The organism is Tildeniella sp., assembly GCF_059505325.1.
The window spans coordinates 57672-115342 of sequence record NZ_JCACKI010000006.1; the positions used below are offsets into that span (position 1 = coordinate 57672).

Annotated in this window: 49 protein-coding genes and 2 tRNA genes (2 of these 51 cut by a window edge); 28 read left to right on the forward strand and 23 right to left on the reverse strand. The window is 50.8% G+C overall.

Annotation, left to right across the window (positions count from 1 at the left end; genetic code table 11):
* The 3 genes from AC5JO6_RS02990 to hetZ all read right to left on the reverse strand — a co-directional run.
* A protein-coding gene (locus AC5JO6_RS02990) for a transglutaminase TgpA family protein (RefSeq protein ID WP_496079550.1) crosses the window boundary here: on the reverse strand, positions 1 to 1601 show its 5' portion. The gene continues 700 nt to the left of window position 1, outside the view; the window shows 1601 of its 2301 coding nt (coding positions 1-1601); the start codon lies at positions 1599 to 1601; its stop codon lies beyond the left edge, outside the window.
* 342 nt (positions 1602 to 1943) lie between these two features.
* A complete protein-coding gene (locus AC5JO6_RS02995) occupies positions 1944 to 3014 on the reverse strand; it encodes a PatU (protein WP_496079551.1) in 1071 nt (356 codons plus the stop codon).
* 11 nt (positions 3015 to 3025) lie between these two features.
* Positions 3026 to 4189, reverse strand: a complete 1164-nt coding sequence (gene hetZ, locus AC5JO6_RS03000) for a heterocyst differentiation protein HetZ (protein ID WP_496079552.1) — start codon at positions 4187 to 4189, stop codon at positions 3026 to 3028.
* A 131-nt stretch (positions 4190 to 4320) separates the two neighbouring features.
* Here hetZ and AC5JO6_RS03005 point away from each other — a divergent pair, with 131 nt between their 5' ends.
* The 7 genes from AC5JO6_RS03005 to AC5JO6_RS03035 all read left to right on the forward strand — a co-directional run bounded on the left by AC5JO6_RS03005 (position 4321) and on the right by AC5JO6_RS03035 (position 11761).
* Positions 4321 to 4800, forward strand: a complete 480-nt coding sequence (locus AC5JO6_RS03005; protein WP_496079553.1) for a hypothetical protein — start codon at positions 4321 to 4323, stop codon at positions 4798 to 4800.
* A gap of 381 nt (positions 4801 to 5181) precedes the next feature.
* The gene (locus tag AC5JO6_RS03010; protein WP_496079554.1) at positions 5182 to 5535 is read left to right on the forward strand and encodes a slr0373 family blue light stress response protein; all 354 of its coding nucleotides are present in this window, start codon (positions 5182 to 5184) and stop codon (positions 5533 to 5535) included.
* A 90-nt stretch (positions 5536 to 5625) separates the two neighbouring features.
* Positions 5626 to 7131, forward strand: coding sequence for a stress-responsive protein Ycf46 (gene ycf46, locus AC5JO6_RS03015; protein WP_496079555.1), 1506 nt, complete (start codon positions 5626 to 5628; stop codon positions 7129 to 7131).
* A gap of 131 nt (positions 7132 to 7262) precedes the next feature.
* The gene (locus AC5JO6_RS03020) at positions 7263 to 7616 is read left to right on the forward strand and encodes a DUF1257 domain-containing protein (protein ID WP_496079556.1); all 354 of its coding nucleotides are present in this window, start codon (positions 7263 to 7265) and stop codon (positions 7614 to 7616) included.
* Between the two features lie 156 nt (positions 7617 to 7772).
* A complete protein-coding gene (locus AC5JO6_RS03025) occupies positions 7773 to 8648 on the forward strand; it encodes a 3'(2'),5'-bisphosphate nucleotidase CysQ family protein (protein WP_496079557.1) in 876 nt (291 codons plus the stop codon).
* A 548-nt stretch (positions 8649 to 9196) separates the two neighbouring features.
* Positions 9197 to 9886, forward strand: a complete 690-nt coding sequence (locus AC5JO6_RS03030) for a Crp/Fnr family transcriptional regulator (protein ID WP_496079558.1) — start codon at positions 9197 to 9199, stop codon at positions 9884 to 9886.
* A gap of 84 nt (positions 9887 to 9970) precedes the next feature.
* A complete protein-coding gene (locus tag AC5JO6_RS03035; protein WP_496079620.1) occupies positions 9971 to 11761 on the forward strand; it encodes a M61 family metallopeptidase in 1791 nt (596 codons plus the stop codon).
* A 102-nt stretch (positions 11762 to 11863) separates the two neighbouring features.
* Here AC5JO6_RS03035 and AC5JO6_RS03040 read toward each other — a convergent pair whose 3' ends face one another.
* Positions 11864 to 12613 carry a response regulator transcription factor gene (locus AC5JO6_RS03040; protein ID WP_496079621.1) on the reverse strand — a complete coding sequence of 250 codons (750 nt, stop codon included), beginning with the start codon at positions 12611 to 12613 and terminating at the stop codon, positions 11864 to 11866.
* An 831-nt stretch (positions 12614 to 13444) separates the two neighbouring features.
* On the opposite strand from AC5JO6_RS03040, the gene AC5JO6_RS03045 reads away from it, so the two are divergent.
* On the forward strand, positions 13445 to 14128 hold the full coding sequence (locus AC5JO6_RS03045; RefSeq protein ID WP_496079559.1) for a manganese catalase family protein: 684 nt from the start codon (positions 13445 to 13447) through the stop codon (positions 14126 to 14128).
* Positions 14129 to 14347: 219 nt separating this feature from the next.
* Here the strand turns inward: AC5JO6_RS03045 and AC5JO6_RS03050 are convergent, their stop codons facing one another.
* Together AC5JO6_RS03050 and AC5JO6_RS03055 are read right to left on the reverse strand one after the other, a co-directional pair.
* Positions 14348 to 15688 carry an NAD(P)/FAD-dependent oxidoreductase gene (locus AC5JO6_RS03050; RefSeq protein ID WP_496079560.1) on the reverse strand — a complete coding sequence of 447 codons (1341 nt, stop codon included), beginning with the start codon at positions 15686 to 15688 and terminating at the stop codon, positions 14348 to 14350.
* 507 nt (positions 15689 to 16195) lie between these two features.
* Positions 16196 to 16969 carry a carbon-nitrogen hydrolase family protein gene (locus tag AC5JO6_RS03055; RefSeq protein WP_496079561.1) on the reverse strand — a complete coding sequence of 258 codons (774 nt, stop codon included), beginning with the start codon at positions 16967 to 16969 and terminating at the stop codon, positions 16196 to 16198.
* A gap of 281 nt (positions 16970 to 17250) precedes the next feature.
* Between AC5JO6_RS03055 and AC5JO6_RS03060 the strand changes: the two genes are divergently transcribed.
* The 5 genes from AC5JO6_RS03060 to dnaB all read left to right on the forward strand — a co-directional run bounded on the left by AC5JO6_RS03060 (position 17251) and on the right by dnaB (position 24835).
* Positions 17251 to 18270 (forward strand): ParM/StbA family protein, encoded by a 1020-nt coding sequence (locus AC5JO6_RS03060; protein ID WP_496079562.1) that lies wholly within the window; start codon positions 17251 to 17253, stop codon positions 18268 to 18270.
* Positions 18252 to 18515: a hypothetical protein gene (locus AC5JO6_RS03065; protein ID WP_496079563.1), complete on the forward strand. Its 264-nt coding sequence runs from the start codon at positions 18252 to 18254 to the stop codon at positions 18513 to 18515. The genes AC5JO6_RS03060 and AC5JO6_RS03065 overlap by 19 nt, the downstream gene beginning before the upstream one ends.
* Positions 18516 to 18699: 184 nt before the next feature.
* Positions 18700 to 21147 (forward strand): S9 family peptidase, encoded by a 2448-nt coding sequence (locus AC5JO6_RS03070; RefSeq protein ID WP_496079564.1) that lies wholly within the window; start codon positions 18700 to 18702, stop codon positions 21145 to 21147.
* A gap of 145 nt (positions 21148 to 21292) precedes the next feature.
* A complete protein-coding gene (gene rplI / locus AC5JO6_RS03075) occupies positions 21293 to 21751 on the forward strand; it encodes a 50S ribosomal protein L9 (RefSeq protein ID WP_496079565.1) in 459 nt (152 codons plus the stop codon).
* A gap of 249 nt (positions 21752 to 22000) precedes the next feature.
* Entirely contained in the window at positions 22001 to 24835 is a 2835-nt protein-coding gene (dnaB, locus tag AC5JO6_RS03080) for a replicative DNA helicase (RefSeq protein WP_496079566.1), read from the forward strand.
* 27 nt (positions 24836 to 24862) lie between these two features.
* On the opposite strand, the gene AC5JO6_RS03085 is transcribed toward dnaB, so the two are convergent.
* The 5 genes from AC5JO6_RS03085 to AC5JO6_RS03105 all read right to left on the reverse strand — a co-directional run bounded on the left by AC5JO6_RS03085 (position 24863) and on the right by AC5JO6_RS03105 (position 28152).
* Positions 24863 to 25195 carry a DMT family transporter gene (locus tag AC5JO6_RS03085; protein ID WP_496079567.1) on the reverse strand — a complete coding sequence of 111 codons (333 nt, stop codon included), beginning with the start codon at positions 25193 to 25195 and terminating at the stop codon, positions 24863 to 24865.
* A 15-nt stretch (positions 25196 to 25210) separates the two neighbouring features.
* Positions 25211 to 25771: an FKBP-type peptidyl-prolyl cis-trans isomerase gene (locus AC5JO6_RS03090; protein ID WP_496079568.1), complete on the reverse strand. Its 561-nt coding sequence runs from the start codon at positions 25769 to 25771 to the stop codon at positions 25211 to 25213.
* A gap of 71 nt (positions 25772 to 25842) precedes the next feature.
* Entirely contained in the window at positions 25843 to 26631 is a 789-nt protein-coding gene (locus tag AC5JO6_RS03095) for an HAD family hydrolase (protein WP_496079569.1), read from the reverse strand.
* A 40-nt stretch (positions 26632 to 26671) separates the two neighbouring features.
* On the reverse strand, positions 26672 to 27859 hold the full coding sequence (locus tag AC5JO6_RS03100) for an AI-2E family transporter (RefSeq protein ID WP_496079570.1): 1188 nt from the start codon (positions 27857 to 27859) through the stop codon (positions 26672 to 26674).
* A 92-nt stretch (positions 27860 to 27951) separates the two neighbouring features.
* A complete protein-coding gene (locus AC5JO6_RS03105; RefSeq protein ID WP_496079571.1) occupies positions 27952 to 28152 on the reverse strand; it encodes a hypothetical protein in 201 nt (66 codons plus the stop codon).
* Positions 28153 to 28537: 385 nt separating this feature from the next.
* Between AC5JO6_RS03105 and AC5JO6_RS03110 the strand changes: the two genes are divergently transcribed.
* Together AC5JO6_RS03110 and AC5JO6_RS03115 are read left to right on the forward strand one after the other, a co-directional pair.
* Entirely contained in the window at positions 28538 to 29839 is a 1302-nt protein-coding gene (locus AC5JO6_RS03110; RefSeq protein WP_496079572.1) for a sensor histidine kinase, read from the forward strand.
* 76 nt (positions 29840 to 29915) lie between these two features.
* Positions 29916 to 29987: transfer RNA gene (locus tag AC5JO6_RS03115), tRNA-Lys, on the forward strand.
* Positions 29988 to 30000: 13 nt separating this feature from the next.
* On the opposite strand, the gene AC5JO6_RS03120 is transcribed toward AC5JO6_RS03115, so the two are convergent.
* Positions 30001 to 32340: a monovalent cation:proton antiporter family protein gene (locus tag AC5JO6_RS03120; RefSeq protein WP_496079573.1), complete on the reverse strand. Its 2340-nt coding sequence runs from the start codon at positions 32338 to 32340 to the stop codon at positions 30001 to 30003.
* A gap of 519 nt (positions 32341 to 32859) precedes the next feature.
* Here AC5JO6_RS03120 and AC5JO6_RS03125 point away from each other — a divergent pair.
* A complete protein-coding gene (locus AC5JO6_RS03125) occupies positions 32860 to 33810 on the forward strand; it encodes a M23 family metallopeptidase (RefSeq protein ID WP_496079574.1) in 951 nt (316 codons plus the stop codon).
* Between the two features lie 104 nt (positions 33811 to 33914).
* Positions 33915 to 34466, forward strand: coding sequence for a late competence development ComFB family protein (locus AC5JO6_RS03130; protein ID WP_496079575.1), 552 nt, complete (start codon positions 33915 to 33917; stop codon positions 34464 to 34466).
* Positions 34467 to 34642: 176 nt separating this feature from the next.
* Here the strand turns inward: AC5JO6_RS03130 and AC5JO6_RS03135 are convergent, their stop codons facing one another.
* The gene (locus AC5JO6_RS03135; RefSeq protein ID WP_496079576.1) at positions 34643 to 35230 is read right to left on the reverse strand and encodes a L,D-transpeptidase; all 588 of its coding nucleotides are present in this window, start codon (positions 35228 to 35230) and stop codon (positions 34643 to 34645) included.
* 314 nt (positions 35231 to 35544) lie between these two features.
* Between AC5JO6_RS03135 and AC5JO6_RS03140 the strand changes: the two genes are divergently transcribed.
* From AC5JO6_RS03140 to AC5JO6_RS03150, 3 genes are all read left to right on the forward strand, one after another.
* Positions 35545 to 35718, forward strand: coding sequence for a QAALIT motif small membrane protein (locus AC5JO6_RS03140; RefSeq protein ID WP_496079577.1), 174 nt, complete (start codon positions 35545 to 35547; stop codon positions 35716 to 35718).
* A 116-nt stretch (positions 35719 to 35834) separates the two neighbouring features.
* On the forward strand, positions 35835 to 36491 hold the full coding sequence (locus AC5JO6_RS03145) for a sigma-70 family RNA polymerase sigma factor (protein ID WP_496079578.1): 657 nt from the start codon (positions 35835 to 35837) through the stop codon (positions 36489 to 36491).
* A gap of 83 nt (positions 36492 to 36574) precedes the next feature.
* Positions 36575 to 37291 carry an anti-sigma factor family protein gene (locus AC5JO6_RS03150; protein WP_496079579.1) on the forward strand — a complete coding sequence of 239 codons (717 nt, stop codon included), beginning with the start codon at positions 36575 to 36577 and terminating at the stop codon, positions 37289 to 37291.
* 28 nt (positions 37292 to 37319) lie between these two features.
* On the opposite strand, the gene AC5JO6_RS03155 is transcribed toward AC5JO6_RS03150, so the two are convergent.
* Positions 37320 to 37772, reverse strand: a complete 453-nt coding sequence (locus AC5JO6_RS03155) for a gamma-glutamylcyclotransferase family protein (protein ID WP_496079580.1) — start codon at positions 37770 to 37772, stop codon at positions 37320 to 37322.
* 117 nt (positions 37773 to 37889) lie between these two features.
* Positions 37890 to 37963: transfer RNA gene (locus AC5JO6_RS03160), tRNA-Arg, on the reverse strand.
* 34 nt (positions 37964 to 37997) lie between these two features.
* Here AC5JO6_RS03160 and moaC point away from each other — a divergent pair.
* The 3 genes from moaC to AC5JO6_RS03175 all read left to right on the forward strand — a co-directional run bounded on the left by moaC (position 37998) and on the right by AC5JO6_RS03175 (position 41591).
* Entirely contained in the window at positions 37998 to 38531 is a 534-nt protein-coding gene (gene moaC / locus AC5JO6_RS03165; RefSeq protein WP_496079581.1) for a cyclic pyranopterin monophosphate synthase MoaC, read from the forward strand.
* A gap of 215 nt (positions 38532 to 38746) precedes the next feature.
* On the forward strand, positions 38747 to 39232 hold the full coding sequence (locus AC5JO6_RS03170) for a hypothetical protein (RefSeq protein WP_496079582.1): 486 nt from the start codon (positions 38747 to 38749) through the stop codon (positions 39230 to 39232).
* A gap of 313 nt (positions 39233 to 39545) precedes the next feature.
* Positions 39546 to 41591, forward strand: coding sequence for an alkaline phosphatase family protein (locus AC5JO6_RS03175; RefSeq protein WP_496079583.1), 2046 nt, complete (start codon positions 39546 to 39548; stop codon positions 41589 to 41591).
* A 144-nt stretch (positions 41592 to 41735) separates the two neighbouring features.
* On the opposite strand, the gene AC5JO6_RS03180 is transcribed toward AC5JO6_RS03175, so the two are convergent.
* Together AC5JO6_RS03180 and rppA are read right to left on the reverse strand one after the other, a co-directional pair.
* Positions 41736 to 41894 (reverse strand): hypothetical protein, encoded by a 159-nt coding sequence (locus AC5JO6_RS03180; RefSeq protein ID WP_496079584.1) that lies wholly within the window; start codon positions 41892 to 41894, stop codon positions 41736 to 41738.
* Between the two features lie 33 nt (positions 41895 to 41927).
* Entirely contained in the window at positions 41928 to 42626 is a 699-nt protein-coding gene (gene rppA / locus AC5JO6_RS03185) for a two-component system response regulator RppA (protein WP_496079585.1), read from the reverse strand.
* A gap of 82 nt (positions 42627 to 42708) precedes the next feature.
* Here rppA and hisG point away from each other — a divergent pair, with 82 nt between their 5' ends.
* Both hisG and AC5JO6_RS03195 read left to right on the forward strand, forming a co-directional pair.
* Positions 42709 to 43353: an ATP phosphoribosyltransferase gene (gene hisG, locus AC5JO6_RS03190; RefSeq protein WP_496079622.1), complete on the forward strand. Its 645-nt coding sequence runs from the start codon at positions 42709 to 42711 to the stop codon at positions 43351 to 43353.
* 574 nt (positions 43354 to 43927) lie between these two features.
* Positions 43928 to 44329, forward strand: a complete 402-nt coding sequence (locus AC5JO6_RS03195; RefSeq protein ID WP_496079586.1) for a fasciclin domain-containing protein — start codon at positions 43928 to 43930, stop codon at positions 44327 to 44329.
* Between the two features lie 171 nt (positions 44330 to 44500).
* Here the strand turns inward: AC5JO6_RS03195 and AC5JO6_RS03200 are convergent, their stop codons facing one another.
* On the reverse strand, positions 44501 to 48616 hold the full coding sequence (locus AC5JO6_RS03200; protein WP_496079587.1) for a hydantoinase B/oxoprolinase family protein: 4116 nt from the start codon (positions 48614 to 48616) through the stop codon (positions 44501 to 44503).
* 128 nt (positions 48617 to 48744) lie between these two features.
* Between AC5JO6_RS03200 and AC5JO6_RS03205 the strand changes: the two genes are divergently transcribed.
* Both AC5JO6_RS03205 and rpsD read left to right on the forward strand, forming a co-directional pair.
* The gene (locus AC5JO6_RS03205) at positions 48745 to 49452 is read left to right on the forward strand and encodes a Uma2 family endonuclease (protein ID WP_496079588.1); all 708 of its coding nucleotides are present in this window, start codon (positions 48745 to 48747) and stop codon (positions 49450 to 49452) included.
* 419 nt (positions 49453 to 49871) lie between these two features.
* Positions 49872 to 50480: a 30S ribosomal protein S4 gene (gene rpsD / locus AC5JO6_RS03210; RefSeq protein ID WP_496079589.1), complete on the forward strand. Its 609-nt coding sequence runs from the start codon at positions 49872 to 49874 to the stop codon at positions 50478 to 50480.
* A 188-nt stretch (positions 50481 to 50668) separates the two neighbouring features.
* On the opposite strand, the gene AC5JO6_RS03215 is transcribed toward rpsD, so the two are convergent.
* The 3 genes from AC5JO6_RS03215 to AC5JO6_RS03225 all read right to left on the reverse strand — a co-directional run bounded on the left by AC5JO6_RS03215 (position 50669) and on the right by AC5JO6_RS03225 (position 54535).
* On the reverse strand, positions 50669 to 51040 hold the full coding sequence (locus tag AC5JO6_RS03215) for a hypothetical protein (protein ID WP_496079590.1): 372 nt from the start codon (positions 51038 to 51040) through the stop codon (positions 50669 to 50671).
* 150 nt (positions 51041 to 51190) lie between these two features.
* On the reverse strand, positions 51191 to 52936 hold the full coding sequence (locus AC5JO6_RS03220) for an ABC1 kinase family protein (RefSeq protein ID WP_496079591.1): 1746 nt from the start codon (positions 52934 to 52936) through the stop codon (positions 51191 to 51193).
* A gap of 453 nt (positions 52937 to 53389) precedes the next feature.
* Positions 53390 to 54535, reverse strand: coding sequence for a DegT/DnrJ/EryC1/StrS family aminotransferase (locus tag AC5JO6_RS03225; RefSeq protein WP_496079592.1), 1146 nt, complete (start codon positions 54533 to 54535; stop codon positions 53390 to 53392).
* 275 nt (positions 54536 to 54810) lie between these two features.
* Between AC5JO6_RS03225 and AC5JO6_RS03230 the strand changes: the two genes are divergently transcribed.
* The gene (locus AC5JO6_RS03230) at positions 54811 to 55575 is read left to right on the forward strand and encodes an ABC transporter permease (RefSeq protein WP_496079623.1); all 765 of its coding nucleotides are present in this window, start codon (positions 54811 to 54813) and stop codon (positions 55573 to 55575) included.
* On the opposite strand, the gene AC5JO6_RS03235 is transcribed toward AC5JO6_RS03230, so the two are convergent.
* Positions 55567 to 56214, reverse strand: a complete 648-nt coding sequence (locus tag AC5JO6_RS03235; protein ID WP_496079593.1) for a Uma2 family endonuclease — start codon at positions 56212 to 56214, stop codon at positions 55567 to 55569. The two genes, AC5JO6_RS03230 and AC5JO6_RS03235, sit on opposite strands and share 9 nt — an antisense overlap.
* Before the next feature lie 66 nt (positions 56215 to 56280).
* Positions 56281 to 57671: the 3' portion of a protein kinase domain-containing protein gene (locus AC5JO6_RS03240; RefSeq protein WP_496079594.1), read on the reverse strand. The gene runs 661 nt beyond the window's last position; 1391 of the gene's 2052 nt are visible here — the last part of the coding sequence; its start codon lies off the right edge, out of view; the stop codon is at positions 56281 to 56283.

Consider the following 57671-nt stretch of genomic DNA (forward strand, 5'->3'; position numbering starts at 1 on the left):
GGAATGTTGATCGATCGCAGCATCACAGTAAGCGCTGTCGAGAAATAATCTGGGTATCCACCTTGATACTTAAACAAGAATGCTTCTACCAGATCTTCATCGGGTTCTAGAAACGGTAAATCAGGCTGAATGGTATAGCGTTGCTTCACAACTTGAGCCAAAAACAGCGCTTTTTCATAAGCAGATGTGATGGGTTTTGGCGAGGTTGCAAGCAATGCTTGTGTCCGTTGTCGTACTCGCTTCAAAATTTTAGGCGGCACGTTGAGATAGTCATCCACAATATTGGGCGGATAGTTCTGTGGCGCTGCTCGAAGCCGGGTACGATCGCGATAAGGAACCTCAGAAACAACCGTATACGTTAACCCTTCGCGGAGTTCCAACGGCGATCGTAGGTTGCCATTGGGGTCGATCGCTACCTGTCGTGTGGGAAAGTAAAGTTCCTTTGCCTGAGTCAGCGCAGGCAACAAATTCGGCAATTCTGATACTGCCGTATACGTTTGAATCACTTCCTTTGTTTTGCTGAGCGAGAGAGGTCGAGGCAAAAAGAATTGATATGACCAATCCGGTCGCGTTACCGTGATCGTTTTATCGTTGCGAGAAATCTCCCAACCTTGCCCCAAATAGCGATCGAACGCCAGCACCCGCCAAAACCCTTCCGCTTGCGAACGGATTCGTAAAACGACTCGTGGCTTCAGCGCACCGCGTAAATTCTGGTTGATGCGGCTATTAAAACCGTAGTAAAAGTTCTCGTCCAGTTTACCCGGACCATTCCCCTCACCCTGTTTTGAGACACCGCTGCCTCCCTTCTCGGCACCAGATTTGACGTAGCCAGGGTTGATGATGCGGCTACTATCCTCAAAATCTTTTTGAATTTGGGGGCTAACGGGAAACGATCGCAGTTGGTAGCCTGGAAAGCGAGGTAAACAGGCAAAGATCAGCAGCCCTGACACCAAAATGACGAGCAAAAAACCGAGCAACTGTTTGGGAGCTAAGCCTGCTCGTTGCGACGGTGCTTGATGGAGCTGAGTACTCAGACCCAACCGAGAGCGGTAATCCAGTACCAAAACTGGCAGCGCGATCGACAGAAACAGCAGTAACAGCAGCCCAAACGTCATCGTCTGACTCAAGGTACAGGCAACGCTAATCAGGATCAACCCGATCACCATTGAGTAGCCCAAATCTTTACGACGTGGCAAATCAAAGCTGTGTAGTACCTGAAGCTGCACCAACAGTTCTGCTAAAACGAGGCGGGTGTCGTTCAGCTCTCCTCGCAAGCCCACAAAAAATGCTGCTAGTGCCAGCAGCATACCGATCGCAATACAAAACTTTGCAGCAATGTTGCGCTTATGACGCTGCTGCCAACTCCAGAACGCGCCCATCAGGCTTAGCGGAACTGCCCAGACACTCATGCCAGTCGATGCGGCTACATCAGTGGCAGCAATGCCAACCAGCACCATTGCCTGCACCAGCACCCTCAGCAGTAGCGACTCTTCGATTTCAGGTGGCGATTGTGTCTCTAAACGACGCTTGAAGCGATCGGCGATCGCTTGCACCCGTGCTCGCGCACTCCCCGAGACACCAATCCCAAAATTACCCAACATCGGCAGACACTAGATTGGCTATGAGGTTTACTGGCTGCATGTCCGACGAAAACCTGTTGAGCCTGATAGCCGAAAGCAAATCTTGCTAAGAGCAGCAATTTTCGATGGGCAGATGCACCTTGAAAGATACGGCTCTCATCGTACTTGAATGCTTAAACGCTTGCGTCGGTCTAGGCTCGATCCAAATGCAGCCAGATCCATCATACCCATCGCCTGACTGGTCTAACAGCCCAGTTTGGGTTGGTACTTTGATATCAGGGTTCGATCAGGATTTTTTCGAGGGATCGAGAATCCTCAAAAAGCTACCCTGGACTATCTCAAAACCGTCATTGAACATTGAAGTTAGTCAGTGATACGAATGGCAAAAGACAGCGGTGTCTGCTCGTCCAAGCAAACTTCCAGGGTGTAAGGCTGCTGTGGCTGGAAGTCAAACAACTCTACACTCAGGCTACCAGCCGTAGAACGTTGAGCACTTGCCTGTACATCTGCCCCCCGCAGTGTAATGCTGCCACCAGATGGCACTGTTGCCTGAAGACGCAGTTTTGCACCCGTTGCGTCTAAGGCGTAATCTGCCTGCAAGCTTAAGGCTCCAAGATCAGTTAGCCACTGGCGCTCAAGTTTGGGTTGGGTCAAAGAAATTGGCAGCGTTAAAGCCGTCATAATTTCACGTGCAGCCAGCAGCGACAGCACCATCTGCTGTGCTGGCACCGCAGATTCATAACTCGATGGGTAATTGGTACCCGGTGGCGGCGATGCTACCGCACCAGAGCGAGCGGGCGATGTCATTACCATGCCCGCCAAATGGTTGAGCGATTGTGATTGACCGGGAAATAACGCTTCGACCGCGTTCACCAGCTTTGCGCCTTCCAGTAAAGACGATTGCACCGCTTCTTGGCAACGTTCCAGCAGTTGCCCCAAAAGCCCCTCAGGTAGTTGGATAGGCAGATTCAGCGCTTTAAGCTGCTGCAACCAGACTTGAGCCGGGACTCTTTGGTTGGTTGTGCTCACGGGAGCAGTCGTAGCCGAGCCAATGACTCCATAGGCAGTTTCAGCCTCGTAGTCATGAACTTCTGTTTCCCAGGGGAACAGAGGTGGATTACGTTGCATTTCGCTTTGTAATCGATGTTTCAACAGGGTATGAAAACGGTCTTGCACAGCGGGTATCTCTCCAAGTTTTAAGAGGTTTTTCCGTTCGGAGGAGTAAACGTCGGATCTAAGATGACCGAAATTTCCAGCGGATTCAGCCTGAGAAATGAATAAATCCGGCGCGTTAATTGTTTGAGCGCCGTATTGTTCATTGTTCCACTCTATAACTGGAGCAACCACCCCAGAGTCATCTGAAGTGGTAAAAGCAACCAGGTCTTGCAGTAGTTCGAGGAGATTTCTCTGGAGAGCTTCCGAGTCATCATTCATGGTATGAATTCCTATTCATCGGCAGAGGCATCTTGTCCGGACACTAAATAATTACGAATTTCCCACGCTTGCTCAAGTAGCTTAAACCACTGCTTACGCACTTGGGTAATGGTGCAACTAAGGGATTGGGCGATCGCAGCATCTGTCAGCCGTTTTCGCTTCAGTTGAAGTAATGCAAGCTGCTGCGGATCCAGCTGTTCCTGAAAGGATTGCCACTGCTGTAGGGTTAAGCCAAGATTGCGCTCCAGATCGGCTTCAAGCCACTGATGCACTAACTCCCAACGATGCGATAGCGCAAAGCGAATCAAATGGTACTTAAACCGCTGCTGCAAGTAATCCCGTTGGCGTGGCGTTAGCCCCAAGATTACCTCAATTTCGTTTGCAGGCAAATCTTGTAGCCGCAGAGTAAAGTAATCAGCACAGTCAGTCTGCTTGCGCTCTTCTAGATACGCCATCAGTTCAGCGACAACAGCCTGCCGCAGACTATCCTCTGGTTGCTCTGGCTCTTGGGCAACCATTTGCTCTCGCACCTGTTGCATTGATGCCGCATTCCAGGGGCTGTCGCCGTCGCTAGCCCCACCGTCAGCAGCACGCTCAATATCAACAGGTGTTTCGATCGGCTGCTGCTGCGAGAAGGTCTGAGCACGAAGAATAATCAATTGCTGGTTACGCCGTCCTGGTAGGGGAATGCGACGCTTGCCATAGCGCTCACTAAACGCCATGTATTCTGCGAGTTGCAAGAGGGTGCGTGGCTGGTAGGTGGTTGGTAGCTGGGTCTCGCGCCGGAACGCATTCAACGCTTCCATGTAGAAACCCTGAAGGAAGTCTTCGATCAGCGTAAGGCGGGCTTGATAGCTCGATTGAGTCTGCGGTGGGGTAATGTAGCGATACACGATCGCGCTCAACGTACTATGCAAATCCACCCGTCCACGCTTAGACCCCAACTTGTAATAGTGCAGACATTGTTGGAGACGATGCCTCGCCAACGCCGTTGCCCAAGTATCCACTTCACCAGATGCTTGAATGCGCTTACTCTCGACGCAAATGCGCGCGACTTCTTGCGATAGACGAGTTGCCACATCCAAGCAGTTTTGCTCAGAAGCGTTGGTTGACAGCTTTAACTCGTCCAGCAGCAGTTGAAAAATTGCCTCCACGCCTTGGCAGATATCCCCCACGGTATTTAACGCCTAACGATAACAAAAACTAAAGCCAGTTGAACTAATTTTGACCACAATACGATGGCATCGTCTAGGTCAAACCACTGAAGCTTCACAACACGCCCATAAAACAGGAGCCGCTTTCAAAAATGGATATCGATCAACAAATTCAGGAACTTATCAATGATGCGCCTCAAGACGGTAGTACACCTACCTTGGTTGCTACGATCGCTCCTGTGCTGAAATTTTTAGCGTCACAGTTGCGTCATGCACAGTACTATATTGTGCAGACTCTTAACCAAAATTGGGCAATCACCGCATTAGAAAATCGAGCACAACCCGGACTCGAAAAAAACGTCATCTACGCCTTCTCTAACTTGAAGGATGTGTCAACTGGTCCCTACCCCATGCACGATCCGCAGATGATCGCGCTGCCTATACCTGTGACGCACATCCTCTTCCAAATGCTCGCGACGGAAATGATTCACAGCATCATTTTCTTTGATACCCCTGGTAACACAACCGCTGGCACTGAAATTCAACGTGAACAGCTCAGTGGGCTTATCGAGTCTCATCTCTTGCAAACGCAGCAAGCGCCAGAAACCACACTGCCTCCTAACATTGCCTAACCGTCTTCCTTCAGTAAATGGCTTGGCGCACTGGCTTGGAAGCCTGGTTCTCTTGGAAGCCTAGTTCACTGACTCCCGCATCATTCTAGTCGCACGTTTTCAAGCAGGAACTTTAAGCTTTATGCCACCGGAGCGATGCCACACCATACTGTTGTACCAATTCTTAAAATCGCCCTACAGATTCGTTTTTGCTGCTGACCGCTGACCGCTGACCGCCAGCCGAAGCTTGCTTATATAGCCACAATTTAGTGAAATGGTATTAGGTCGCCCCAAGACGTGAACAAATGTAACGATATTGCCGTCATGGCGGCATGGTGTCTTGACAGCAATCGATTCAGTCGATATTCTGACTTCATACCCGGGTACACAATCGAGAGTTCTATGCAAGACAAGCAGAAGGTCACACTATACCTCCCTCCAGAGCTGCACCGTCAATTGAAGGTTCGCGCAGCGCTGGATTCTGAGACGATGACGGATATTGCCCAACGGGCTATTACGTTCTATCTTTCTCACGCGGAGTTGGTTGACGAATATGAGGATGCTAAGCACGGGCGACTGCACAGAGTCTATGCATGTCCTGATTGTTCTTCTCCTTCTGTCATAAGCGGTGATGCTTTAATTTCACTGCGCTCCCAGTCCAACATTTCGGTTGACGATCGAGTTCCAGCTGGCAGAGGGCAAAATGTCAGTTCTTCAGCTGACTCTCAGGGTGAGGGCGAACTGGTTCCCTGTTGATACTGCTTTCCTTAGCTGCTGTTTGTTGGCTTCGGCGATTTAAGAAGTCTAGGTTTCAAGCGTTTGCGCCGTCTCTCGTGGGTTGATGCTATGCAGGAAGAACTCAGTATTCTGATACAAGCCCAGTACCCTCTCATCTACATGGTGACATCTGAGGAGGAGCGAGCTGAGCAAACAATCGCAACAATTTCTCAGAGTAAGCCTCAGCGTCGCGTCTATATTTGGACGGTTACGCATGGTATCGTCGAACACGGTCAGCCGCGTAATGTGACCCAGCACAATACAGTTTCGCCCGAAGCGGCGATCGAGTGGGTGATTCGACAGAAAGAGCCAGGTATCTTTGTTTTCAAAGATCTTCATCCGTTTTATTCGGCTCCAGTGATTCGCTGGTTGCGCGATGCGATCGCTAGTTTCAAAGGTACTCAGAAAGCAATCATTCTGATGTCTCCTGTACAGGAGATTCCCATTGAGCTAGAGAAAGAGGTTGCTGTTCTGGATTTCCCGATGCCAGACATGGGTGAACTCAACCACGTCCTTTCACAGCAGCTTGAGCAGGTTCGGACTCGACGCATCACTACAGAAGCTAGAGAGAAGCTGTTGAAAGCGGCTTTGGGTTTGACTCGTGATGAAGCTGAGAAGGTGTATCGCAAAGCTCAGGTGACAGCCGGTCGCTTAACAGAAGAGGAAGTTGATATTGTCCTCTCAGAGAAGAAGCAACTGATTCGCCGCAATGGCATTTTGGAGTACGTTGAAGAAGACGAAACGATCGATTCCGTTGGCGGCTTGGAAGAATTAAAGCGTTGGCTGAAGCAGCGTTCTAATGCTTTCACTGAACGCGCTAGAGAGTACGGGTTGCCTCAGCCAAAAGGGATGCTTATTTTGGGTGTTCCTGGTTGCGGTAAGTCACTCATTGCCAAAACCACCTCTCGCCTCTGGGGGCTGCCCCTACTGCGCCTAGACATGGGACGTGTGTACGATGGTTCGATGGTTGGTCGCTCTGAAGCTAACCTTCGCGGTGCTTTGAGGACGGCAGAATCGATTTCTCCAGCGATTCTGTTTATTGACGAAATGGACAAAGCGTTCGCTGGCAGCACAGGTTCAGCAGACTCTGATGGGGGAACGTCCAGTCGGATTTTTGGCTCCTTCCTAACGTGGATGCAAGAGAAGTCTTCTCCTGTTTTTGTGATGGCGACCGCAAACCGAGTGGAACGCTTGCCAGGAGAATTTTTACGCAAGGGACGATTTGACGAAATCTTTTTTGTTGATCTGCCGAATAGTGAAGAGCGCAAGGAAATTTTTAAGATTCACCTTTCTAAGCGTCGGCGCGAGATTGCACGCTTCGATTTAGAACAGTTAGCGAATGTCTGCGATGGCTTTTCAGGAGCCGAAATTGAGCAGGCTTTGGTAGCCGCAATGTATGAGGCGTTTGCCCAGGATCGAGAATTTACTCAACTGGACATTATCGCTGCTATCAAGTCTACATTGCCGCTTTCTAAAACAATGACCGAGCAGGTAACTGCCCTTAGGGATTGGGCAAGGCAGCGCGCGCGACCTGCGGCATCCTCAGTTGCTGAATACCAGCGACTTGAGTTCTAAAGCTTTCTCCTGCTCCCAACAGGAGGAAAGGCTAGCGTTTTGCTAGCAGTTGACCCAAAAAGCTAAGAGCGATCGCTGTTAGCTCCTGACCACCAAACGTTGTTCTCAAATCTCCACAGGAGGAAACTCAAATGTCTCACTTTAGCACTCTGCGTACCAAGATTACTGATGCCGAAATCCTGAAGGCTTCTCTCCGTGATCTGGGTATCTCGGTGAAGACGGATGCTGATGTTCGTGGCTATAACGGTCAACGCGTCCGTTCGGACATCGTTGCCATGCTGGAAGGCGAATATGATCTGGGCTGGTCTCGCAATACCGATGGTTCTTTTGACCTGATTGCTGACCTCTGGGGCGTTGCTAAGAAGCACAACCAGACCGAACTGATCAACTCGATCAACCAGAAGTATGCCGTGAACAAAACCTTGTCTGAAGTCAAGCGTCCTGGTCTACAAAACGCAAACGTCAAATTGGTACTACAAAAGTAGTTTCCTTTCGCGTTCCCAAACTAGCGGGTTAACCCTTCCCCGGTTAGCCCGTTTTTTGTTTGAGCCTATTTGTTTGGCATAAGATTGATTGCAAGCGTGTCCAAGCAACCGCTGATCAGTCGTCTAAAATGCTTCTTTGAGCGCCGTGCTTTTGCTATGAATCCGATTTCTTTAGATCTTGATCGACAGATCAGACAACTAGTGCGTAGCTGTGGGCAGTATGCCGAGCAAATGGCGGCAAGTCAATTTGAAGTTTTTGAGAAGGGTCCGGATGATTATGTGACCAGCATTGATGCGGCGCTGGATCAAAAGCTGTCGACTGCGTTTGCGATGATGTTCCCTGATGATGGCGTGATTACGGAAGAGAACGCACAGTCGCGCCAAAAGTTTCACGATCGCCATCGTCGGTTGTGGTGTATTGATCCGATCGATGGCACAGAAGATTTCATTCACCGGAAGCGCGACTATGCCGTCATGGTAGGGTTGTTGCAAAATCACCAGCCGATCGCGGGTTGGGTGTATGCTCCTGCCTATGATCAGCTTTATTATGGCGGACCGGGTTGGGGCATGTTTCAGGTAGCAGCCGACCTACCACCGGAGGCGCTAACCTTGCTTGAACCTGCGCCTCCAACCGCTGGCTTTTGCCCGGTCATTATCGGACATCGCGACCAGTCGCGGTTTGGTGAGGCGATCGCTCATTTGATTCCAGAGGCACAGTTTTACTCACTGGGTAGCTTTGGGCTGAAGGTCGTTGATGTTGTCTTAGGGCGAGCTGGACTTTATCTTTACTTCAACGGTCGGGTGAAACTCTGGGATACAGCCGGACCATTAGCCCTAGCAAGAGCGGCTGGACTTGTCTGCTGTGACTTAGAGGGGCGATCGATCAGTTTCTTGCCTGACGATTTAGATGCCGATACGCTCGCTCACAAACAACCGATTTTAGTTGGCTGGTCTAGCTATGTTGAATTGTTACGCCCCAAGCTTAAAGCCGCCGTCGAAACGGTGATGCAAAAGATGGAGCCTCTGACTTAGAGGAACGCTCACCACGTAAAGCACACGCAAGTTCGGTAGAGCTTCAAACCGTGAGTACTGAACAATATCTCACCAAAACGCTTAAGGTCGTCTCGCTTCGGGACTGCCTACCGTGCTCTAAAGATGCTTCCTTTACTTAGAAGCACAGGCAAAGTAACGGGAAAGACTGGCTACTTAAGGCATGATTAGAAGCGGGGAACGAGTACCAATCCTTTGTAAGATGAGTCTAGGGCTTGATCATGTCGTGGGCAAAATGACTGCGGTTGTGCGATCGTACACTGTATCTGGTGCCTGCGCCTTACTTGCTACAGCTCCAGCGCAACTGCATCGAGAGGCTGACCTCAAGACAAACTACAAGTACGGTTCAAAGCTTGCTAGTATCTTGGTCATTACATAAAATTTGCCGTTGGCTCAAAGAATCCGTAAATCCTCCCTCAAGGAAGATTCAGAGTTCCTGCCATGATGGTGGTGGGATACGTTATTTTCAACGTTACTCACTCTTGTTCGGTTCGTTCCTGTCCAGTCTCCTCTCTATCTCATAGATGTTCATGCAGATTGAAGCGTTTAGTGAACTCTTTCCCCTTTTAACCGCTGCCAATCCGGAAACCCTTGAGTGGTTGCTATCAGTGGCTGTTGAGCATGAGTACCCCGCCAGTCGGGCGGTCTTAATGGAAGATGCGTGGGGCAACGCCGTTTACTTTATAGTCTCTGGGTGGGTCAAAGTGCGACGGCTATCAGGCTCCGGTGAAGATGTTGTGACGTTAGCGGTACTGGGGCGAGGGGACTTTTTTGGCGAAATGGCAATTCTGGATGAGTCACCACGATCGACCGATGTCATTGCTCTTTCTGCTGTGAAGCTTATCAGCATTTCAGCGCAACGGTTCATTCAAACCTTGTTCAAAGACCCACAACTGCACCATCGGATGTTGCAACTGATGGTGCGACGGTTAAGGCAGACCAACCTCCGCTTTCAGTTACGGCATCAACCGCCAGCCGTTAAACTAGCAAACACCCTGGTTTCTTTAGGGGAAAACTACGGTTATGACTCACAGGAGGGCGTAGAAATCTTCAACATTCCCTTTAAGGATCTGGCGGATGTGACTGATATTGGTGTGGAAGAAACAACCAAAATTATGGAAAAGCTCGATAGTAAGGGCTGGATTAAGATTGACACCGTTGGTCATACGGTCTCTCTGGTGAATTTAAAGCAACTGACGCATTTAGCAGGCAAAGTCTAGGGATTAGACATGAATCGAGAAGAACTGGAGTCCACTGCCCAGGTAGAACATTTTCAATTGCTGGAAACTGATGTGAAGCAAGAAATGACTGCTTCATGCTCTGCGCCGCCATCGTTTCACCTTCGCTACCAAGTGGCAATGCCAGAGCCAGAAACGCACTTATTTGAGGTGTGTTTGCAGGTTAAAGGTTGGCAGCAGGGGGTAAGGTCTTTGCTTGATCTAAAAATGCCAGTCTGGACACCAGGATCGTATCTGGTAAGGGAATACGCCAGACACTTGCAGGACTTTACGGTGGTCGCTGGCGATCGCACCGAAACACCCCTACCTTGGCGCAAGCTCAGCAAAAACCATTGGCAGATCGATCGACAAGAACGGGAATCGTTGACTATTCGCTACCGCATTTATGCTAACGAACTCTCCGTCCGAACCAATCATTTAGATGGCACGCACGGGTACTTTAATGGCGCAGCTCTATTTTTCTATGTGCCCGGACATGAGCGGCAATCAGTGCAGGTCACGATCGTTCCTCCCGTTGGCTGGTCTGTATCAACGCCATTGCCAACCGTAGAGGGGTACGCTAACACGTTTGAAGCAGCCGATTTTGACACGCTGGTGGACAGTCCGTTTGAGATTGGTCGCCATGATGTGTATGACTTCACGGTACTGGACAAACCGCATCAACTGGCAGTTTGGGGAGACGGTAACCTCGAGCCAGAACGCTTGATTGGAGATATCCAAAAGCTAATCCAGGTAGAGGCGGATTTGTTTGGTGGGTTGCCCTACGATCGCTATCTGTTTTTACTGCATCTGTCGTCACAGGGCTTTGGTGGCTTGGAGCATAAGTCTGCCTGTTCGCTGATTTATCAACGTTTTGGGTTTCGGAGTAAAGATAAATACGATCGCTTCATTCAGCTTGTGGCACACGAGTTTTTTCATCTCTGGAACGTGAAGCGAATTCGCCCCAAAGCCCTCGAAGTGTTTGATTATGAGCAAGAGAACTACACGCCTTCGTTATGGTTTAGCGAAGGCACAACCAGTTTTTATGATCTGGTCATACCTTACCGAGCAGGCATTTACGATTTGCGAACGTACTTAGTGGCGCTTAATCGTGAAATTACCCGCTTTCAGATGACCCCTGGTCGCACTGTGCAGCCATTAAGTGAATCCAGTTTTGATGCCTGGATTAAGCTGTACCGAGCAGATGCGAATAGTCCCAATTCCCAAATGTCTTACTACCTCAAGGGGGAAATGGTGTCACTGCTGCTGGATCTGCTGATCCGGGAACGGCATGGCAATCGGCGATCGCTGGATGACGTAATGCGGCAACTGTGGGAGCAGTTTGGCAAATCAGAAGTAGGCTTCACGCCTGCACAACTTCAGCAGGTCATTGAAGCGGTTGCCGAAACCGATTTGTCGAACTTCTTTGAGCAAGCGTTGCACGGCACTGACGACCTGCCATTTGATGCTTATCTTAAACCGTTCGGGTTACGCTTACTCGCAGATGGTGGCGTAGAAGATGGCGTACCCTATTTAGGTCTGATGGCGAAAACAGAGTACGGACGGGAAATGGTCAAGTTTGTTGAGACAGCTTCGCCTGCCCAGCAAGCAGGCATTGATGCGGGTGATGAGCTACTGGCACTGAACGGGCTGCGGGTGAGTGCTGACCAGCTAACTGAGCGTCTGCGGGATTTTCGAGCGGGCGATCGCCTCCAGCTTTGCGTTTTCCATCAAGATGAGCTGCGTTCTTGCACAGTGACTCTGGCAGCACCACGCATCACTCGTTTTCAGGTTGTGCCAGTAGAGCAACCGTCTCGCAGTCAAGAGCAAAACTTTCTGGGCTGGCTAGGTGTACCCCTTGCATCGATTAGAGGTTAAGGGCATCACGTCATGACCGAACGCAATCAGCCGTCAGAGCAAAGCTGATCGCTGATCCAAACAGATCAGGTATTTTTTAACGAGTTCTCAATGCTCGATCGCTTAACCCAAACGATAGCCAAACCCTCGTACTGTGATGATGTACTGCGGATTGCTAGGATCTAGCTCTAATTTTTCTCGCAGCCACCGAATGTGGACATCAACCGTTTTAGAATCTCCCATAAAGTCTATGCCCCAAACTCTCTCTAGAAGCTGATCACGGGAGAAAACTCGACGCGGATTGTTAATAAACAATTCCAGTAGCGTAAATTCCTTTGGTGACAGATTGACAGCCCCGTCTCGCACGGTGACTCGACACTCTTGGGGATAGAGCGCAATCTCTTGAAACTGTACAATCAGTTGTTCCTGCGATGCAGGTTGGCGGCTGGCACGACGTAAGAGCGATCGACACCGGGCAATCAGCTCCCGCATCCCAAACGGTTTCGCCAGATAGTCATCGGCTCCAATTTCCAATCCAACGACGATATCTGTCTCAGTGCCCTTCGCGCTGAGCATTAAAATTGGCGTGGTAATGCCTTCTTGCCGCAAGAGACGGCATAAATCCAGTCCATTAATGTAAGGCAACATTAAGTCGAGGATCAACAGGTCGATCGCGGACACATCCCCTTCATCACTGGTGCGAGAGGCATGAACGACATCTAATGCCTGACGACCATCTTCAACCGCCAAAACCTGATAGCCTTCCTCAGTCAACGCCATTGTGATAGTTTCGCGAATCAAAGACTCATCCTCAACAATCAAGATGAAAGGCTGAGCGTCTTCAGGTAGCTTGTTCGCTCCAAGCGATCGCATTATCGTGCTAAATTTTGTAGCTTCAGACATTCAAGCGCCACAGGTTAAAGACTCCGGGGAAAACTTTTACAGGCACAAAGTAACAGAATAAATAGTAAGTGTCAGCATCGGGTTAAGCCCGAGTAAATTCAAGGTTAAGCCTCAAGCCAAGATCGTTTGAGCGCCGCTTGCCAAGAGCAAAAGATGTTGAAAAACCCATCAGCATCATACAGATCTTTTGCAAAACTATGACAATTCTGATAGAAGCAGTCTACTCAGAGCGCTTAACTGATTCTAAGCAGTCAGGCTGCTATAGCAGTCCCGAATCAGTTGTGAGTGGAACTTGATCGTTGAGCGGTCAGCGGTCAGCCACCAGCTTTTCTTTAACCGCTGACCGCTAAGAGCTGACATCAATATTGCTTCTCACGATTTGTTTAGGATCACTATAGGTTAAGCAGGGTGTTCATTATGTCTGCGTAAACTTGCTTGCCCAAAAATTTTATTCGTCAATCTCGCTGTTTAAGCTGCTCGACCAAGTGAAAAAATACAATCCCAAAATTATTTTTTAGATCAACTAATTTGAGCATCTAATCATCTAAATCAGCTTCTAAAAGTAGCTAATACTAACTAGAAGAAAAGCGTTATGGAAGGTGATCTGGTTTCAAAAAACGCTTTGCCTTAGACACCTGATTAACTTCACTTGTTTGCTTCATCTCTCTCTTTAGGGTCAGGAAACACGAAAGCTTTTTGTTTAATGTTCGTTTGTTCTGCAGCGATCGATGACTCTGTCAATTCTTTAAGCAGAAACAAATGACTGCTTTGCTAAACGTTCGTTAACACAGGATTTTCCATATGTTTTTCCACAAAAAAGAGCCGATTCACGCTGTAAAGATCGATGAACCCAACCCCAAATTTGCCCAGCTATTGCTAGAGCAGTTTGGTGGTGCTACCGGAGAATTGTCCGCTGCCTTGCAGTATTGGGTACAGTCGTTTCATGTCGAAAATCCTGGCATTCGCGATATGCTTCAAGACATTGCGATCGAAGAGTTTGGTCACTTAGAAATGGTGGGTAAGATGATCGAATCTCACACCAAAAACGTCGATCAAACTGAGGCGTTTAACAGTACACTCTTTGCAGTGCGAGGCATGGGACCGCACTTTCTCGATAGCCAAGGTAATGCTTGGACAGCTAACTATCTCAATGAGGGTGGCGATGTTGTTAGAGATCTACGGGCAAACTTAGCGGCTGAAGCGGGGGCACGTCAAACCTATGAAGCGCTCATCAAACTAGCAACTGATGAAGGTACTAAGCAAACGTTAGTTCATCTCTTGACCCGAGAAATCTCGCACACAAAGATGTTTATGAAAGCGCTTGATTCGCTCGGCAAATTGACTGATCCCATGTTTGGCAACATTCAACCCGACGAAACCGTTGATCTTTACTACAACCTGTCGAGTAACGGTAAGGACGAGCGTGGACCCTGGAATGCTGAGCCCGACTTTCGATATATTGCTGATCCCATGAAGCAGAAATAGGTGAACGAGCAGGCACAATAAATTGCTCTGACTTAGCTAATAGTTATCTTTAGTTATTAGCTAAGTCTTATTTTCAGACACATAAAACACGTTTGGCTGCATCCAGCTCTTGACGCTAGTGCCATTTACAAAAAATGAATGGCACCAAGCTATCTCTCAATGAGCAATTGCTTGAAGAGCTACGATGAATCCTCAAGCAGTTAATTGGTGATGCTATGCCTAAACTTTGACTGGTGACTGGCTGCCTATGGGCGCTTGGTAAACGCTATTGTCGATTGGTTCGCCCGTAATGATACGCGCACCGCGTTTGCGGGTGAAATAGTTCCACCCCCACTGCAATAGCACGATCAGCTTGTTGTCAAACTCAATGAGGAAGTAAATATGAGCGAAGATCCAGAGTAACCAGGCAAGCGGTCCGTCAAACTTCACAAAACCGAGATCGACTACCGCCTCATTTTGACCAATAACTGCTAGGCTGCCGAAGTCTTTATACACAAACGGTGCAACTGTATTGCCAAGCAGTTGCTGCTTGATCAGTTTGGCGACGTATTCGCCTTCTTGCATAGCGACAGGTGCCACGCCGGGTAGTGGGCGTTCTCCTTGATGAGGGAAGTTTGCCAGATCCCCAATCACAAAAATGTTCGGATGACCTGCCAAGCTCAGGTTTGGCTCAACCATGACTCTCCCCACTCGATCGAGGGTTGCCCCTGCGCGATCGGCGAGCACTTGCCCCATCGCTGATGCTTTCACTCCTGCTGCCCATAGAACGGTATGCGCAGGAATGTATTCTTCTTGCCCATCGCGCTTAACGGTGACGATGTGATTGTCGATGTTAGTCACCAATACCTTTGTTTCGACGGTCACGCCCAGCCTGGTAAGGGAGGTTTCTGCTTTCGCTGATAGCTCGGGTGGGTAGGGTGGCAAGATCCGATCCAAACCTTCTAGTAGAAGTACCTGCGCTTCGGTTGTATCAATGTTGCGAAAATCGCGTTTTAGAGTCTTAAAGGCGAGTTCTGCGATCGCGCCTGCGAGTTCGACCCCTGTTGGACCGCCACCGACAATCACAAATGTCAACCAAGCGCGACGCTTCTCTTCATCAGCTTCCTTTTCTGCTGCTTCAAACGCCATAAAGATACGGCGACGCATTTCGAGAGCATCCTCGATCGTCTTCAAACCAGGTGCTGTTTGCTTCCAATGATCATTGCCAAAATAGTGGTGGCTGACCCCTGTCGCTACAATCAGAGTGTCGTAATCCAATGTTTCATCCTTTAGCACTACTTTTTGCTGCTGTGGATCTAGATCAACCACCTCATCCATCAGCACCTGAGTGTTTTTGCTGCCGCTGAGAATGCCACGCAGCGGCGATGAAATATCTGCTGGGGAGAGAGAGCCTGTGGCTACTTGATAGAGTAAGGGCTGAAACAAATGGAAATTTCGCTTGTCGATCAGCGTCACATCTACGGACGCATGACCTAACGCTTTAGCGGTATACAGTCCACCGAATCCGCCCCCTACGATGACAACATGATGTGCAGGTTGTTTTTCAGTCGCATCTACCATTCCTTGTCGCTCCCTCATTCGCTATGGAAATAAGCCGCCTCTAATCTACTGCACACCTGCTAAGAATAGTTGCTGTGCCCATTGTCTATGAAGCTAATCTTGATTGACTCGTGGCTCTTTGATCGAATGAAGATTGCTGAGTTTTGAGAATGGGAGTGGAGCAAAGGCATGTATTGCTATGGCTCTGCGCACAGTCTACGCCTTGCTACTGAGTGCAGCAGACGCTTTGAGTCGTAAGCTGTGCAGTAGGTTCAGTCGTTTCCCCTTTACAGATGAAGAAGCGAAACCCACTTCTCTACTGAACTCTGTATATGCAAAAGGTGATTGAGCAATACCGCTCAAAATTGGTTTCGAGAGCGGAAAGACGCAGTCATGACCAGAAAAGCATTGGTGGCTTCAGCCGAAATCTTTACAAAATGTTAACACAACTCAACTCTAGCCTACGGCTTTCAGACTGTTAGTAGCAACGGTTACGAGACGATTTTTTAGCAACATTGACTATCCAGGTTAGTACAGTTCGGAGCGACGATCGTTCAGGTAAGAGAAAACTGATCGTGTTTCCGCGATCGCTGCTCGATCAATCTCTGCCACCAATAGCGTTTCCTCTGCGCCTGCCTGAGCCAACACAGTACCATCAGGGGCAGCGATCGTACTGAAGCCGCAGTATTTTAGACTGCTTTCTACGCCAATGCGGTTGGCATAGGCAACGAAGACTTGATTTTCCAGCGCACGAGTGGGAATCAACACCCTTGGAATTTGGGTGTAAGGGAACATGAGCGCTGTGGGCACCGCAATGAGTTCAGCACCCTGTAATGCCAAAGCACGTACTGCTTCGGGAAATTCAACGTCATAACAAATCAGTACGCCAACCCGAACGCCTGCGATCGTGTGCAACACTCGCTGCTGACCGGGAGTAAAGAGTCGTTGTTCCTCTGCCCCAAACAGATGCGCTTTGCGGTAACTCGCAGCTAGGTTGCCTTCTGCATCAATCAAGGCAGCAGCATTGTAGATCGTCTCGCCATCGCGTTCGGCATAGCCAAATAAGAGCGCTAACCTACATTCGCGGGCGATACTGGCTGCAAACTGGAGCGATCGTCCATAACAGGGTTCAGCCAACTGCTTGACGGCATCGCCAATGTTGTAGCCTGTCAGAAATAATTCAGGAAAGATCAACAAATTTGCTTGCTGCTTAGCTGCGGTTGTGGCTGTCTGCTCCAGTAGCATCAAGTTTGCTGACACATCCGACGGTATACCTGCGCCCTGGTAGATTGCGAGTTTCATGAAGGCATCACAGGAAAGTGCGTAGTATTCAGCGGTCAGCCGTCAGCCGTCAGCGAAGGCTACGAAGAAAGCAGTTCATGGTCTTGAAGAAGCAGTTGTGGTTGATCGCTGATCGCTAATAGCTGATCGCTCAATGGCAAGTTTGCGCGCATTGTTGACGAATTGCGATCGCTTAGGGGTTGCTATTCTGAATTGCTTGTCATATAGTACAAAAATACTAATGGGGACAAACGAGAACAACTCGTAATTAGCCGCTACGGATTCAGTATAGAGAGGAACCCATGACATCCGCTACCAGACAGACAAAAGTTAAAAAGCCCCCGACTGCAACAACCGCTACTTGCTCGCTGGCGCTGGATGCAGGCAACTACGACCTGAAGTTTTGGAACGGTGAAGCACATCCTAAAGCCATCCGCTCCGTCCGTTTTCAAATGCCTCAAGGTCGAGATGCCGTGCGCTTCACCGATGCCTCACCCTTGATTGAGCTGCCAGATGGTACCCGGTATCATTTTGGTGCACAGGCATACAAATATCGCCGCCAGCAGCAAACAGTGGTCGAAAACAAAGTCGAACTCTCTCGACTTCACCTTTACGCTTGTTTGGAACCCTGGGACGGTGAGACTGAGTTTGCGATCGACCTCTATGCCTCCACACCCGAACCCGCCAAGAACGAAGACGCGATCCGCCAGCAGTTGCTAGGAATGCATGAGTTCAAGCGCAATGGATTGGACTATCGTGTGCTGGTTGAGCGCGTTGAAGTTGAACGAGAAGGCATGGGTGCTTATCATTATGCTCAACGTTTAGGGCTGATTCCTGATACGGGATACACGATCGTGGTAGACATCGGTGGTGGCACCTGGCTCACACGATTGGTCGATGCCGAGGGTGATGTCATTGATGAAAATGTGATGGATCGTGGGGGTGCGTATGAATTGGCAACCTCCATTAGCTTCGATCGACGTCTCACCAATGCGCTCGGCACCACAGCAGACCCCAGTTTGATCATGGATGGCTTCCGTGCAGGGCACCTCTATGCAGACACAGAACTCACCTGGCAACCCTGGCTCGAAGAGCACCTTGACCCCTGGTTTAAGGGCATCTTCCAAACGGTGAAAGCGCAATACACTCCCTACATGGCGCGAGTCACTCGCTTCTTGGTGACAGGTGGTAGCTCTCATCTGATTTCGGAGCGGTTAGCAGGTCGCAAGTTGTTTGCTGTGATGACCGATCCTCAATTTGCGAATGTTCGTGGCTTATTTCCCGTTGTGAATGGAGCACAGCTATGTATGACAACAAAGTAAGGCTGAGTCAAGATGTGCTGCAAAAAGCCGACTTGATTGCCTCTGAATGGGGTTTGAAGAACGCTCGTGCAGCCGTAGAGGCAGTCTTTCGCAGATATGCTGACGAGTATTTGGATGGCACTGGACGCACAACCCGCTGGGCAACTCACGAAGCATTGCCGATGGGCATGTTTACGACGGCTGATCGTGGAGCAGTCTCTAGCTGTGAAGCGCTGAATGAACTGGATGACTTGCTAGGACTGTAGTCCCTATGCTTCGCGGTTGGTTGCAATCGGTATGAATCCCCTCTATCAAGACGGCGCTATCCGCTTGTTTAGAGGGGCTTGTTCTGGCAGGTGCGATCGCTCAAGCGCCAAGTACAGTTAGGATGGGCGTAATTTTCTGTTGCTACAGATCTGTTGCTACAGAGCGCGCGACGCTAGGAGTTTTATGGTTGATTTTCATACGGCTGAGCCTGATGTTGCTGCTGAAGCGGTTGCAGCGCGAGAAGCGAAGCTATCACCGCTTCCGCAAGCACAGTCCCAGATTTCTGGTAGTCAGTGGGCATCGCCACCGGAACCCATCAACCAGATTTTGGATGCGCCGAGTCTGCCAGCCGTGCTGATCTCGCCTGACAACCAGTGGTTAATCGAGCTTGGTCAACCCTCTTTGCCGACGATCGCTGAACTGGCAGAACCGGAAATTGCCGTTGCGGGCTTTCGTCTGAACCCTAAACTCAGTAGTCCTGCACGTCACCATACGTACCGTGGGATGATGCTCAACGCAGTTTGGTCAAACGTCAGCAACCCTGTTCTCTTGCCCGATGAGGCTCGGATCAGCTATGCCTGCTGGTCGCCTGATGGGCAAAAACTCGCGTTTGCACTGACCCAAGCGACCGGACTGGAACTCTGGTTTCTGGCATTGTCTGACGGCATTCCACATCGGCTCACAGAGCCTGTTTTGAATGCAACGTATGGCGTTCCGTATCGTTGGCTTTCGGATGAGTCGCTGTTGTGTAAATTCGTTCCAGCCGATCGCGGCGCACCACCTGAGAAGCCGTCTGCACCAGCAGGACCGATTATTCAGGAGAATTTAGGACGTAAAACTGCCAGCCGCACGTACACCAATCTGTTGCAGAATCCACACGATGAACAACTGTTTGAGTATTACGTCACTTCAACGCTAGAAGTGGTCACGTTTGATGGACAGCAACAGCGTCTCGGCAAACCCTGCTTGATCGATGAAGCGATCCCTTCACCGGACGGTAATTACATTCTCCTCACGACGCTACATCGCCCGTTTTCTTATCAGTTGCCGAGTTCCTACTTTCCCCTACGGTTTCAAGTATTAAACGCCAGGGGTCAGGTCGTGCAGGAACTGGCTGATCGCTCTTTAGCCGATGCTGTCTCCACTAAGTTCGACGCGGTAATTACTGGACCTAGACGCATGTGCTGGCGCAGCGATCGCCCCGCAACCCTGTACTGGGTGGAAGCCCTGGATGGAGGCGATCCGGATCAGGTGGTACCGTATCGCGATGCATTGTACGAACTCAACGCACCGTTTACTGAACTGCCACGGGAATTGTGGCGATCGCAGTATCGCTTTCGGCGAGTGCGTTGGGGTAGCGATACTGTAGCGTTAGTCTGGGAACGCTGGCACGATACGCGTCAGTTAAAGGTATGGCAGCTTAACCCTGCACAACCGGAGCTAGACTTGCATTGTTTGGTCGATCGCAGCTATGAAGACCACTACAGTGATCCAGGTATGCCGCTAACGGTGCCGGGACAGTTTGGACGATCGGTCTTGCAGTTTACCCCGGATGGCAACAGTCTTTACTTCAGTGGACGAGGCGCTTCACCAACGGGCGTTTACCCTTTCCTCGATCGCCTGGATCTTGCGACAGCGGCAACCGAACGTCTCTGGCAGTCTCAATCCCCCTATTTTGAGTCGGTGATCAAACTACTTGACGATGAGGCGCAGCAGTTTTTTACGTTACGCCAATCCAAAACCGAGCCGCCTAACTTTTTTCTGCGTACGCGATCGCAGCCCGACCCGATCCCCTTAACTCAGTATCCCGATCGCGCACCACAGTTTGCAGACGTGCATAAAGAGGTGGTGCGGTATCAGCGCGTTGATGGAGTACAGCTTTCGGCAAAACTCTATCTACCAGCAGGCTATGACCCAGCGCGGGATGGCGCATTGCCAATGGTGTTCTGGATCTATCCTGAAGAATTTAAGAATCGAGAGTTGGCTGGTCAAGTTACCACGGCTGAACATGCTTTTAACCGTCCCAGCGGCACCTCGGTCTTATTTTTACTGACTCAGGGCTATGCGGTGTTAAGCGATCCTAGTCTGCCCATTATTGGGGAAGGCGATGCCGAGCCTAATGACACCTACGTTGAGCAACTGTTGACTGGTATTCAAGCTGCGATCGAGTATGTCGTTGATCGCGGGATCGCAAACCGTGAGCAACTCGGCATTGGCGGGCACTCTTACGGTGCGTTTACCACAGCGAATATTTTGGTGCACAGCAATCTGTTTCGCGCTGGGATCGCTCGTAGTGGCGCGTACAACCGTACCCTTACACCCTTCGGTTTTCAGGGGGAACAGCGTCACTTTTGGGACGCTACAGAGACCTATCTGCATCTATCGCCGTTTACCCACGTGAGCAAAATTACCGCGCCCCTGCTGCTGATTCATGGCGCTGATGATAGCAACGCGGGTACCTATCCCCTACAAACTGAGCGTTTCTATGAAGCCCTCAAGGGTCTAGGAGCAACCGTTCGTCAGGTCATGCTGCCGTTGGAAGACCACGGCTACCATTCTCGTGAAGCGGTTGGGCATGTGCTTTGGGAAATGGTGCGTTGGTGCGATCGATACCTCAAGGCTGTTCACTAGCGGGTGAGCCTGGGAAACAGCAGTCCATCGGTTCCACGATCTCTAACCCACTTTGATCAGATTATGGAATCAGTGCTCTTAATTGAGGTACTATTGTATTTCTGTGGGTTTTTAAGCTTAGAAAGATTGTGGCAAAGGAAAGGCTATGGCGAAGCGTGTACAGTTAGTTCTCAGTCGAGATGTAAGCAAGTTGGGTAAGGCAGGAGACCTCGTTGAAGTTGCCCCTGGTTATGCTCGCAACTATTTGATTCCTCAAGGCATTGGGGCGCGAACGACTCCTGGTCTTTTGAAGCAGGTCGAGCGTCGCAGAGCCTTAGAGCAGCAGCGGTTGCTGGAAGAAAAGCAGCAGGCAGAAACGCTCAAGAAGACTCTAGAAGCCGTTGGACGCTATACGATCGCCAAGCAAGCGGGTGAAAAAGACGCGATTTTTGGCACCGTTACCAACCAGGATGTGGCGGATGTCATCTTGGAAGCGACGAAGCAAGAAATCGATCGTCGCGGCATTACCTTGCCTGATATTCACAGTCTTGGGTCTTACAAAGCCGATATCAAGCTTCATCCTGATATCACTGCAACGGTTGAAATCCAGGTGGTCGCCAGCTAGGGCAGCAACAGGGAAGGCTTGCCATCGCACCACCGCCCTGCTAGAATGGTACAAAGTTACTACAGCAGGGTAAGCAACGCTGGCGTAGCACAGGCACCGATGAAGCTCCTCTATTTAGCGTCCTTCCAGGCTATTCTGATCTCGATTGCGCTAAATGTAGTGAAGTGTGGGCTGCCTTAGCTGTATATTGAGGTGGGTTGCTCCTTGCGGCAACTCATCTTAGCCCATCACTGCCTTTCCCAAAAGCCCATGGTTCAGGAACTCAATTTTCAGACCTTTAGCGATCGCCTGCCGCCCCAAAACATTGATGCTGAAGAGTCAATTTTGGGCGGTATTTTGCTTGATCCGGAGGCAATCAATCGAGTTGCGGATCTGCTGCACCCTGAGGCATTTTATCTGAGCGCGCACCGAGAGATTTACCGCGCAGCGCTGGTTTTGCAGGGACATGGCAGCGCTACGGATCTGATGAGCATCACCTCCTGGTTGATCGATCGAGGACTGCTGGAGAAAGTGGGTGGACAGAGCAAACTCGCGCAGTTGATCGATCGCACTGTGAGTGCTGTCAACATCGACCAGTACGCTCAACTGGTGATGGACAAATACATGCGCCGCATGTTGATCAAGGCAGGTAACGAAATTGCTCACCTTGGACACGATACAGCCAATGATCTAGAAGCAGTGCTGGATCAGTCTGAACAAAAACTCTTCGGTGTGACCCAGGATCGCCCGCAGCAGGGATTGATGGCAGCGTCCGACATTTTGACGCATACTTTCTCTGATATCGAGAGTCGATCGCTGGGCATGGTTTTGCCCGGTCTCTCCTGCGGTTTCTATGATTTAGATGCGATGACTCAGGGCTTTCAGCGCTCTGATTTAATCATCGTTGCAGGACGACCGTCAATGGGAAAGTGTCTAGAGGCAAGTTCAGAAATCCTGCTGTCAGATGGAAGTATCGCCACGATCGAAGAACTATATCGGCGGCAGCAAGCTGAGCTATTGACGCTTGACAGAAATTGGAAGTTTAAATTCACTCAACCTTCGGTCTTTGTTGACGACGGTGCTAAACCCGTGTTTCGAGTCACGACCCGTCTAGGACGCACCATTGAAACAACGCTGACTCACCCTTACCTGACCATTGAAGGCTGGCGACCATTAGCAGCGTTGAGTGTTGCTGATAAGATCGCAGTACCCCGTAAGGTTGATGTGTTTGGTGTGCAGCCAACCCGAGAATGTGCGGTTAAGCTGTTGGGGTATTTGATCGGGGATGGTTCTTTAACTGGAATCAACCCTGCTTTTACAAACAGCAATACTCAGATTCAGAATGAGTTTATTCAATGTGTTACAGAGTTTGGCGATCTTATTGTTCGGAGGGAGGGCTCAAAGGGTAAGCGTACGCCATGCTTTTACGTCTCAGCGAATCTAGACGTTGCTGTGGAGAATCGGAAATGGTTTGGTAACTGTCTTCAAAGTCTCCTTACAGAGAAGAGCATAACGGGAAGAACTCTCGCTAGGGCACTGGGAGTCAGCCCTAGTTTGGTTTGTCAATGGCAGAAAGGAATCTGTGTTCCTGGGCTAGATGTATTAGATCAGCTTTGCAAAATACTTACGGTTGAGCAACATGATCTCTTTCCTGCGGGATTCCCCGCAGCCAGTTCCCGCAATACTTTAACTACCTGGTTACGGGAAATTGGCTTATGGGGAAAGACCGCCCATACGAAAACGATTCCCTCCCTTGTATTTAAGCTGCCACGATCGCAGCTTGCCATGTTTCTTAATCGACTGTTTGCAACTGATGGGTGGGCAAGTGTCCTCACTAGTGGGCAAGCCCAATTAGGCTATGCAACGGTTAGTGAGCGCTTGGCAAGGCAGGTGCAACATCTCCTCCTGCGATTTGGTGTTGTTGCGGCTTTGAGACAGCGATCGGTGAAGTATCAGGACAGTTGTCGAACAGCTTGGCAAATCGATATTACCGATGCGTTGTCAATTAAAACTTTCAGTTCAGAAATTGGTATTTTTGGCAAAGAAAAGGCGGTTCTGAGTGTAGAAGCAGCTTTGGCGACAAGAAAATATCAGACAAATTGCGATTTAATTCCGATAGAGGTTTGGGATCAGCTTAACGTTGCCAGGAAAAAAGAGCCTTGGGCAACGCTTGCTCGTCGAGCGGGCATTGACGGTTACACCAATATTCATGTCAGTCAGCGTGCACCAACACGGGAACGACTTTTCTCCCTGGCAACAGCAATTGGAAATGAAAATCTCCAATATCTGGCGACGAGTGATCTTTACTGGGATGAAATCGTTTCCATTCAACCAATGGGTGAAAAGCAAGTCTACGATCTGACCATTCCAGACACCCACAACTTTGTTGCAAATGACATTTGCGTTCATAACACCAGCTTTGTTATGAATGTTGCCCGCAACATTGCGGCGTTTCACAAGCTACCCGTTGCTATCTTTAGCCTGGAAATGTCCAAAGAGCAGCTTGTACAGCGCTTACTGGCAAGTGAGGTGCGGATTGAAAGTGGGCGGCTGCGGGCAGGGCGTGTGAGCCAAAACGAATGGGAACCGCTGGGGCACGCGATCAGCACACTGTCACAACTACCCATGTTTATTGACGATACGCCCAACATCAGCATTACAGAGATGCGATCGAAAGCACGGCGGCTTCAGGCAGAACAGGGAGGAGCGCTGGGCTTGATCCTACTGGATTACTTGCAGTTGATGGATGGCGGCAGCGACAATCGTGTCCAAGAGCTATCGCGCATCACGCGGGCACTCAAAGGGTTGGCGCGAGAACTGAGTGTGCCTGTAATCGCCCTCTCGCAGTTGAGTCGCAGCGTCGAGTCACGCACCAATAAACGGCCCATGATGTCAGACTTGCGGGAATCAGGCGCGATCGAGCAAGACGCTGACCTGATCATGATGCTCTATCGCGACGAGTACTACAATCCTGATACACCCGATCGAGGGATCGCTGAAGTAATCATCTCCAAGCATCGGAATGGACCGACGGGAACGGTAAAATTGCTGTTTGAATCCCAGTTCACCCAGTTTCGCAACCTTGCCGCCCCCAATCGTACGTAAACAGAATTCAGCCGTCTCGCTTGGGCATTAGTGGGCGGCAGATTTAGAAAAGAGTTGAAGTACTACCACGCCAGCCACAATCAGCCCCATGCCAATCAGTCCTGCCTGGTCAATCGCCTGACGGTAGAAAAACCAGCCTAACAGCGCGACTAGGACAATTCCCAGTCCTGACCAGATTGCATAGGCAACCCCAACGCTGATGGTGTTTAAGCACAGCGAGAGAAAATAGAAAGCAGAACTATACCCAGCCAGGACGATGAGGCTGGGTACCAGTTTTGTAAATGATACCGTTGCTTTAAGTGCGCTCGTTGCAATCACCTCAGACACGATCGCAATGAGCAGGTACACATAGTCCGGCATAAAAACTCAAGTTGGTTAACTGAGCTTCAACAGTTCGACATCAAAAAGGAGTGTCGCATTTGGAGGAATCACACCGCCAGCCCCACGCGCACCATAACCCAGTTCGGATGGAATGGTTAACTGGCGACGACCGCCTACTTTCATGGTGCCAACGCCTTCGTCCCAGCCTTTGATGACCTGTCCTACACCGATTTTGAACTGAAAGGGCTGGTTACGATCGCGCGAGCTATCAAATTTAGTGCCATCTTCCAGAGTGCCTGTGTAATGCACGACGACCGTTTGACCAGGTTGGGGTGAAGCGCCCGTTCCTTCCACTAAATCAACATACTTCAATCCAGAAGGCGTTGTCACAAGAGCCTTGTCTCCAGATTTTTTCGGTGTTGCTGCACTTGAGGCATCTGACATGAGCGTGGGTGCGATCGACGCATTGGTTTGAGCTTTAGTAATGGTTGCAGCAACTTGAGTGCTGGTCAGCTCATTGGCGATCGCTGCTTCTGGTTTGCCACCAATCTGCGAAACGAACAGCACCACGAGGCAGGTGAGCATAACCCCCAAGCTGACTAAAATTTCCTTCAAAATAAACCCTCCTGTCAGGTTGTAAGCGGCGGTTGCATGATGAATCGCTGACTTGCCTATTGTACAGGGATTCAGGAAGGAGAAACTCCAGAAGAGCCTTGTAGTTTTTGTAGATTTTGTGCAAGCTGGAGATCAAAAAAGGTGTGTTGGTTGGCATCTCCAGCCAGGACACGAAACGGCGAGGTTGGTTCTCCCAACTGGTCAATCACCAGTGCTGCACCCGTAAAGTCTTGGTCTTTCGTATACTCATTCACTGTAATCACCGTTTGCAAGTTTGCCTGCCTCGCCGACTGCAAACCTGCATGGGAATCTTCAAACGCTAAACATGCGTTGGGGGCTAATTGCATACGCTCTAAAACATAGTCATAAATGTCAGGTGCGGGCTTCTTGGCTGGCACAATGTCCCCAGCCGCAATCACTTCAAACCAAGCAAGGCTATCCGGCGCGATCGCGGTTTCCAGGAGAGCCGTCACATTTTCGGGTGTCGTGGTAGTGGCGATCGCAAGTCGAATGCCCTGCTCACGAGCGTCCTGAAGCAGCCGCTTGACCCCCGAACGGAGAGGGATGGCATTCGACTGCACAAGCTCCTTGTAGTGACGAGTCTTTGCCTTATGCAATCCTGCTGCCCACGCTGGGATATCGTCCGCTGGTTTTAGCTCTGAACGGTATGTCCGTAGATAATGTTGAATGCGTTCTTTACCACCTGTCACCGACAGTAGTTCGCCATACTGCTCAACCGACCACTGCCAATCCAGTCCCGCGTCCGCAAACGCCTGGTTAAACGCTATGCGGTGTCCATCCCGCTCGGTATCCGCCAACGTACCATCAACATCAAAAATCAGTGCTTGCAGTGTAGTCATAGGTAGTAATCCGAAGGAGCGTCAATGGTCTGATGAGGCATCAATCTGGAGATAACGTCTCGTGGGTTGGGTTGTCTGTTGGCTCAGAGCTACCCTGTGCTGTAACCGATCGTGCTTGTGAGAGCGTATCCGTCGTGCCAGTGGGAGCGCGATCGTCTCGTCTGTCACTCTCCTCAATAGAAGAGGGCGTTAAGCGCTTTTGCTCCTGTACGCCCCACTGATCCATCACATCCTCTATCACTACTCGTCGCAACCAGATTTGGCTAACGACCGTGAGTGGTAGCGCCAGTGCTAACCCTAAAAAGCCAAAAACAGTGGCAAAAAAGACTTGCGCTAATAATGTAGCAGCAGGCAGAAGCGCCACTTGTTGAGACATCACGTAGGGGGTCAGCAAGTTACTCTCAAACTGCTGAATCGCAATGTATAAAGCGAACACAAGCAGCGATTTTACAGGTGAGTCTAGGAGTGCCGTTGACATGGGTAGCACGACGCTCAGCGTGGGACCAATGTTGGGAATAAAATTGAGTAGCCCTGCGAGAACGCCCTGTGCTAATGCTGCTTTGACTCCCAGTAACGCCAGCCCAGCGCTACTGAGCACTGCCACCACACTCATGCTGATTAAGGCACCAACAATCCATCGTCCCAACGAGAATTCGCACTCCTTTAGAATGCCATCAATGCGAACACGGTAAAACGCCGGAAACAGGCGGATGAAGCCCCGCCGATAAGCCGATGGGTTGATCAGCATCATCAATGCCAGGATCAGCACCAGTAAGATGTTGACGACCACTCCTAGCGAACTGGAAAAGAACGCCAGTGAACCACCGAGCAAGCGGTTAATGTATGGCTGTAACTGTTCGCCCAGGCTGTCAAGGTTGGGTAGATAGGCGCTCACCGATCGCGGCACAAAATGGCTCATGTTAGTCGTCCAATCGTTCAGGCGCTCAACCCCTGCTGGCACCAACACGATCAAATCTTGAAACTGTGCTGTAAAAGGCGGCACGATGAGCAGAAAGAACGCAATTAGCGCTGCCAGAAAACAAACAACGCTGAGCAAGACCGCACCCGATCGCCGTATGCCTGTTTCCTGAAACCGTCGCGAAAGTAAATTCAAGCTGTTTGCTAGCACCACCGCTGCAAACACCAGCAGCAATACCTGGCGAATTTGCCAGACAATGTAGAGGCTAACGGCTAGAACGAGAAAACCAATCCATTGACCCAGATTCACCACAAACTCCAAAAGAAGAGGAAGAAACGTTGCTAACTGTCAAACAGTAGAGCAGCAAACGGTCATCAATTCAAACGCTGATCCGTCCATCGCTACCGTTCGCGGCTGTATCTGTTACCACGCCCTTGCTGCCAGCGCCAACCGAGCAGGAGCGCGGCGATCGTGCCTGGAAACCACACTGCAATCAGTACATTAGTTGTTGTTGGCGAGATCGCTAGAGCGGGTGCGCCATACTTGATGGCGATCGATAGGGCAGTAGAGAGTACAAAAACCTTGAAAATTAATCCAGTCATCTCACATTACATCAGTGCCTCTACCCAGTAGCCATTATGCCTGCAAGCTCAGCGATTTCTACAGAATCCATGCCTTGTTCTCTTTTATCTTCTATGCTTCAACCTCTACCTTCTGACCCTGGAGTCCTGGCTCTATAGCGGGTTCCCACCAAGCAAAGTACAGTTGCGAAAAGGTGGAGGGCAGAGGGCAGAAGCAAGGAGGAGCACCGTTTTCCTTCTGCCTTCTGCCTTAGAACGTGTACCGTACTCAAACGAGAGCCGCTATGCGCGTGGTCAGTATGAAGCAAGTTAGGGAACTCTACCGTTGGATCTTGGCACGCACTGCCAACCAAACGGTTTCATTCGATGCTTGCCAGTAAATGGCGTGTGTTTTGCAGGAGTTTTCATGCTAGAGACGTTACAAAATTTCTTGAATCCACAGGGGTTTGTCGCCCATGGGCACTGCTACCTCTGGCAGACGGAGTTGGTTTGGCTACATGTGATTGGCGATGGCGCGATCGCCCTGGCTTACTTCTCTATTCCCTTAACGCTGGTTTATTTTGTCTCCCAGCGCAAAGACATTCCCTTCAACTGGATTTTTTGGATGTTTGGTTCGTTCATCATCGCCTGTGGCGTTGGGCACGTGATGGACATCTGGACAATCTGGCATCCAACCTACTGGGTAGCCGGAGCGATCAAAGCGTTGACTGCGCTCATTTCCGTCATCACGGCGGTAGAACTCATCCCGTTAGTACCCAAAGTCTTAGCGCTACCCAGCCCAGCTCAGCTAGAAGCCGCAAACCAAGAATTAGAGGCGACCTTAAATCGGCTCAAACAAACTCAAGTACAGCTGATTCAAACAGAAAAAATGTCCAGCCTGGGGCAGTTAGTTGCGGGCGTTGCTCATGAGATCAACAATCCAGTCAACTTTATTCACGGCAATCTGGTGCACACCACGGAGTATACACACGAGTTGCTGCGACTCGTGCAGGCGTATCGAGAGTCGTATCCTCAACCGACAGGTGCAGTACAGGCTGTCATTGACGCAAGCGATTTAGAGTTTCTCAACGAAGATCTGCCGAAAATGCTGTCGTCGATGAAAGTGGGCACCGATCGCATTCGTCAGCTCGTGCTGTCACTCCGCAACTTTGCGCGCCTAGACGAAGCGCAGAAGAAACCTGTCAATATTCATGAGGGTATTGATAGTACTCTGATGATTTTGCAAAGTCATCTGAAGTCAAAGTCCGATCGCCCTGGTATTCAGGTTGTCAAAGCCTATGGTGACTTTCCTCTCTTTGAGTGCTACGCCGGACAACTCAATCAAGTCTTTATGAATTTGCTGAGTAACGCGATCGATGCGCTGGAAATAGAAACAAAGTTTTCGCATGTTAGCGATCCACCCCTTTTACCGACGATTCGCATTCAAACCTCAACGCTGACTGCTGATTGGCTGCAAATCGAAATTACTGATAATGGTTCAGGTATCCCAGAATCTGTAAGGCAGCAAATCTTCAAGCCCTTTTTTACAACCAAAGCGGTCGGCAAAGGAACGGGCTTAGGCTTGTCGATCAGCCATCAAATTGTGGTCGAGAAGCACGGCGGACAACTGGACTGCCTCTCTACGGTGGGACAAGGAACGACATTCCGCATCAAGCTTCCAATCCAACAGTCTGAGCAACGTACGGTTCCCAAGTCTGTTTTCGCCTAGAAACACATACGCTCTGGTAAGCATACGTAAATCTGTGCTAGATTTAAAAGCGGTGTTTGAATCAACACAAAGCAACGGGTTGCTAGCTCAGTGGTAGAGCATTCGGCTTTTAACCGACTGGTCCCGGGTTCGAATCCCGGGCAACCCATCAATGAAGCACGTCAGTGGTCGTTCTCAGAGGATGCAGTCTCTCGTGTTAATTCGCTTACCCCAACGGCAGCGATCGACACTGGTAACATAGGCGTAGAGGTTGTCTCTGGCACAATCCATTCGCTTGCTCGGTTGAGCGCATAGAGACCACCGCAGAGCAATAACCGATCGCCAATTTGCAAATCGCTACCTCCATCCGGAAAGCGAATAAACTTTCCTTCTCGGCGAATTGCCTGGATCAGCACGCCAAACTGCCGTCGAATATGTAGTTCTGACAGCGTTTTGCCGACAACGGGGCTACCCTCAGGCACCAGCAGCCACTGACACGACGCATTTTCTGTTGGAATAGCGGCTCCGCCTTTTGCTAGTTCGTCAAAGGCGGCAATTTCGGTGGCTTCTCCGACGACCAAAAGGCGATCGCCCGTCTGCAAAGCCGTTTTCCCATCGGGATAATCGAGTTCTTCGCCGTCTGCCCGCCGGATTGCCATCAGGCTCACACCAGTTAGACGACGTAAGTCGGTTTCTTCTACCGTCATGCCAATCAAAGGTGAGGCGATCGGCAGGGGATACCAGCGGTTATTCATGTCTTGCGTCGCTTCTTTAAGCTCTCGTGAAACCTGATAGGACGGCTTTTCAGTGCGTAGATCCAGGTAGTGAGAATTGCGAATCTGCTGCACTTCACGCTGAATGACAGGCAGTGGTAAGCCAATACCCGTCAGCAGATGAGATGACAATTCCAGGCTGGCTTCAAACTCAGGCTGTACAACCTCTTTTGCGCCTAGTTGGTAGAGCAATTCAATATCTTTATCCTGATTTGCCAGCACGACCACATCCAGATCGGGAGCCAGTTCCAAAGAGCGTTTGAGGCAAAGACGTGTACTCATCGGGTCAGGAAGCGCGATCGCCATGCCCTGTGCCGTATCAACCCCTGCCTTCTCCAGCACGTGTAAACTCGCCGCATTGCCATAGACGTAGGGAATTCCAGCCTCCCGCACCTCCTGAATGCGACGCTCCGATTGATCAATCACAATCACGGGATAGCTATGTTCGCGCAGCAGTTGCACAATGTTGCGTCCTACCTGCCCATACCCGCAGACCACGACATGGTTTTGCGTCGGTAGATCATCGGCGATCTCCAGAGCAACATCGGTGCGCTCCAGATAGTCTTTCAGCCAGGGGAGCGATTCTGCCCAAGCAAAAAGCTGAGGGATGAATCGCAGCACAAATGGTGTCAGCACCAGCGTTACGGCGGTTGTTCCTAAGATCAGCAGGTACACGCGACGAGATACCAAGCCCAATGATTGCCCTTCACTCGCCAGCACAAAGGAAAACTCCCCGATTTGCGCCAGCCCCAAGCCAGCCGTCAACGCGGTTTTAAGGGGATAGCGAAAAAGCACGACCAGCGGGGTCACAATCAGAAATTTGCCTACAAAGACCAGCGCTACCAGACCCAGGATCAGTTCCAGGTTGTTCCACAGAAATGTGGGATCAATCAACATCCCGATCGCAGCGAAAAACAGGCAGGCAAAAATATCACGCAGCGGCTCGACATAATTCAGGGTTTGATCAGCGTACTCGACCTCTGAGATCATCAGTCCCGCCACAAATGCACCCATCTCGATCGACAGCCCCAGGTGTTCCGTCAGTAGCGCAATGCCCAGACAAATCGCCACCACACCCAAGAGAAAGAGTTCCTTACTTTCTGTACGCGCCAGCATTCGCAGCAGCGGCGGTATCACCCAGATACCTGCAATGACTGCGCCTAATCCCAGTAGACCTGTTTGCAGCAGTGCCCAACCGATCGCCAGCCCGACTTCTTCTACAGGTTTGTCGAGCGCTGGCAGCACTGCCAGCATCACGCCCAGCGCCAGATCTTGCACGACTAGAATGCCCAACATCACCTGTCCGTGAGGCGTTGCGGTTTCGTTGCGCTCCATCAGGCACTTCAGCACAACAGCAGTGGACGATAGCGAAAGAATTGCGCCCAGGAAGACACCCTGAGCAGGCGATGTGACCCAACCCATGCCCAGCGATACCAGCGCTGTGACCGCGATCGTCAGCACGATCTGCAAGCCGCCTCCGCCGAGGCTGATCCCCTTCACTTTCTTTAGCTCTGAAAAAGAAAATTCAACTCCCAGAGCAAAGAGCAGAAAGGCGACTCCAAACTGAGCCAGCGTCTCCACCTGGACTAGCTCTTTGATCAGCCCCAGTCCGGCTGGACCAACCACCATGCCTGCCAACAGGTAACCCAACAGAATCGGTTGCCGCAGCACTGCCGCCAGAATGCCACCTGCTGCTGCTGCTGCCAGTACTGTGACTAAATCAACGATCAGCCTGAAATCTTCTTGCACTGCAATTAATGTTAAAAAACGTATCGTTTGCTCTCATTTTAGAATACAAACTTTTTGGAACAAGCGGGGGTATGTTGAGTCAGAAGACTCAGCGATCGCCCTACAAACCACCATTCTTTGATCGTTGCTCGTTACGATTCCAGGTTCTGATGCTAATGCAGCAGTTTCACCTTAAACTTTGATCTGCATTGGTGCCTGTTTTCAACCTGAGAGGATGTTTTAAAAGTGTCTGGCGGTTAAAACCGCGACTACGTAGACAAAGTCCGCCTGCGCGGACTACCGCAACACGAGGATTTTGGAACCTGTGGAGGCAGGTTTTGTCCCTGTAGCCGCGACTTCAGTCGCCAAGGCTACAAGCATCTGGACTTTTAAAACATCCTCTGAAGCGTTCCCCTTACCTTGAAAACAAGCGCTAAGGATCGCTACTCTATCTGTCAGTAACAAAATCTGCCCATGATGAAACATTGCCAATCATGGAAAAAACACGATAAAGCTGACGCTACATCGACTCCGTATTTTATGAAGCAACTGTGGCAAATACTTTTTAGTTGCGGTCGATCGCCTGCAAAACGATCGCTCAGCACGCGCCCTATTAAACGACAGCGCAACGCTCAAAACCTCATTCAGGCAGCGATCATAGCCCTGGCGATCGGAACTCTAATGTTGGTCACTTCTCCTGGCAGGGCACTGCAAGTCCAGGTTGTACCGAACAATCCTCAACTGGGCGATACCCTCTCTGTAACCGTTGAATCTGATACTCCTGGTAACACAGCGCCAGCGGTGAGTCTGGGAAAACGTACCTATAGCGCGTTCCCGATCGGGAACAATCGCTTTCGGGCGCTACTGCCAACAACGCCACTCGATAAACCAGGTGTACTGCAACTTCGGATTAGTGATGGTAACGAGACTCGTCTCCTGGGATTACCGCTTCGGGGGCGCAAATTTCCTACCCAGTCAATCTGGTTACCTCCAGGTAAAGACCAGGACTTGTCAGACTTCGAGTTCGATCGCGTCGATGCCTTCAAAAAACTCGTCACGCCTGAAAAGTTTTGGAGTGGACTCTTTCTCAAACCCAACAATGGACCGATCACGACAATCTACGGCGTTCGTCGGTATTACAACGGCAAATTTGCGCATGATTATTATCACCGTGGCGTAGACTACGCAGGAGCTTACGGTTCACCTATCATTGCCCCTGCGGCTGGACGAGTTGCGCTGGTGGGTCAAGAGTCGAAGGGCTTTGTCATTCATGGCAACTGCATTGGCATCGATCACGGGCAGGGCGTGGAGAGTATTTTCTTACACTTAAGCCGAATTTTGGTGAAGAACGGGGAGTTTGTTAAAGCGGGTCAGGTGATTGGTGCCTTAGGTGGAACAGGCGCTGCCACGGGTCCTCACCTCCACTGGGGACTGTATGTCAACGGTCAGGCTGTTGATCCGTCACCCTGGCGCAACAAACGGTTTGAATAACTTTATGTTTGAAGCTCGATTAAGCTGATACTGAACGTGGATTCTGGGGCAAGATGATTGAAGGCTAATCGTCGAAAAACGGCGCTGCGGAGTTTAGAAGCATTATGAGTATTGAAAAGATCGTAGAGCAGGCGTTGCAAGACGGCTACCTGACTCCGGCGATGGAAGCAGAGGTTGGCAGAATTTGTGATACGGCATCAGAACTGTCGATCGAAGAGTATATGTCGCTCGATCGACTCATGGGAGCACTACTGACAGGGGAAGTGGTGGCAGTTCCCCGCAAGCAGTTTATTAATGTGATGGAAGAACTGGTGCTTACAGAGGCGATCGCCCGTGTGGCTGAAATTGAGGCGACGAGCGATCGTACCCTCGATTTAGGCGACATTGCAGCCTATGCACTCAACCGCTTACCGCCCCTCTACGCCACCACCGAAGAAGGGGCAACCTATCAGCGGCAACGCGCAAAAGAAGAACTCCAGGGCTTGATTGCCCAACAAGTGGGCGAAGCCATTGCCCGGAACCTTGATCGTCCTGAATTCTTCCCAGAACGACAGGCGATCGGTAAGAACTCTGGCGATGAAATTCTGACCCAGGTGAGTGCTCTACTCCAGGCATACGCACCGAGCTTTGAACCACAGCCAGGTGTGTCGCATTAACCAGCTCGTCTCTTCGGCGACTGAAGTTGCAGCCACAAAAACCCAACCTGCCGATGCAGGTTCAAGCCCTCGCTTGCCATAAGTCCATGCAGACGTACGGGTGGTTGTAGTCACGGTTTCAACCACCGAACGTTTCTCAGTAAGATTTTGTGTCTACAGTCCATAGCTTGAGCAAGCTATGGACGAACATTCACAGGCGTTCCTGGCTCCACCTGGTCGTACAGTGCCACCACGTCTCGGTTTCGCATACGGATGCAACCATGCGAAACAGCCTGTCCAATCAGTTCCTCCTGGTTGGTGCCGTGAAAACCAATGTGAGCACGCCCCTCATGTAAAAAGCTAATCCATCGCTTGCCGAGCGGGTTGGCAGAGCCTGGGGGGATCACTTCGCCTGTGATCGGATGCTGCCATTTGGGATCGCGCTGCATTTCCAGAATGTGGAAAGAGCCGAGGGGTGTTTCCCAACCCGTCTGTCCAACCGCGATCGGATAACTGGTGACGAGTTGCTGTTCTCGATACAGAAGCACCCGTCGATCGCTCAAATCGATCGTGAGCCTCGCGCTGCTTTTGGAGGGCGTTGAGATTGTTTTGCTGTCGTTGCTTTGGGTGCTTTTAACCACTGTCGTCTGCACGCTCAAAGTCGGCGTATTCTGAGCATTCGCTGTCCAGGCTCGCCATTGAATGCCCAGTAGCAACAGCGCTGTTCCAATACAGAGAAACATCACACTACGAGAAAGGCGATCGTCGCGAACAGTTGCAGTCATCGTCTCCTACCTCACGGCGTTCTCTCTAATCTACTCCGACACGTCCCTTTCAATCTACTCCGACAGCAGCAATCTAACGATGCCTCTAAAGTAATACCATCCCTACATTAGCGGCGTGCCAGAAAAATTTGCACACAGACTTTATACTATCTTGATTTTTGAGGCTGGATTCTTTCGTCAGAACGGGCACAATATGGACAGGGATTTCGTTGAAGTGTGTAGGTGGATTCGGGAATCTAAGTTGAGTGCGGTGTAACTAAGCTTAATTCCACGAGTGAACCGTGTGATTTCGACCGAAGGCAAGAGGAGTGGATATGTTTGAGAAGTTACTACTAGCTGCGACCATCACGTTCTCGCTCAATTTGTTTATTGGCATGAGCGTCCAGACGACGAAGCAGCCAACCGTTATTGCCCAATTAACCGACTATCCTGTCTACGTTGCCAAGGCGCAGGACGATCGCCGCTCTTTGTGGAGTTTGTTTCAGTAAAAAGCACGTTTAATTGAAACCATTAAACAATGGCAACCATCAAGGTGTTCTGGTGGGAACTTCGCGAGAGCCGAACGCGTCACGAAACATGGAATGTCTGAGAAGCGAAGCCATCCATGAATCAGTCTGTTTCTGCCTCCTGGTCATCGATTAGGGCGATCGATCCCCCTGTGTCAGCCGAAAAGCTTTCTAATGTTGATCTGGTGCTACAATGTCAGGCTGGGCACCGTCCAGAGAAAGCTGCCTTTGCAGAGTTGCTCCGTCGCTATCAGCCTCATGTTGAGCGAGTACTTTATCACCTGGCTCCCGACTGGCAAGATCGTTCCGATCTCGTGCAAGAGGTGTGGATTCGGGTGTATCGGAATATCAAGCGCTTACAAGAGCCGATCAAATTTCGGGGTTGGCTCAGCCGGATCGCGACTAACCTGTTTTATGACGAACTGCGTAAACGCAAACGCAACAAACATCCGTTGTCGCTGGATGCCCGCCTAGCCGTTGAGGATGGTGAAATGGACTGGGAAATTGCCTCAGAGACACCTGGACCAGACGAGGATCTGACGACGAGAGAGTTCTACGACCAACTGCGATCGGCGATCGCAGATTTGCCAGAAGTCTTTCGTACGACGATTGTGCTGCGTGAAATTCAAGGAATGGCGTATGAGGAAATTGCCGAACTGACAGGTGTATCGTTAGGTACGGTAAAGTCCAGAATCGCCAGAGCACGTTTAAGGCTACAGTCTCAACTTCAACGTTATTTAGATGGCAACTCATAACCAAGGCTTGTGGAAGCAGTTAATTTTTTCGTTAAGACTATCGCCTCTATGAGTGATTCAAGGTTTACTGGTGATCAGGCTAGATGACTTTTCCCGCGACTCGCTTTTGCTACAGATTGGCGTTTGACTCACTGGCTTCTAATGGTTCGCTTCTATCTGACTGGTTCGCTTCTAATAGAATGCTGCGCTCTTTCAACACACGACGTGGTGCCGAAATGACCTCCAATCCTCCTCCAAACAACAACCATCAGCCCTCACCCATGAACGGTCAAAATTCGTCTTCATCCTCGTCTAACTTGATTCAGCGCGATCGCTTTGAGCTACTAAGTGCTTATTTGGACGGTGAAGTAACCGCCCTCGAACGCAAGCAAGTTGAGGAATGGTTAGCCAATGACCCAACGGTACAGCGTCTCCACAGTCGCTTGCTGAAGTTGCGTCATGGGTTGCAAACCATGCCTGTGCCTACCGCATCACAACCCACGGAACAACTGGTTAGTCAGGTGCTTACCCGCCTAGACCGCAAGCCAAAGTCCCTGGTGTGGGGTGGTGCAGCCATTGCAGCGCTCGTTGTGGGTGCAGTTGTGAGCAGCCTCTTCTCCGAGAGCCAAACGCCCATGCCTCAACTTGCCAAAGGTTCACAGCAGCCTGCGATCGAGTCGCCTCAAGCGATCTCTAATGAAACGCTGCTGGTAGCACTGGATAAGCCGCTGGTAGAGATTCCCAAAACACCTGTTGTGGTGCCAAACGGTGCCTTTAAAGACGCGACCAAACCTTCTGCACCTGGAACAGTCACCCGCTAAACAGAATCATTTGAGCAGCGATGGTTGCCTAGTTTACGATGTGCGTCTGGTGCCAGCGTCCGTCGGGTAGTAAGATGCCGCCCAGCGCAAGTGTCTGTTCTCTGGTCATTAAGTATGCCCAGGCTAGACTCAAGAAGCGTTGGGCTGTATCGTATGTGGCGATCGTGCTCCGCTCGTATGCATGTTGCTCTAGACGTTGACTGGGAGCACAACGAGAAAATTCTTCCGGGTCGTGTCGTTCAAAGGCATCCAGGCAGTCGAGAATGTCTGAATGTGCAAAGGATAAGAGTTCTCCCTGCACAATGCCCGCTTCCAGCGTCATTGCTGGGTAGCCGAAGGGTAAGGTATACAGACATCCTTGAGCGATCGCGGGGCGTGACTGCACAATGTGGCTGGAACACACATGATGGTTTACCTCTCCTCGCTTCAAGGTGCCGTAGACGAAGACGTGAATCACTGCTTTGTCTAAGCTTGACAGCATTTTTCGACTTGCAATGATCTCACAACACACGTCCATACATGTGGAATGGCACGGTGGGATACAGTCACCATGCCGTTCAATTAGCAGTGTAAATCATGCGTTGATATGATGTGTGAACGGGCTAGGAGGGATTCGAACCCCCGACACCGCGGTTCGTAGCCGCGTGCTCTAGTCCACTGAGCTACAAGCCCTTGCAAGAACACTATACTACCATACTCTGCCACAATGACACAAAACTCCTCTGATACGGCTGCTGCTGTCAGCCAACCGCTGACGCATCTGGATGCACAGGGACAGGCGCAAATGGTTGATGTTTCCTTGAAGCAGCAGACCGTTCGAGAGGCGATCGCGGTGGGACAGGTGCGAATGCTGCCCGAAACCTTTGCGGCGATCGCGGCGGGCAATGCGCCTAAAGGTGATGTCTTAGGCACTGCCAGATTAGCAGGCATCATGGCAGCCAAACAAACCGCTCAACTGATTCCTCTTTGTCACCCGCTGCCGTTGCACAAAGTTGAAGTAGATTTGCTGCCGTCTCCTGACTTACCGGGTTATCGTATTCAGGCGATCGTGAAGACGAAAGCTGAAACGGGTGTAGAAATGGAGGCACTCACAGCCGTTGCTGTTGCGGCTCTCACGCTCTACGACATGGCAAAAGCCTTGGATAAAGCGATGCAAATCGAAAACATCCATTTGCTCAGTAAAACTGGCGGCAAGTCGGGAGACTATCAATGCCATCCGACAATCAGTAGCTGGGCGTGATTAAACTAAAGATGATTTTGGGGGTAGATGGGGTGAAACCCCCTTCGGCTTTCTTACAATCAATTAGGGCTACCGACTTACCGATTCAGTTCTAGGTTCTGCTCCTGAGTGGGAGAGATTTAGAAAGCTGCCTATACTCTAGACGTTTAGAAAGCTGCTTATACTCTAGACGGTGACATTGCAACAACACATTCTTTGTCTGTACCGTTGCGCTTATGCTGAGACGCTTCTTTTACCTGACGGCACCCATCGCTGCACTGACCACACTCATTGCTGTACTGGTTCGCAGCCAACCGTTGCCCGCTCCTGCAAACCAGACGATACCGCCACGTCTCAGTGAATCATCTGCCAACGCAATCATGCCAATCTGTTACATCCAGCTAAACGGTCAGTTGAGAGATCTCCGTAGTCTATGCGGTAGGAAAGCTACCAATCTTGTGCCATCTCGCGGTGTGCCGCGATCGGTTTCGCAGCCAAGCCCAACGGTAGATGATGATGACTCAACTTCAACAGCCACTCCCAAGCCTCAGTCCACGCCTACTAGCACACCATCACCGACTAAGCCTGTCCCACAGCCCGGTGCTAGTCCTGCGCCAAGCCCGATCGGTCGCCCTGCCAGTGTCCAGCTCTCGCCTGGTAACGCCTCGACCATTGCACCCAGTGCACCCAATCCGCTAGCCATTCCAGAAGACCGCGATTGAAGGGCGATCGCAACTGAAGCAGCACAATCAAGGGCGATCGTTAATACTTTCATAGCGTCTGCTTAACTCATTGCTGATAGTGTGTTGAACTGTTCAGGCATTTTAGAATGTGGCAACTGTAATGAGCAGCAAAGACTCGCATGGGTTCGGTCAAATTAGGTGGATACAAAGCATCTCCTGTACGTTAACAACAGCATTGCGTTCGGTTGATCAATTCTGGAGCCGCCATTCATTTAGACGTTTATTAGCTGTCATCTTTAGCGTATTTTTTCTCGTTGTTACCACCCATGCAGTTATTGCCCAAGGTTCAGGCGTGCCCAAACCAAAGGTCATTCTCATTTCATTAGATGGTGCAACGCCTGGTTTAATTAATGACTATTTAAAAACCGGAATTCTCGACTCCAACACAGGCTTAGGGTTGCTCAAACGTCGGGGTATTGCAGCACAGCGAAACGTGACCTGCAATCCATCGTTGACGGCTGCCTGCCACGTGAGCATCGGCACAGGTTCCACAACGGTCAAAACCGATGTGGTTTCCAACAGCTTTCATCTCGTTGCCAGTCCCTTCGCCCGTAACGTGAGCGGTTTTGCGGCTCCGATCGGTGGTTACTCTGTGAAGCCCGTTGGACCCGCCGCCCCACCCCTTGCAGAGCCAATCTGGGTGAAGCTGAGACAGAACGGTAAGAAAGTTGTTGCTGCAACGTTCCCTGGTGCTGATGGTGCTGAAATCACGCTGGCTGGTGCAGGTACCCCTGTGCTTCAAGCCGCCGCCGATCGCACCGTCGATTACACCGTACCGTTTGGAGCGTTCGCAGGACAAGGCGCTAGAGGTTTTAGCCTGACAGCGACCGATTTTACGCCTGCACCTGGTCAGACGATTAGCCAACTTGAAGCGGCGGGTAAACGCTCTTACAGCCCCATTTTGCAGAAAACGACCCCTTTGGATACGTTTCCGATCGGCACTGTAAACTACACCATCCAGGTAGCCGCACTCGATACGACCGACGATGGCGCGGGTAACTACGATACGCTGGTTTTCTTTGACACAACCGCAGGTATTCAGCCCGGACCCTTCAGCCTGCCTGCAACCGGACCAGCATACGTCAAGGCGAGCGATCGCACTTCCGCTCTTTTTTATCTGGAAGGCAGTGCTAGCAAAGCAGGCACCGGGTTCTACGTGAGTACGCTTGCGCCAGATTTAGCAACCGTTAGAATTGCCCGTTACTCTGCCAACTCTATTCCCAGGAATGCGGCAGTGCTGGCAGATGTAGATGACATCAACAACAATGTTGGCTTCTGGGCACCCCAGCCAGACTTCCGCATTCCAGAGCGACTCAGCCCTGGCTTTACTGATTTTCCTGATGCCGACTTAGAAGCAATCTACGAAGATCTGGTACGCACCTTTGTGGATTACCAGACTCGCGTTATTTTGCGCGCGATCGCCAGAACTCCCGATGCTGATTTGGTGCTGACATACATTGAGCAGCCCGATGGTTCCGAACACCAGTTTTTGGCGATCGATCCACGGCAAGCGACGACTATTACCGATCCTAATACGATCGGTGCTGGACAAGATCAGGCAAAAATTGCACGTTATCAAACCTACGTTCAAACCGCTTACCGAGTGGCTAACAGCTCTGTGCAGCGCATCATTGACACAGTGGGTACAACTCGCAACGGCACACCCAAGAGCAACATCATTGTCGTCTCTGATCACGGGTTTGCGCCGTTTCACACAGCCGTTGATTTCAACACTCTCTTGAGAAACAACGGGATCGACTCCACCAAAGTTCGCGCGATTACGTCTGGACCTGCTACCCACATTTACATCAATCTCAAAGGGCGCGAACCAGATGGCATCGTCACTCCAGACGAGTATGTCGTGTTGCAGAAGCAAATCGTCAAAATCCTCGAGGACTTTGTGGAGACAAACCCAAACTACACGAAGCGTGACAAGCCAATCTTTGACAAAATCTACGCTCGTCCCATCCCGGCTGACGTGAACGATCCATCCTTCGGCTTAAGCACCAATAACTTTATTGGTCAAGATTCAGGTGATGTCTTCGCAACGATGGTACAAGGCTACAACTTTGACGGTATACAGTCCCCTGTTATACAGCGCTTAGGCGACGCGCCAGCAACTCCTCCCGTGCTTTCCGTGCCAAACTTCTATGGCGCACACGGTTATGATCCCAACACGCTCAATATGAGCGCCATTTTCTTTGCGGCGGGTCCAGATATCCGTCGTGGCAAGCTGCAACAGGTGCGTAACATTGATGTTGTCCCAACGATTAACAAGTTGTTGGGCGTGGAGTCGGCTTCTACAGTGCAGGGTAAGGATCTGAAGCTTGGTTCTTGATGAATTCTCGATCGAAACGCGAGTGGCTCCAGTCCCATTTTTGAGCTGCATGATGCAGTAGAGGCTCTCAACAACGTAACGTGCAATGGCTTCTAGATAATCGCTAGAAGCCATTGCGCCTTTAAATTTTCGAGAAGGTTTGTACTACAGGTGATGCGGTCGATCGCAAGCCATTGCGTTCACTTCACTGGTTCGTTCGCAGCCTTGCGTTTCAAAGTTGATGCGAGGTTGAGCCTGTGTCTGAGGGACGAATCCTGCTAGACTTGTCAACGCCAGAAGGCTAGATGCTATGAACGATCGCATGAAAATTCTCCTCTACAAGACAGTGTCCATACATTAGAGTGATTCTGTCGGAAACCCAAAGCGATAGCCTCTGCCATAGACGGTGTTAATCAAGGGTGGTTCGCCATCGGCTTCGATTTTGCGTCGCAGTAGCCGGACTTGTGCAGCGAGGGCGTTGCTGGTTGGTTTTTCAGCGCCATCGCCCCAGAGATATTGGTGAATTTGCTCATGCGTGAGGATCTGGTTGGGGTGTCGCATCAGGTATTCGAGTAGCTGCGTTTCTTTTTCGGACAGCTCGATCGCCCGTCCCTGTCGGTAGGCAAGCTGATTGCTCAGATCGAGTTCCAAATCGTCCACGTGCAGCCGTTGAGTTGGCGTAACTTGCTCCAAAGAGGGTGGACGACGCAGCAGTGCTCGCACTCTGGCAAGTAACTCTCGCAGTTCAAACGGTTTAATGATGTAATCGTCGGCTCCTGCGTCTAAACCCTGCACACGATCGTCAACGGTATCCTTTGCTGTCAGAAATAAGACAGGAGTAGTATCACCACGCGATCGCAACTGCTGGCAAATTTCCAACCCAGAGTAACGAGGCAGCATCCAGTCCAGAATCAACAGGTCATAGTGTCCCTGTTGTGCTAACTGGTTGCCGCGATCGCCGTCATACGCTACATCCACTGCATAGCCTTCGCGCGTCAAAAGGAGGCTCAAGGGATCTGCCATTTCGACTTCGTCATCCACCAAGAGAATCCGCATAGAAGCGATTAGCCTTTTAGACATCAGCTTTCAGCTATTATTATCGTGCTGTTCGATGTCTGCTGATAGCCAAACGCTCGTTATGATCACCGTTGCACTCCCCAAAGGCGCTCTTTTATCCGACAGCATTCGCTTGCTGCAAGCTGTTGGGCTAGACTTCAGCGCTTTCCTCGATCCAACCAATCGGCTGCTGCAAATTACAGACCCAACAGGCACAGCTAAGGCGCTGCTGGTAAGGAATTACGATGTGCCAGTCTATGTGGAGTATGGTCAGGCGCAGTTAGGCATTATTGGCTACGATGTGCTGCGCGAGAAAACGCCCCCTGTCGCACATCTAGTAGATTTAGGCTTTGGCAAATGCCGCATGTCGGTAGCAGTAAAGCAGTCTAGCCCCTATCGATCGGCGTTAGAGTTGCCACTTTACGGACGAGTTGCGTCGAAGTTTGTCCACTGTGCCCGCGAGTATTTTGATAGTTTGGATTTGCCTGTAGAAATTGTGCCGCTCTACGGCTCGGTCGAGTTGGGACCCATCACAGGAATGTCAGAGGCGATCGTCGATTTGGTCGCTACTGGCACCACGCTGCGCGAAAACGGCTTGGTTGAAACCGATCTTCTCTTTGAGAGCACCGCACGCCTGATCGCACACCCGCTCAGCTATCGCCTGAATACCGATGGTCTGCATGAGTGGATTGAGAAAGTGCGATCGCAGGTGACGATCGCTGCCTGAAGCAGCTAAAGCAACTAATCGATCTAAAACATCAACAGATGCGATCGCACTGGCTGGGAAAGGCTGCAATTGCGCCGCATTCTTAGGTTCAATGCAGCCATGGTGCGGAGTGTAGGCAATCAACAAAAGAGTTGGGGTCTGGTTGACTGACAAATCTTTTGCACTGTTGCCCAAACAGCACTCGTCCGCTGAGAGAGGGGTTGGAGGTGAGGGCGATTGAGTTTTGTCAGTCAATCAGCAGTCACTGCACATTAAAGCTCGATCAAAGCATACCAACCGCTTAAAAAATTATGCTTTTGATCAATTATCGCCTATTTGTTTTTAAGCCAGATTTTGTATTGATAAATAACTCAAGTTCTTATTCCAACTCAGCCTATAGAGAGATGTTTTTATTGTTTTTTATCCGAGGTTAATCTCTTTTTAAGATGTAGAAAATATATCTAATGCATGTATAAAAGTACTCAGTGTAATAGCGCATCAGACTAAAGAGATCAGGTCAATTTGTAGCGATCGCACTATTTTATTGATAAGTGGTTTATAATTGTTTACAGACACACAATCTTAGGTAAAACACATGGCTGATATCATCGATACTGCTGTTAATGCTGGTTCTTTTACCACTTTGGCTGCTGCTTTGAAAGCTGCTGATTTGGTCACAACTCTGAAAGGAAAAGGTCCTTTCACCGTTTTTGCTCCTACCGACGAAGCCTTTGCTAAGCTCCCTGCTGGAACCGTTGATAGCTTGCTTAAGGATCTTCCTAAACTCAAGCAAATCCTGACCTATCACGTTGTTTCTGGCAAAGTGATGGCGGCTGATGTCGTTAAGCTGAAGTCGGCGACTACCGTTCAAGGTTCAGATGTGAAAATTGACGCTTCTAACGGTGTTAAAATCAATGAATCTACCGTTTCAACTCCTGATGTTGCGGCTGACAATGGCGTTATCCACATCATTGACACAGTGTTAATGCCCGCATAAGCGATCGCTTATTAGCAAATAGCAGCGAGGGTGCAGTAATTATCTTTAACTACTGACCCCTCGCTTTTTGCTGGCGATTGATCATCACGTTTGAACTGTTCAACTAGATCGAGCTAATTAAACGCGATCGCATACCCAACGGTGTAATCTGCGGTTGCAAGTATGTTCAAGCTAACCAGATAAGCCATCGAACAATCCATAACCACCACCACCAGGTGTTTCAATTACAAAGGTATCGCCGGGATGCATGGTGACTTCGGCTTTGCTGTCTAGAGGTTCGATCGTGCCATCGGCTCGTTCAACCCAGTTGCGTCCCACTATGCCGGGTGCGCCACCCTCCAAACCAAACGGTGCCACCAACCGATGCCCCGACAGAATTGCTGCTGTCATCGTTTCCTTAAAGCGGAGCCGACGAATCACACCATTACCGCCACGATGCGAACCTCGTCCACCGCTGTCGGGACGAATTGCAAAGTCTTCCAACCGGACGGGAAAGCGCCATTCCAACACTTCTGGATCAGTCAGGCGAGAGTTAGTCATGTGCGTTTGGACTGCATCCGTACCGTCAAACGTTGACCCTGCACCTGAACCACCACAGACCGTTTCATAATACTGATAGCGCTGATTGCCAAAGGTGAAGTTGTTCATCGTCCCCTGTGAGGCTGCCATCACGTTCAACGCGCCATACAAAGCATCTGTCACAACTTGAGACGTTTCCACGTTCCCTGCGACGACGGCGGCTGGAGAATGTGGATTGAGCATACAGCCATCAGGAATGATGATATTTAGAGGTTTAAGACAGCCTGCATTGAGTGGAATATCGTCGTCTACTAAACTGCGGAAGACATAGAGAACGGCAGCTTTGCACACAGCCACAGGCGCGTTGAAGTTGTTGGGTTGCTGGGGTGATGTGTCTGTGAAGTCGATCGTAGCGCTGCGAGTAGGACGATCGAATGTGACCGACACCGCAATCTGACTACCATCATCCATCGCATAGGTAAAGCTGCCATCCGTCAACATATCAATGACACGGCGCACCGATGCTTCCGCATTGTCTTGCACGTGCCGCATATACGCTTGCACAGTGTCTAACCCATAGTGCTGCACCATCTTGTGGAGTTCCTGTACACCACGCTCGTTGGCAGCAATTTGAGCCTGCAAATCCGCCACGTTCTGCATTGGATTGCGTACTGGATAGTCGCCTGTCGTGAGTAGTTCAAGCAGTTCCCGCTCACGAAATTTTCCCTGATCCACCAATTGAAAATTGTCGATGAGAATGCCTTCTTGCGCGATCGACACACTATTTGGCGGCATCGATCCCGGCGAAATGCCACCGATATCGGCGTGGTGTCCGCGAGAGGCGACGTAGAAGAGAGGGCGATCGGGAAAGGCTAAAGGATGAATGCTAAAGGATGAATCAGCTTGCTTCTTAGCCTTTATTCTTTCGCCTTTATCCTTCTCAAACACTGGCGTAATCACCGTCACATCCGGCAAATGCGTTCCCCCGTTGTAAGGATTATTGAGAACGTAAACATCGCCTGGTTGCAACGTGCTGCCGTGAGTGGTGATGAGTGACTGGACGCTTTCGCTCATGGAGCCGAGATGCACGGGAATGTGCGGCGCATTGGCAACTAACTGTCCGTGCTGATCAAACACAGCGCAGGAAAAGTCGAGACGCTCTTTGATGTTGACAGAGTAGCTGGTATTTTGCAGCGTGAAGCCCATCTGCTCGGCGATCGCCATAAATAAATGGTTGAAGATTTCGAGCAAAACGGGATCGGGGGAGTGGGGAGTGGGGAGTGGGGAGCAGGGTGAAGAGGAAGTGAGGTGAGTTTTGAGTTCTGAGTTTTGAGTTCTGAGTGCTTCATTTTCATGCTCCCTCTGCTCCTCCGCTTCTAACCGCTGACCGCTGACCGCTGACCGCTCTCTCCTCTCCTTCCTCAAAATCAGATGCCCTCGCTCCGTCAATTCCGCCTGCCATCCGGTTGCAATGACGTTAGTACCTGTGGGTTCGATGATGAGTGCGGGACCGAGGATGCGATCGCCCGGAAGCAGTTGCTCACGCTGAAACACGGGGGTTGAGTGCCAGGAGTCAGCCCCATAGGTCTGGACGGTTGCGATCGCAGTTAAGGGCTTTTTACGAGTTTCTGTACTGATCGGTTCGTCGATCGTATTGGTCACACCGATCGCTTCAACAGATATCGCTTCGACCAGCAATGGCTTGTTCTCAGCGATAAAGCCATAGCGTTGACGGTGTGCTTGTTCAAAAGCGGCAGTCATCGCGTTGCAATCACCAAAGCTAACGATTAGCGCAGAGTCAGTGCCTTGATAGCGCAAATGGGCTTTGGGCAACACTTGCATCTGTGCGTCGAGAATGCCCTGCTGAAGCAGTTCAGCTTTTGCGTCTGCTGTGAGATTGGCAAGGGCACGTTCAAGTTCTGGCAATCGCGGTTGGCTTAATGGGGCTTCGATCGCCCTTTCGCGCATCACACGAACATCCGCCAAACCCATACCGTAGGCAGATAAAACGCCTGCAAACGGGTGCAGAAAGACTTGTTGCATCCCTAATGTGTCCGCGATCGCGCAGGCATGTTGTCCCCCAGCTCCACCAAAACAGCAAAGGGTGTACTCAGTTACGTCGTAGCCGCGCTGAACGGAGATTTTTTTGATCGCGCTTGCCATTTTTTCGATGGCGATCGTCAGAAAACCTTGCGCTACTTGTGCGGGCGATCGGATATCACCTGTTGCGGCTTGAATTTGCGCTGCCAGATCACTGAACTTCTGCTGTACTACGGCAACATCAAGCGGCAGATCACCGTTTGCCCCAAACACGTGCGGGAAAAAGTCTGGTTGCAGGTTGCCTACCATCACATTGCAATCCGTTACTGCCAGTACGCCGCCATTGCGGTAGCAAGCAGGACCCGGATTTGCCCCTGCCGACTCTGGACCAACGCGATACCGCGACCCATCGAAGTGCAAAAGCGAACCGCCACCTGCCGCCACGGTATGAATCGACATCATCGGTGCCCGCAGACGCACGCCTGCCACCTCCGTTTCAAATTCCCGCTCATATTCGCCCGCATAGTGCGCGACATCCGTGGAGGTGCCGCCCATATCAAAGCTAATGATTTTGTCTAGCCCAGCCAGCTTACTGGTTTGCACCGCTCCCACAATGCCGCCTGCAGGACCGGAGAGGATGCTGTCTTTGCCCTGGAACGATCGAGCATCCGTTAAGCCTCCGTTGGATTGCATGAAGAGGAGTTGGGGAGTGGGGAGTGGGGAGTGGGGAGTGGGGGGTGGGGAGTGGGGAGTGGGGAGTGGGGAGTGGGGAGTGGGGAGTGGGGAGTTCTGAGCTGCAATATCCGAGTTTTGAGGTCGAAGTGCCGAGTTCCGAGCTGCAACGTCCGAGTTCTGAGGTCGAAGTGCCGAGTTCTGAGCTGCAACATCTGAGCTTTGAGCTGCAACATCCGAGTTCTGAGGTCGAAGTGCCGAGTTCTCAACCACTAACGTAGCCTGACTCTCTGCGCCTCTGCGTCTCTGCGGTTTTCTATCTTCCCCCGCTTCCCCTACTTCCCCAAGCTCCTGGCTCACCTGCTCCACATACCGCCGCAGAATGGGTGACAGGTACGCATCAACAACAGTGGTATCACCGCGACTAATGAACTTCATCAAGGGACTGACCACATGAGAGACAGAAATCTGGGTAAACCCAACTGCTTGAGCGATCGCCGCTGCCTTCTGCTCATGATTGGGATACCGATAGCCGTGCATAAAGGCGATCGCACAAGCTCGAATACCCTCTGCATACGCCTCTTCCAGAGCGCTGGTTAAGGCGGCTTCGGCAGTGGCATCAAGCGGTAAAAGTTCCTCACCCTGTGCGCTATAGCGTTCCTCAACCTCAATCACTCGTTCGTACAGCATTTCGGGCAGAACGATGTGACGCGCAAAAATGTTGGGACGATTCTGGTAGCCAATTCGCAACGCATCCCGAAAGCCTTTGGTGATGACAAGAACCACGCGATCGCCCTTGCGTTCTAGCAGTGCGTTAGTTGCAACAGTGGTACCCATTTTGATCGCGGCAATTTGCTCGGTGGGAATCGGCGCATCGGCTGCAAGTCCTAAAAGATCGCGGATGCCCTGCATGGATGCATCACGATAGCGTGAGGGATTTTCAGACAGTAGCTTATGCACCGTCAGGCTTCCGTCTGGTCTGCGCGCCACGATGTCAGTAAAGGTACCGCCTCGATCGATCCAAAATTCCCAGCGGGCATCTGCATGAGTCGCCATCCCAATCTCCCTACCGTGTCTTTTAGACCTATTGTGGCGCGATCGCTCAAGGCTGTTTCAGAGATAGCAACCTCATTCGTTAAAATACAGTCAGCTACCCCGACGATCGCACGCATGGTAACGCCAGCATGGTACAGTACGACCCTTTAAGCTGTTTGCCCTCCGCAGCCGAGCTACCCGATTCGGACGATACGCCTGTGGATAATGAGCTGCAAAACCTCATCCCCAATTTGCTACAAGCAATTCTGGCTCTAGCATGGAGCGATCGCACCGATTGGTTTTTCGGCATCGACATGGGCATTTACTACGCCCCCAGCCAGCCGCCGATCGTGCCCGACGGCTTTCTCAGCCTTGGAGTCGATCGGTTCATCGACGAAGAAGGACGCTTAAGCTACGTCCTATGGGAAGAAGATGGCATTGTACCCGTGCTGGCGTTAGAAGTCGTCTCCAAAACCTATGGCGGCGAATACGAGCAGAAAAAGTTCGATTATGCTCAGCTTGGCATTCTCTATTACGTCATCTATGTCCCCAGTCGCCGCTATCGCCGCAAGCGCGCTCCACTAGAGGTGTATCGGCTGGTAGACGGACGCTACGTGCTGCAACCCGACGATCGCGTTTGGCTCCCAGAGGTTGGACTGGCGATCGGGCGCGATCGTGGCACTCATTGCGGTCGCACCCGCGAATGGCTGTACTGGTATGACCAGCAAGGCAACCGTCTACTCAGCCCCGAAGAGTTGGCAATTCGAGAAGGGCAGCGCGCCAATGCATCGCAGCAACGAGCCGATCGCCTCGCGGCACAATTGCGATCGCTGGGGATCGATCCCGACGAGATTTAGCGATCGCTAAAGACAACAGCACACAGTTGGATTAGCTCTCAGCCACTAGCCAATCCTTCGGGAAGCCAGCTACAGCATCAGCTTTTTTCTGACCGCTGACCCCTGACCGCTAATTGCTGACCGCTAATTGCTGACCGCTGACCCCTGACCGCTGACCGCTAATTTACGTCCTCAGTCCATTCATATTCTGCCAGACTGCATTCCGTGGACAAAATCGATGATGCGGTACTCATAACCCTCTTTGTGACTGAAGTCTCGCAGCGGTTGACCGATCGTATCAAGTCCTCTAAACCACAAAAATCGGCTTAGTGATCGAGCAACACTAAAAAAACGCAACAATATTTCTTTAAAATTAGAGTCGTCAGAGCCTATACTAGATGTTCTTGTCAAAACTCTTAGACGAATTTAGAGGAAGTTAGATGTCGCGATATCGAGGTCCACGGCTGCGGATTGTGCGTCGGCTGGGAGATTTGCCTGGGTTGACTCGCAAAGCACCCAGACGTGCATACCCACCCGGTCAGCATGGTCAAGACCGCAAAAAACGTTCTGAGTATGCGGTTCGACTGGAAGAAAAGCAAAAGCTCCGCTTCAACTACGGGATCACCGAACGCCAACTACTGCGCTATGTGCGAAAAGCTCGCCGAGCCGCAGGTTCCACAGGGCAAACCTTACTGCAACTGCTGGAGATGCGCCTGGATAACACCATTTTTCGCTTAGGGATGGCTCCGACCATTCCGGGGGCACGTCAACTGGTGAATCATGGTCATGTCACTGTCAACGGACGTGTGGTCGATATTCCAAGTTACCAGTGCCGTCCCGGTGAAGTGATTGGCGTGAAGGATCAGGAACGCTCTCGTAAGATTGTTGAAACCAACCTGCAATATCCAGGGTTGGCAAACTTGCCTAGCCATTTGGAGTTCGATAAGAGCAAACTCGTTGGTAAGGTTAATAGCGTCATCGATCGCGAGTGGGTAGCGCTTCAAATTAACGAGCTGCTGGTGGTTGAGTACTACTCTCGACAAGCGTAGGGTTCCTCAGCATCTCAGTTTCACGCGGCATGAAATGATTAAAACAGCCCCCTGAACCCGTCAGTTAGGAGGCTGTTTTTCTGCGTCTAGCGAGTCTGCTATCAGAAGCGCGACAAAAACGAGGCTAACAGCCTCTTCTTGGATGGTCTCAGTTCCGATCTGCTTAGAACCGTTATTTTCTCTAAAGGTTAACCCCAAGAATCAAGGTCTAAGGCTTGAGAGCCGCCGCGCTCTAGCTGCGCCAGAATCTTGCCTAGTTGCGACCAGATGAGCCAGCCGATCAGCACGGTAAGTGGTAGAGCGATCGCATACGACAGTTGAGTTGTAAAGCCAAACACTTCCATCCCAGACGAGAGAAAAAGGCATATACCCAACGCAATACCCAGGAAGGGAAGAAAAAGCTGGATGCCTTGCAAATTTGCCAGGGTGCGTGTCGAACGGTTTTTTGACCAATCCTGAACCGCTTTCTTCAAAACGGATTCAAAGGCAACGCCCGAAGCGAGGCTAAAAAACAGACCACCAATTAGCAGTACGTATGGCGGTTCGGGAATGGAATACATAGTTGATAGAGATGAAGTTCTAAGTTTTGGTGCCGGGATTTAAGTTGCAACAGTGAACTTAAGATGTTGTGGTCTTAAGATTTTGTAGTGCAACAGCGCAACGCGCTACTAATCATTCTGGCTCCTTTAACCCTACACCGTTTCGGCGCTCTAGACCTTGCGAATAGCGGTCAATGCAGAGGGTATCAGTGCGGCTGTTCCAGCAGTAGAAAATTCTGCCAAAGCCCCAATCGCCGCGCTAAATAAGCGACCGGGTTGAAGATCGCCCTTAATTAGATTCCAGAGACGCTGCACTTCTTCAGTGTGTAAGCGATCGTCCTGTGTCAGGGCAATAATCAACTGTCGTCGAAGAAATTTGCCTTCGTCAGACAGTAAGTATTGCAGTCCTAACTGAGCGGTAGGCAAAAGGTCAAATGACTGATCGCTGCGGGCGATCGCAATCAGGTTTTCCAATCGCTCCCATTGGAACTTATCGTCTTTAAAGAGTACTTCCAGCAACCTGCGCCGCAAAGCGGGGGACTCTCCGGTCAAAAGTCGTTGCGCGATGTAAGGGTACGCAACATCCACAATCTTAAAATTGGGGTTGAGGGTCAAGGCAAGACCTTCTTGAGTGACCAACGAGCGAATGATCAGCGCAAACTTGGCTGGCAGTCTGAAGGGGTACTCGTACATCAATTCCGAAAAGCGATCGGTGATCGTTTTGAAGTTAAAGTCCTTGACGCTTTCGCCCAAGACATCGCCCAGCACCGCTTCTAAAGCAGGGACGATCGGCTGAATATCGGTATCGGGTGTCAGAAAGCCAAGCTTGACGAAATCTTTTGCCAAATCAACATAGTCTTTGTTGATCAGATGCACCACGGCATCGACGATCGTTTCCTTCGCAGCCTCTTCAAGCTGATCCATCATGCCAAAGTCAATGTATGCCATCTGAGCGATCGGCTGCTCAGCACTACTACTGCCGCCCTGAAGGTCACAATGCGGTGCCATTGCGAAAAGATTGCCAGGATGAGGGTCGGCGTGGAAAAAACCATACTCCAGCAACTGACGCAGACCCGATGTGACTCCAATTTCAATCAGCGCATCCGTTCCTAGTCCAACGTCTCGAATGCGTTCTGTGTCGGTCAGCTTAACGCCATGAATCCACTCTAGAACCAGTACATGCTGGCTGCTGTAGCGCCAGTAGATCGCGGGCACCTTAACCGTTGCGTCATTACGGAAATTAGTTGCAAACTTCTCAGCGTTGCGCCCTTCGTTAAGGTAATCGATTTCTTCAAACAGTTTGACACCAAACTCGTCAACCACCAGCGTCAGGTCGTGCCCCAGATTGAGCGGGAGCCAAGGAGCCAGCCAACTAGCTGCCCACCGCATCAGATAGAGGTCTAATGTCAGCACAGGTAAGAGATTAGGGCGCTGCACTTTCACAGCAACCTCTTCGCCACTGTAAAGACGGGCGTAGTAGACCTGTCCCAGACTGGCGGCGGCTACAGGAAGTGGCGAAATCTGACTGAACATCTCGTCAACCGAGCGATCGAGTTCTGCTTCAATCAGAGCAAAGGCAATGGGGGTCGGAAACGGAGGTAGCTGGTCTTGCAGCTTGATCAGCTCATCAAGAAAATCTTTACGAATTAAATCCGGTCGCGTCGATAGGGCTTGCCCAACTTTGATAAACGTAGGACCCAGCTTAATCAACGTTCTGCGCAGTTGATCCGCCCGCTTGGGCTGAGCGCTGATCTGATTGCCTCGCCACTCATCCCATTTCAGACCCCAAAGAAAAGCCAGGAATGATACTACGACTTGTAAAGAACGTCCAACTGTTTTCCAGGGACGATAGCGATAGTGTTGAGCGATCGCGCCCGCATCATAGCGTCTCAACCGACTAAGGGGATGCTGACCCACGCTTGTCTTTACCTCTCTAACGTGCTCTCAAGTGTATAGGGCAGCACCGCAACTCGCCAGCATCGCCCCCGGTGGAACCAATTAAATGCAAGAACTTTCCTGGTCTATTTAAGGACTCAGTGTCGATCTCGTTATAACTTAATCATAGTATACGAAACTACAAATACCTAGCGTTTTAATTAACCTAACGTTAACTCTTGACCCAGCAATGCATTTAATACCACTTCTATAAAATCGCCCTACAGATTCGTTTTTGCTGCTGATCGCTGACCGCCAGCCGAAGCTTGCCTGTGTAGCCACAGTTTAGTGGAAGTTCAACCGACTCTGAGAAAGAAGCAAGGGGCGGCAAGGAGTATCACAGCGACACTCGTTGTCGATCGCCGCAAGCTTGCTCTCTCATGGCTAAGCATACCCAAGGTGTTGAGATTTTCGCCTGCTCGACCGGACGAGCGCTCAAACAAGGCAATCCTTTAAGCTATACACGACTCGATCTTGTTCTTCAGGGGAGAGTTCAGGAAACATAGGTAACGAAAGCACTTCACCAGCAGCCCGTTCCGCGATTGGGTGAAGCTTGGGCGGTTGCGCTTGATCTGTGTAGATTGGCTGTAGATGCAGTGGTAGAGGGTAATAAACCATTGAACTGACCCCATCCGCCTGCAACTGTTGACGCACCGCATCTCTGTAAGAGCTTTTAGTTTGTTCAGCGCTGTGCGTATGACCGAGAACGCGAAGCGTGTACTGGTTCCAAACGCCCTTTCCACCTACTGGCTCTTGCGGTGGCGCGATGTTTGGAACATGCTGCAACAGATGCTGATAGCGATCGGCAATAGCCCGACGCTGTTGATTCCAGGTGTCCAGATAGCGCAACTTGACTTGCAAGATGGCAGCCTGCAACGCATCCAAGCGAGAGTTAACACCGATCGCTTCATGGTAGTAGCCACCTGCACGTCTACCGTGATCGCGGAGCATTCTCATCCTAGCGGCGATCGCGGGATCATTCGTCGTCACTGCCCCGCCGTCGCCACAAGCACCCAGATTTTTGGTGGGATAAAAGCTGAAGCAGCCAATGTGTCCGATGCTGCCGACTTTTTGCGCTGCCCATTCTGCACCGACAGCCTGAGCGCAATCTTCGATGATAGCCAGATTGTGACGTTGAGCGATCGCCATCAGTCGCGTCATGTCAACGGGTTGCCCAAACAGATGTACGGGTAGAATTGCCCGTGTCCGTTCCGTCATCGCAGCTTCCACCAGATCCAGATCCAGATTAAAGGTCTGCGCTTCAATATCCACAAAAACAGGCGTAGCACCAACCGCGCTGATCATCTCTGCTGTAGCAATGAAGGTAAACGGCGTTGTAATGACCTCATCGCCTGCGCCAATGTTGAGCGATCGCAATGCCAGGTACAGCGCATCCGTGCCAGAGTTACAAGCAATGCATTCTGAGGTGCTGATATAGTCAGCGAACTGTTGTTCAAAGCCTTCAACCGCTGCACCGCCAATGTAGCGACCGGAGGAAAGCACGGCTAAAACTGCCGCATTCACCTCATCGCCAATGATTTTATACTGCTCGGATAAATCAAACGGGGGAATTTTACTCACTCACTTACACCACACATCACACTCTGTCTATAGAATCAAACTTTGCCTTTAAATGGAATCAAATTGTGTCATTTAGATGATTGGACTGGCTTAAAGGGATGATTGTTGCAGCCATGTTGGCTGAGATGAGGAGTAAGGGATAAGGAATGAAGAGAAAGAGTTTGGTTTAGCGCCGCACCCTAAAGAGCTTTGAGCTGTGCATGAACTCTGTGCCTCTTTCCTCTCCTACTTCTCCTTCCCATTCTCTAACAACTAACAACCAACAACTACTCTATATGGATTCACCGCTACAAATCGTCTGGGCGCTAGGCATGATGGCGATCGCCATTGCGCTCTCGGCATGGCAGCGCTTAGGGCTGGAGTGGCATTTAGCAGTGGCAACCGGGCGCACGATCATGCAATTGCTGGTCGTAGGCTACGTGCTGGCGGCGGTTTTTGCGATTCGGAATCCCTGGGTAGTGCTGGGGGTGCTAGGGGTGATGCTGACGATCGCCACGATCGTGGCTCGCAACCGCATTAGCAAAAAAGTGCCGCATCTCTTGCCCCTAGTGGGAGGCTCCATGCTGATCAGCACTGCTTTGACCTTAGCGTATACGGGTTTGCTAGTCATTCAGCCGCAGGTTTGGTACGAGCCGCAGTACCTGATTCCGTTAGCAGGCATTGTGCTGGGGAATGCGATGAATGGAGCGGCGATCGCGGGCGAACGCTTAGTCAGCACCCTGAACAATAGCCAGCTAGAGATTGAAACGCACTTGAGTTTAGGCGCTACGCCACAGCAGGCGATCGCTCAATACCGCAAAGATGCCATTAAAGCGGGACTCATTCCCACAATTAACACCATGATGGTGGTAGGGATCGTCACCTTACCGGGCATCATGACCGGACAGATCCTGGCTGGGGCTGACCCTTTATTGGCAGCCGCTTACCAGATGCTAGTCATGTTCATGCTAGCGTTTGCCACACTCATCACAACACTGCTCGTGAGCTGGGGCATCTGCCGCCAATTTTTCAACAAAGCATCGCAACTCATTCTATGGTGATTGGGTTTGCAGACATTCTTGCACCCACGATCGGAAGGCTTTGACCACACCTCTTTCGCCCAGATGAGTGCTTTGGCTGAGAAACCTGGGAATTTCCGTCAAGGGTAAATTGGCAAAGGTCGGGCTATGGTCAAGCTGCACGTATCTTCCCTGGCGTAGCTGCTTGATCGTCAGTTCGCCTCTGGCATAGCGCCAAAACTCTGGCACTCCTAATGCCAAATAGATTGGCTCTTTGTTCAAAGAGGAACTGCTAAAGTCTACTTCGAGCATCAAGTCTGGCGGCGGATCTCGCATCAAATCGATGTGTTCCAGGTGCCGAATGAACGGTTCGGTCTGGATGTAGAAGCCAGAATCTGGCTCAATACCACGCTCTAAATCGTTGCGCTTGCAAGTCAACGATCCGGCGCTACGAATGGGAAGGTCAAGATCATCACAAAGCGTCTCAACAAAACGTTCAATCAGTCGTTTGACGTGTTCATGCGGCATGAAAGGCGACATGATTTCTAAAACCCCTCGATCGTAAGCAAGTCGCGCTGCCCGATTCTCGCCCAACTCATTCAGCAAATACTCAAAGCATTGCCAGCTAATGTTCTGAAGAATAACGCGCTGTTCTCCTAGTACAGGTGGTGTGACAACCATGACTTGCTCCTGGCGCTATATTGTTCATTCTAATGGGGAGTGGGGAGTGGGGAGTAGGGAGTAGGGCTATGAGTAGCGATCGCTCCCCTCCTTAAGTTGCCAAACGCGAATGGTACGATCGCTGCTACCGCTAATAAGGGTTTTACCATCGGCACTGAGAGCGATCGCGTTAATCGAATCGCTGTGTCCGCTCAGGACGATCGCAGGCGATTGGCGATCGGTTAAAGCCCACAGTTTCAATGTGCCGTCCCAACTGGCGCTGATGAGCGTCAAGCCGTCTGGGGTGAATTTGAGCGCGCTCACCGTCCAGGAGTGTCCTGGGAAGGTGTGGAGCAAGCGTCCAGTTTGGGTACTCCAAAGTTTGATGGTGCGATCGTCCCCGCCCGTTGCCAGTATCTGGCTGTCCAGGCTGAAGGCGACTGCTTGCACTGTGCCAATGTGATCGCTGAAGGTGTAGCGCATCTGAATACTGAGATTCGCTTCGGTTGTCCACAAGCAGGCGGTGTGATCGGCGCTGGCGCTGGCAAGAAACCGTCCATCGGGGCTAAACGCGATCGCTGTGACGTTAAGTCGATGTGCTTTCAGCGTGCAAAGTTCTTCTCGTGTCTGAAGATTCCAAAGCTTGATGGTTTTATCGCGGCTGGCGCTGGCAAGCATTCGTCCATTGGGGGTAAATGCGATCGCGGTAACTGCGTGCGTATGATGTCCTAAGGTTGTGCTGCGACCCGCAATATCCAGCTGCCATTTTCGCGTTAGCACGACGCTGCGATCTTGTCCTCCAGAGACGACTGTTTCACCATCCGGGCTAAAGGCGATCGCACGAACCGCCAGCACATGATCAAGCACAGCCGTCATTACACTGCCCGTTTGTAGATCCCAGAAGCGGATCGTTTTGTCTTCGCTACTGCTGGCAAGAATAGGGCGATTGGGGTTAAGGGCGACTGCATTAACGCTGGCAGTGTGCCCAGTGAGAGTATGAACGCACTGCCAGGGGATAAATGGTGGGGAGTAGGGAGTCGGGAGTGGGGAGTAGGGAACAGAAAGAGATGAAAAGGTTGTTAGCTTTCGGTTGTTAGTTGTTGGTAATAAAGCATCTCCCGCTTCTCCCCTTGCTCCCTCTGCTCCCTCTGCTGACTCCCCAATCGCCCTCATCACTTCATCTGCTGATTGAAACCGTTTGATCAAGGCATTTTGCAGGAGCCGATCGAGGATTGCTGCAAGGCGATCGCTCACTGGAGCCGTCACATACTGCCGCCAAACCCAAGCATCGTTGACCGAATCAAACAGATCAAAGGGCGATAGATTTGTTAGCAGGTGAAGACAGGTCACACCCAAGCTGTAGAGGTCGCTGGCAAAAACAGCTTTGCCACGCGCCTGCTCTGGTGCAACGTACTCAGCGCTACCGATACTGGTGCCCATTTTGAGGTGATCGCTCGGCTGCACCAATTTTGCTGCGC

Coding starts and splice junctions, on each gene's coding strand:
- AC5JO6_RS03110 (WP_496079572.1), top strand. CDS start 28,538: ATGCTAGAGACGTTACAAAATTTCTTGAATCCACAGGGGTTTGTCGCC.
- AC5JO6_RS03045 (WP_496079559.1), top strand. CDS start 13,445: ATGTTTTTCCACAAAAAAGAGCCGATTCACGCTGTAAAGATCGATGAA.
- AC5JO6_RS03200 (WP_496079587.1), bottom strand. CDS start 48,616: ATGGCGACTCATGCAGATGCCCGCTGGGAATTTTGGATCGATCGAGGC.
- dnaB (WP_496079566.1), top strand. CDS start 22,001: ATGGTTCAGGAACTCAATTTTCAGACCTTTAGCGATCGCCTGCCGCCC.
- AC5JO6_RS03130 (WP_496079575.1), top strand. CDS start 33,915: ATGAGTATTGAAAAGATCGTAGAGCAGGCGTTGCAAGACGGCTACCTG.
- AC5JO6_RS03070 (WP_496079564.1), top strand. CDS start 18,700: ATGGTTGATTTTCATACGGCTGAGCCTGATGTTGCTGCTGAAGCGGTT.
- AC5JO6_RS03010 (WP_496079554.1), top strand. CDS start 5,182: ATGCAAGACAAGCAGAAGGTCACACTATACCTCCCTCCAGAGCTGCAC.
- AC5JO6_RS03030 (WP_496079558.1), top strand. CDS start 9,197: ATGCAGATTGAAGCGTTTAGTGAACTCTTTCCCCTTTTAACCGCTGCC.
- AC5JO6_RS03140 (WP_496079577.1), top strand. CDS start 35,545: ATGTTTGAGAAGTTACTACTAGCTGCGACCATCACGTTCTCGCTCAAT.
- AC5JO6_RS03035 (WP_496079620.1), top strand. CDS start 9,971: ATGACTGCTTCATGCTCTGCGCCGCCATCGTTTCACCTTCGCTACCAA.
- AC5JO6_RS03135 (WP_496079576.1), bottom strand. CDS start 35,230: ATGACTGCAACTGTTCGCGACGATCGCCTTTCTCGTAGTGTGATGTTT.
- AC5JO6_RS03055 (WP_496079561.1), bottom strand. CDS start 16,969: ATGAAACTCGCAATCTACCAGGGCGCAGGTATACCGTCGGATGTGTCA.
- hisG (WP_496079622.1), top strand. CDS start 42,709: ATGATCACCGTTGCACTCCCCAAAGGCGCTCTTTTATCCGACAGCATT.
- AC5JO6_RS03060 (WP_496079562.1), top strand. CDS start 17,251: ATGACATCCGCTACCAGACAGACAAAAGTTAAAAAGCCCCCGACTGCA.
- rppA (WP_496079585.1), bottom strand. CDS start 42,626: ATGCGGATTCTCTTGGTGGATGACGAAGTCGAAATGGCAGATCCCTTG.
- AC5JO6_RS03085 (WP_496079567.1), bottom strand. CDS start 25,195: ATGCCGGACTATGTGTACCTGCTCATTGCGATCGTGTCTGAGGTGATT.
- AC5JO6_RS03105 (WP_496079571.1), bottom strand. CDS start 28,152: ATGACTGGATTAATTTTCAAGGTTTTTGTACTCTCTACTGCCCTATCG.
- rplI (WP_496079565.1), top strand. CDS start 21,293: ATGGCGAAGCGTGTACAGTTAGTTCTCAGTCGAGATGTAAGCAAGTTG.
- AC5JO6_RS03145 (WP_496079578.1), top strand. CDS start 35,835: ATGAATCAGTCTGTTTCTGCCTCCTGGTCATCGATTAGGGCGATCGAT.
- AC5JO6_RS03170 (WP_496079582.1), top strand. CDS start 38,747: ATGCTGAGACGCTTCTTTTACCTGACGGCACCCATCGCTGCACTGACC.
- AC5JO6_RS03050 (WP_496079560.1), bottom strand. CDS start 15,688: ATGGTAGATGCGACTGAAAAACAACCTGCACATCATGTTGTCATCGTA.
- AC5JO6_RS03235 (WP_496079593.1), bottom strand. CDS start 56,214: ATGGTTGTCACACCACCTGTACTAGGAGAACAGCGCGTTATTCTTCAG.
- rpsD (WP_496079589.1), top strand. CDS start 49,872: ATGTCGCGATATCGAGGTCCACGGCTGCGGATTGTGCGTCGGCTGGGA.
- AC5JO6_RS03180 (WP_496079584.1), bottom strand. CDS start 41,894: ATGCGATCGTTCATAGCATCTAGCCTTCTGGCGTTGACAAGTCTAGCA.
- AC5JO6_RS03125 (WP_496079574.1), top strand. CDS start 32,860: ATGAAGCAACTGTGGCAAATACTTTTTAGTTGCGGTCGATCGCCTGCA.
- AC5JO6_RS03040 (WP_496079621.1), bottom strand. CDS start 12,613: ATGCGATCGCTTGGAGCGAACAAGCTACCTGAAGACGCTCAGCCTTTC.
- AC5JO6_RS03215 (WP_496079590.1), bottom strand. CDS start 51,040: ATGTATTCCATTCCCGAACCGCCATACGTACTGCTAATTGGTGGTCTG.
- AC5JO6_RS03025 (WP_496079557.1), top strand. CDS start 7,773: ATGAATCCGATTTCTTTAGATCTTGATCGACAGATCAGACAACTAGTG.
- AC5JO6_RS03065 (WP_496079563.1), top strand. CDS start 18,252: ATGTATGACAACAAAGTAAGGCTGAGTCAAGATGTGCTGCAAAAAGCC.
- ycf46 (WP_496079555.1), top strand. CDS start 5,626: ATGCAGGAAGAACTCAGTATTCTGATACAAGCCCAGTACCCTCTCATC.
- AC5JO6_RS03005 (WP_496079553.1), top strand. CDS start 4,321: ATGGATATCGATCAACAAATTCAGGAACTTATCAATGATGCGCCTCAA.
- AC5JO6_RS03230 (WP_496079623.1), top strand. CDS start 54,811: ATGGATTCACCGCTACAAATCGTCTGGGCGCTAGGCATGATGGCGATC.
- AC5JO6_RS03150 (WP_496079579.1), top strand. CDS start 36,575: ATGACTTTTCCCGCGACTCGCTTTTGCTACAGATTGGCGTTTGACTCA.
- AC5JO6_RS03195 (WP_496079586.1), top strand. CDS start 43,928: ATGGCTGATATCATCGATACTGCTGTTAATGCTGGTTCTTTTACCACT.
- AC5JO6_RS03155 (WP_496079580.1), bottom strand. CDS start 37,772: ATGCTGTCAAGCTTAGACAAAGCAGTGATTCACGTCTTCGTCTACGGC.
- moaC (WP_496079581.1), top strand. CDS start 37,998: ATGACACAAAACTCCTCTGATACGGCTGCTGCTGTCAGCCAACCGCTG.
- AC5JO6_RS03020 (WP_496079556.1), top strand. CDS start 7,263: ATGTCTCACTTTAGCACTCTGCGTACCAAGATTACTGATGCCGAAATC.
- AC5JO6_RS03095 (WP_496079569.1), bottom strand. CDS start 26,631: ATGACTACACTGCAAGCACTGATTTTTGATGTTGATGGTACGTTGGCG.
- AC5JO6_RS03205 (WP_496079588.1), top strand. CDS start 48,745: ATGGTACAGTACGACCCTTTAAGCTGTTTGCCCTCCGCAGCCGAGCTA.
- AC5JO6_RS02995 (WP_496079551.1), bottom strand. CDS start 3,014: ATGAATGATGACTCGGAAGCTCTCCAGAGAAATCTCCTCGAACTACTG.